We start from the raw sequence: 57671 nt of genomic DNA on the forward strand, positions 1-57671 counted from the left end.
CGTCACCGCCAAGTCTGCGACTGTGGCGGGAGTACCCTTGCGGAGGTTTAGATGGTATTCCTATTTCCGCCGTGCTTTACGAAAGGTTAGAGTAATTTCTAGCCCCTAGCCCCTATTCCCTAATCTTCCAGGGCGTAAATATGCTCCCTCAATCACTCCAGAAAGATCTACCCCTCACCGCTCTTGCGCCCATGCAGGATGTGACAAACCTCTGGTTTATGAAAGTCATTGCCCACTACGGCAGTCCTGACTACTTCTTCACCGAGTATTTCCGCGTCAATGATACCTCACGGCTCAATCGTAGCATTCTGGCAGCAATCACCGAAAACGACACGGGTCGCCCTGTTTTTGCTCAAATGATTGGCGAAAGCATTCCCCACTTAGTCAGAACAGCACAGGAACTGTGTAACTATAATATTGCTGGAGTTGACTTGAATATGGGCTGTCCAGCACCTAGAATCTATCGCAAAAATGTTGGGGGTGGATTGCTGCTCTCACCAGAAAAAGTGAATCGGATTTTGGGAGAACTGCGCCAGGCGGTGAATGATCGACCTTTGACTGTCAAGATGCGTGTAGGCTTTGAAAATACGGATAATTTTTACGAAATACTAGATATCATCAATCGCCATAGTATTGATTTGTTAAGTTTACATGGTCGCACGGTCAAAGATATGTACCACGGGGCAGTGAAGTATGATTTGATCGCCGAAGCGGTCAGACGGGTTCATTGTCCAGTGCTGGCCAATGGCAATATCCACTCGGCGAAAAATGCCCTGGAAGTGCTTGCTCAAACGGGTGCGGCGGGTGTGATGGTGGGACGATGGGCTATCGGGAATCCTTGGCTTTTTAATCAAATTCGGCAAGCTTTGCGCTGCGAGCCGATTACGCCTGTTCCTTTAGTAGAAGTACGCAACTATATTGAGCGTTTATGGCAGACCCCTACAGCCCCAAGTATGTCAGAGCGATCGCGCATAGGCTACCTCAAAAGGTTCCTCAACTATATTGCCCTGAGTGTTGACGCTGAAGGTGATTTCCTCCGGCTGATGCGACAGACGCAGACCGAGGTAGAACTGTTTAACCTTTGCGATCGCTTTCTCCTTGCTGATATGACAAAAACTTTAGCCCTAGTACCCTACTCAGGTATCTAACTGGTGACGCGACTTTTGAAGATTCCATCGATTAATCTTTATACTAGATGCATAGAGATGGTTTCTATGTCATCCTTAAAAATGAGAATTAATTCGGTGACAGTGTTTGTTTTTAGTATTCACAGGCTTCTCTCCGAAATTTAAATCTCTACACACTGATAATTTTGGAGAAAATCGATGTCAATTTATGTAGGCAACCTCTCTTACGAAGTTACTCAAGACACCTTGAGCGCTGTTTTTGCCGAATACGGCACTGTAAGACGTGTTCAACTACCTACTGACCGCGAAACCGGACAACTACGCGGTTTCGGATTTGTAGAAATGGGAACTGAAGCTGAAGAAGCAGCCGCCATTGAAGCTCTTGATGGTGCTGAATGGATGGGCCGTGACCTTAAAGTTAACAAAGCCAAGCCTAGAGAAGACAGAGGCCCTTCTGGTGGTAACCGGGGGGGATACGGTGGAGGCGGTGGACGTAACCGCTACTAAGCTTTGAACCTGAAATTTAAACAAAAAGTTGATCTTTTTTTGCACTTTAGTCAACTGGGCAGCTTACCATTATGAGCAATTAAGTAAGTCAAATTAGCAGGAGAGATAATGACCCAAATAGTAGTAGGCGACAATGAACACATTGAGTCAGCCTTACGCAGATTTAAGCGAGAGGTTTCTAAGGCGGGGATTTTTCAAGATATGAGGAAGCATCGTCACTTTGAAACGCCTATTGAAAAACGCAAGCGCAAAGAAATTGCCAAGCACAAGCAGAGTAAGAGACGGTTCCGCACTTAAGGAATAACATAGATATAAATGAATGCCCTTATAGAATTTATGAGGGCTTTCTTTATGGTTTTTGCAGCTTTTGATCGCCAATGCTATTTACCCTTCTTCCGTAGCCAAAGCATCCCCCATCACTTACCTAACAAAGCTTCAAATTCAGCTTGTAAAGAAGTGATATCTGCCACCCTAGCCACGAGTATATTGTCATGATTACCAGCATGATTTAAACGTGCTTTCCAGTAACCCACACTTTCGGCGTTGTTCATCCAAAACTGTACTACGGTATCTATTACTTGCTCGGTATTCCAACCCCATTTAACTGGTAATGGTTCCACGGTTTCTAATAAGGCATCTAGTGTACATTTATGAGTTCCTAGATATTCAACACCTAAATTCTCTGGTTGGTGTATGGTCTGCTGTTTCTGATTAAAAAATTGCCAAACTGGAGACACACCTACAATATCAAAGGTGTATTTCATATCAATCCTCCCCACAATTCATTAGTTGCCTGAAAAAGATATATTTTGGTAATAAATTCTGTTATCCAACGGACATAAAAACATCGATGAAAAGTAAATTTTTTTGCCTATGTCATCAAAAGCAGACTTTGAAATAAGTTAGCACTTATTGAGTTAGAGTGCTAAAGTGTATGCTATTATTTATTGTATTATGAAATAGTTTTGAGCAGATTTTAAGGTAAATATTATATTTTTAATAATTTTTTAATTTTTATGTTCTCAAATTGTAGCTCCTAATTAGCGGCTGCTTGGTTATGGGCGATCGCCTGAGGTTTTTTCTTTTTTCCATACATGAATGTACGGAGGGCAATCTCTCCCATCCCTCCTTTTTGGTCAAAATGGTGAATTTTTGTCGGTATTGGCAAACTGCTTGGCAGCACAAACAGAACATACCTGCCAGCGCTGGAGTTCGCCCGGGGGCGTAGGACATTGACATTGAGGGCAAAGAGGTAAATTATGCGATCGCACTTGCATTTTTTGCGCCCAAGATCCAAAGGCAGTATCGACATTTTGGATATGGGGATGCACATGACGCCGGGAGCTACTGAGACTACCCAGATAACTAGGATGATCCTGTGGTACAACTAATTTTTGTGCTGGCAATTCTGGAGGTAGTGCCCAACCAGCGGTAGAAAAGCGAATATCTAACAAAGGTTCGGGCAGTTTTTGATTTAACTTAACCATGAGTATCTGGCGACTAAAAGTCATGTTCTGCGCCCAAGCAGCGCTAGAAGTTGCCACCCATAAAACGTGACGTTGAATCGATAATGGTCGTGTATGAGCAGCTACCTTAGAGCCAACAACGTCTGCCCAACTCTGCAACAATTTCTGTAATGGTTGTTCTCGCCATTGAGCTTGCTGTTCTAGAACGCTTAAAATATCATTGACTGATTTTAATGCCATTTTACAAAAATAGAACTTTGTAATCTACCCTACGGATTAAACAATTTTCGCTAGTATTGGCTCAAATGTATATAAAGTTAATCCAGCAGTCTAGGTTTGAGGCAAACAGGTAATGAGTCAAAACCCCCTGATAGATTCTGGTACTTCATCATCTCCAGCATCTGGGTTGAAACCAGCATTAGCGGCAGCACTGGCGAGTTTAGAAGTGCCACTAGATCAAGAGTTAGCCCGATATCGTCGTACACGCATAGCACTGAGGATAGCGAATCAATACCGTGCAGGAAATTACATTAGTCAATCACAAGATTTGACAGACTCTACTGCTACAGAAGAGCAAAATTCCCCATCCGTAGGAGAAATTAATCCTCATACCCCGGATGGGTTTGTATTCAATGAAACTCCTCAAGAAAACCCAGTTCCCACTACGGCGAAAACAGAGGAAGTTGATCATCTCAACTTAGCCGTCAATACCGAATCCATTAATACACAAATTCCTCAATCCTCAGGCAATTCTGGGGGTAGTATTGTCCCTGCCATCGCCAAAACTAATTCCAGTGAAAATATTGCCCAAACCAACGATACGCCTTCACAGCCAGATGATTACTTGGAATCAAGCGAAGCACTACTGCGAAGCTTAACAGATGAACAACAGCAGCCGGCACAGAAGCCCAGTCATTCAAATGACAGCTTGCTATCACCTTTGGGTATTGGCTCGATGTTGCTGTTATTAGTGGCAAGTCTTACCCTGGGGTACATAGTATTTAATCCTAACTCTCAAGATTGGCCTCAGTTTAATTTTGGGAGATTATTTAACAGCGATTCATCTACTAATACAGACAGTACAGAAGCAGTGGGAAATAGCACTCAACCAGTGCAACCAGAACTCACTCCCATACCCAAGTATCCCAATTTAGCTGCTCAAGAATTTCCCGAAGTGAGAGAGCCGACGGATGTAGTTGGTTTACAACCCAAAGTCCAACCTACAATAACCCCACAACCAACCCCACAACCAGTAGTTCCGCCTGTGGTTGAGTCGTTGCCAGAATTACAGCCTGCACCTCCGGTAAATTTACCTGCAATTCCCACGGTACAACCCTCGCCTGAAACTACTCCAACTCCACCCACTAGCAATGCCGAACTCAAACCAGCAGCAGATGGGTTTTATCATATAGTGATGGATAATCAAGGCGATCGCGCTCTCACTGCTGCGAGGAAAGTGGTTCCTGATGCTTATTTATCACCGGGACAAACAGTGATTTATTTGGGTTCAGTTAAGACTCCAGAGGCGGCAAAACAAAGGGTGAAAGAGCTACAATCCCAAGGCATTAAAGCCAAAATTCAGCAGCCATGAGTGGCAAAAATCTACGATAGGATGAGGAAAACATCTACAAAATGCCCTGCCTGTTGACTGGCAATAAATAAATGGAGAGCCGATATGGGACTGATTCAACGTATCCTGCGGATAATTCGCGCTAATCTTAATAGTCTGATAGGCAGTGCAGAAGATCCAGAAAAGATTCTCGAACAAGCTGTCCTGGAAATGCAGGAAAACTTAGTGCGACTACGACAGGGGGTAGCACAGGCCATCGCCACCCAAAAACGCACCGAACGGCAGGCTGCGGCTGCCCAATCAACAGCAGAAGAATGGTATCGTCGCGCCCAACTGGCCCTGCAACAAGGTAATGAACCGTTAGCACGAGAAGCTTTGACCAAACGCAAAGCCTATCAGGAAACTGCTACAGCTCTTTATAATCAGATAGAGCAACAAAATGAAGTAGTCGCCAGGCTAAAAAAGGATATGCGATCGCTAGAGTTAAAAATCAGCGAAGCCAAAACCAAAAAAGATATGTACATTGCCCGGGCCCGTTCGGCTGAAGCTTCTTATCGACTCCAGGAAATGCTCGATAATTCTTCTGCCACTAGCAGTCTCGGTGCTTTTGAGCGCATGGAAGATAAAGTTTTACAAATCGAAGCACAATCAGAAGCTATCGCCCTACTAGGTACTGATGACCTGCAAAAACAATTTGACTCTCTCGAAGGGGCGACTGACATTGATACCGAACTAGCAGCCATGAAAGGGCGGATTCTACAGGACGGTAGCAACACTCAGCAACAGCAGTTACCCAAGAGTCCAGAGCCTTAAAAATTGGGCAATTACCAAATTTAGGAGATATCTTAAAAATTAATAGGTGTCGGCAGGTACCGAACCAAAGCGGAAAGATTACATTGAAAGAGGAAGTTATTAAATAGTAAAAAAGCGAACTTTCCCCCAAAGTGCGTCAAATCTAAAAGGAAAAACAAAGTTATGGGATTATTTGATCGTATTAAACGAGTAGTCGGTGCTAACCTCAACGACTTAGTTAATAAAGCTGAAGACCCCGAAAAAATGCTAGAACAAGCCATCCTGGAAATGCAGGAAGACTTGGTACAGTTGCGTCAGGGAGTAGCCCAGGCGATCGCCGCCCAAAAACGAACTGAGAAGCAGTATAATGATGCCCAAAATGAAATTAATAAGTGGCAACGCAATGCTCAATTGGCACTGCAAAAAGGCGATGAAAACCTAGCACGACAAGCCCTAGAACGCAAAAAAACATTTACTGATACCAGCGGCGCACTGAAAACTAGCCTCGATCAGCAATCCACTCAGGTAGAAACCCTCAAGCGCAACTTGATTCAGCTAGAAAGCAAGATTTCTGAGGCCAAAACCAAAAAAGAAATGCTCAAAGCGCGGATTACCACTGCCAAAGCCCAAGAGCAACTTGAAGGTATGGTGCGCGGAATGAATAGCAGCAGCGCTATGGCGGCTTTCGAGCGCATGGAAGAAAAAGTCATGATGCAAGAAGCTCGCGCCCAGTCAGCGGCAGAATTAGCAGGCGCAGATTTAGAAACCCAATTTGCTCAGTTGGAAAGTGGTAGCGACGTTGATGATGAATTAGCCGCATTAAAAGCCCAGATGCTACCGCCGGCGGCTGCGCCTAACCAACCCCAATTACCACCAGAACAACAAAGCAGCCCTGCACAATCGAATGAAGTGGTTGACTCTGAACTGGAATCCCTACGCAAGCAATTAGATCAATTGTAATTTTGGTAAAACATTTTTCCCAGCTAGTCCCACACCTGATGGTTGTGGGATTTTGTGTCACTAAGCAACAAAGAATGGGGTAATGCAGAGAAATTTCTGTTCTTGTCCCCATTCCCAACTCCCAACTCCCCACTCCCTTCTTCTAGTATTGGGTATTTCACGATAGAGTATTGTGTGTGCCAACTTTGATCGATGCCACCTAATGGAGACTGTCATGAGTAAGGGTGTAATCACCATAACAGATGGTGAGTTTGAAACCGAAGTATTGAAAGCCGAGCAGCCTGTACTAGTTTATTTTTGGGCTTCTTGGTGTGGCCCTTGTCAATTGATGTCGCCACTAATGAATCTTGTTGCTACTAAGTATAGCGATCGCCTGAAGGTCGTGAAAATGGAAGTAGATCCTAACCCTGTTTCAGTGAAACATTTCCAAGTAGAAGGTGTACCAGCCCTGAGGCTAGTTGAAGGAGAGAAGTTATTAATCTCCACCGAGGGAGCAATTGGCAAAGAAAAATTACTCAGCCTCTTAGATACGCACTTAAATAGTAATTAGTCCACAGCTAAAACTAACGACTAATGACTAATGACTAATGACCAATGACTAACATGCAGTTTGCGAAGCGTTTACAACCCCTGCAATTTAATGTATTTGCTGATATGGACAAAGCCAAAGCTGTGGCTTTATCAGCAGGAAGACAGTTAATCGATCTGTCACTAGGGTCTTCTGATTTACCAGCCCAGGGCCACGTCACCGCAGCCATCGCCCGGTCGCTAGATGACCCCAGCACCCACGGCTACTTATTGTTTCATGGTACTCAAGCGTTTCGCCAAGCAGCAGCTAACTGGTACGAACAAAAATTTGGCATCGCCGTCGATCCAGAAACTGAGGTGCTACCCCTGATTGGTTCCCAGGAAGGGACGGCTCATCTACCTTTAGCATTGCTCAACCCTGGGGATTTTGCTTTGTTGCTTGATCCTGGTTACCCCTCCCACGCTGGAGGTGTCTACTTGGCTAGTGGTCAAATTTACCCCATGCCATTATTGGTAGAAAATGATTTCTTACCAGTACTTGCTGACATTCCCCCAGATGTTTTAGCTCAATCGCGGATGATGGTATTGAGTTATCCCCACAATCCTACTGCCGCGATCGCTCCTTTATCTTTTTTCCAAGAAGCTGTGGCTTTTTGTCAGCAACATAATCTGGCTCTAGTTCACGATTTTCCCTATGCAGATTTGGTATTTGCAGCAAATAGCGAGTGGGGAAACAACCAGCCCAATTCCCCATCTTTAGTTCCTTCTATTCTGCAAGCTGATCCAGATAAAAGCGTTGCCATTGAATTTTTTACTCTTTCTAAGTCTTATAATATGGGCGGTTTCCGTATTGGCTACGCCATCGGTAATGCTCAATTAATTCAAGCTCTACGCCAAGTCAAAGCAGCAGTTGATTTTAACCAGTATCGGGGAATTTTAAACGGGGCGATCGCCGCCCTCACCGGCCCACAAACAGGAGTTATCGAAGCCGTTACCACTTTTCGTAAACGTCGTGATGCTTTTATTAACGCTTTGCACCGTATTGGTTGGCAAGTTCCCACCCCCAAAGCCACGATGTATATTTGGGCTAAGTTACCCTCACCGTGGCAGGAAAATTCTGTGGAGTTTTGTACTCAGCTAGTCAAGCAAACGGGTGTAGCGGCTTCTCCTGGCGCTGGCTTTGGCAAATCTGGAGAAGGATATGTTCGCTTTGCTTTAGTACATGAGCCACCTGTATTAGAAACTGCTGTAGCCAGAATCGCTGAATTTCTGGACTCATAGCTGAGAAATTTCCCATAATCGACTTGTGGCAAAAATGCGAATCAGCAAAAAACTACAGATAAACATCGATCAACTATCTGTGTTCATCTGTGGTTTAATTACCCAAACTTTAAATTATTTAAAAAAAATACTGATACCTTTTTCATATGTTTATTGATTTTTCATCTTATCCCTGTAAAATTACTGTGCTTCCCCACATGACTATGAGCTAATAAGTTAATCTCTCTAAATAAACAACTATATTTTGTCCATATATAAAAAATAGCCATAATAAATTGAAATTTTTGCTAATTTTTAGTTATTAAGGTAATAATAGACTAGTACCGCCAGACGGAAGTCAAAACTGGTCTAGAAAAGTTTGCCCAGAGGAAAATCCTTCTTGCAACTTTTGTCTTCGGCAAGCTGGCGCGGTAAGTGTAGCCATGCCCGTCAGGGATTTACGCTTTAGTGATACCTTCTCTCATGATTTTTCGTAAGTCCTGACCCTGAATGGTTTACCGAAGCGACAAAGAAAGCTGTAGGGTCTTGAGAATTGCCACCTCACTTGCTACAGGAAACTCTGATAAATGCGGCAAACCTGAGCGCAGATTGTCCGCTCCCCATAACTAGCTGTCATTGCTCTTTAGTATTACTATAGCCACAATTAATAAATAATTTGCTGAATATTTCTGTAAAATTTTCACTTATCAACGTTTCTTTGTGAGATGAAATGTTAACACACTTACTCACTATAAATCAACAATTACATTTGCTCCGATTAAAAAGACTTTTACTAATTGAAGATAATGATATTAACAGAATGTTGATGAGTGACTATTTGAGTTACTGTGGATATCATGTCCACAGTTTGTCAAATGGAACCAATATTTTTGCAAGTATAGAAAAATTCAAACCTCAATTAATATTATTAGATTTAAAATTACCCGATATTGATGGTTATTGTATTCTAGAAAAAATGCAGCACCAACCAGAGCTATCCAAGATACCTATTATTGTAGTTTCAGCATTTGCTTTTAAAGCTGATCAAGAACGAGCTATGGCTTTAGGTGCTAGTTATTATTTTGTCAAGCCTGTAAACCTCACTGCTTTAATTAGCAAAATAGAAGAAGAGTTAGCCTATCATCATCAAATATAAATATTGATAGTTTATTCATCAATTTCATTATTAATATAATCTTCAACCCTTTCATTCATGATTTGCACAGAATTACCAATGCTATCAAGCTTGCGTTGTAATTGCGCTATTAATAAAACTGCTGTTTGTAGTTCGTTAAGAGTTTCAGCCATAGCTTCACGGTAATTAGATTCAAAATCTTGGATATTCATTAGTTTTCTATTATGTTCGTCATCAGATAGAGAGTAATCCGCTGCGATTTTTAATAGCTTGCGTAAATAGGCAATAGGAAATCAAGCTATTTATGTTGTTAATATTAATGATAATCATAGAAATAAATTATTAAAACCGTTAATTCGCTTAATGTCTCAATTAAATTAATATTCAGGAAGATTGCTTATGCATCTCAAACTAGGAAAATTTTTATTCAATTAAATAATCGAGATATAGAGCTAGTTTGAGTAACCTAAAAAAATATGGTTTAAAGTTAGTGTATGGAAATTTTCTGGAAAATCAAAAAATATAAATATTATTCACGACAAATTTCTGGAAAATTTGTAAAAATCCCCAAAAATTAGCTATTTTTTTATGAACTAAATTCAATATATGTAAGTAAGTTAACAAAAACTATTCCCGCGAATAATAGTAGTCAAGTAATGTATCATCTGAGGCTTCAGGTGATTGAGACTTCATCTGGATTTGATCAATTACCTGGGCCATCAACACAAAAGGTTTATTTTTCTTAAAATAAGAATAGGTAAATTTGTCAAATTACCTAAATTAAATTGTGACAATATCTACATCTACTCCAATACTACCACTGCTTAAAGACGCAGAACGTCTGTCCAGCCGTCTAGCGGAAATTCCGTCGGAACCGGGAGTTTATTTCATGCGGGATGGGAGCGATCGCATTATATATATAGGCAAGTCACGGAAACTGCGATCGCGTGTGCGTTCATATTTTCGGGACGGCTACAATAAAAGCGAACGTATAGCCACAATGGCCAAGCAGGTGACAGATATTGAATTTATCGTCACCGATACGGAAGCTGAAGCTTTAGCCTTGGAAGCCAACTTAATCAAGCAGCATCAGCCTTACTTTAATGTGCTGCTCAAAGATGATAAAAAATATCCCTACGTTTGTATCACTTGGTCAGAAGACTATCCCCGCATTTTCATTACCCGCAAACGTCAACTCGGTAAAGAAAAAGATAAATTTTACGGGCCGTACACTGATGCAGGTTTATTGCGAGAAATATTACGTATATCTAAACGCATCTTTAGCTTGCGACAACGACCCCAACCTTTGTTTAAAGACCGTCCTTGTTTGAATTATGACATGGGGCGCTGTCCTGGTGTCTGTCAACAGTTGATTTCACCAGCAGAATACCGCAAAACAGTGCAAAAGGTGGCGATGGTATTTCAAGGTCGTAGTCAAGAACTGATTGATATTCTCACAGAACAGATGCAAACCGCAGCCGAGGCGTTGAATTTTGAATCGGCGGCGCGGATTCGTGATCAAATTGCTGGATTAAATTCCCTGACTGCTAATCAAAAAGTTTCCTTACCAGACGATACAGTGTCACGGGATGCTTTAGCACTAGCAGCCGATGAACAACGGGCTTGTATTCAATTATTCCAAATTCGGGCTGGTCAACTGGTAGGACGCTTGGCCTTTATTGCAGATACTCAAGCCGAACCAGGTGCTATTTTACAACGAGTTTTAGAGGAACATTATCAAACTGCTGATGCAGTGGAAATTCCCACAGAAATTTTGGTACAGCATGAGTTACCAGATAGCGAAATTTTGGCAGATGTTTTAACTCAGCGCAAGGGTAAAAAAGTCACAATTTTGCATCCACAACGCCAAACCAAGGCAGAATTAATTGAGATGGTAGAACGCAATGCTGAGTATGAATTGCAAAGAACGCAAAAATTAAGCGATCGCAATCATCAAGCAATGCAAGATTTGGCGACTATTCTCGATTTACCCGACTTACCCCACCGCATTGAAGGTTACGATATTTCTCACATTCAAGGGTCAAATGCTGTGGCTTCCCAAGTTGTGTTTATCGATGGGTTACCAGGAAAGCAACATTATCGCCACTACAAAATTAAAAATCCCCATGTGACAGCAGGACATTCCGATGACTTCGCTAGTTTGGCTGAAGTTATCCAAAGACGGTTTCGCAAGTATGGCGAAGATCCACAATTACCGAGAGTTGGTAATCCTGACTGGCCTGATTTAATTATGATTGATGGCGGTAAAGGTCAGTTATCATCGGTTGTCGCCGTTTTACAAGAAATGAATTTATTAGAAGACTTGCGAGTTGTCAGTTTAGCGAAGCGACAAGAAGAGATTTTTTTACCGGGAGAATCTCAACCTTTGGAAACCGATGCAGAACAACCAGGAGTTCAGTTATTGCGGCGGTTACGAGATGAAGCCCATCGCTTTGCTGTGAGTTTCCATCGTCAGCAACGTAGTGATAAATTGAAGCGATCGCGTTTAGATGAAATTCCCGGTTTAGGACATCATCGCCAAAAGCAACTGTTAGGACATTTTCGCTCAGTTGATTACATTCGGCAAGCCACACCTACACAGTTAGCCGAGGTTTCCGGAATTGGGCCGACATTAGCTCAAGAAATTTATGATTATTTTCACCCATCCTGAATAGCACCGAAAATTGAGGATGTTGCGTTGCGCTTGGCGACAACACACCCTACAAAAAGCTAATGAGAGGGGATACCTTAACGCAAATCAACGGCGGGGTGAGGTCAAAAGCCAGATTTTGCTGTTATTTAATTCATATTTTTAATAAACTTACTCATTTGGCATACGTCCTGAGTTTTATCCAATTTATTGCCATATTTCTTAAACTTTAATTTCATCAATATCATCAACAAACATTAACTAAATCTTAAGATAGATATTTTGTTACTAAGGATACAGTATTTTCGGTGGTTTAATTTTTGAATACAATAACAGATGTTTTTCACTTGCTATAAATCACCAAAAAATTAGGTGATCTCAAGGTATTATTCATAGGGATCACTAAATTTCTAAAAGATACATAATGAAAAAATGATTTTATATATCCAAAGTGGGATGGAAACATTACACAAATATGAAGATAATGAGGGATAACATATAAAAATCATCAAATCTAAATTTTTGTTTAAAATCATCGGACAATATCAAGACTCTTTGTTAACTTAAGCCAAATTAAAATCTTTGTTGATTTAATTCGCCATTTTGTCAAATTAGAAAACATCACAACCAGGGGTTTGGAAATGCATATATTACAAAAAATTCACTGTCCAAATTGTGGCAGTGAAGCAGAACGTCATTATATTTCTGATAGTCAAATAACCCGGACACAATGTCCAAGTTGCGATTATTTAATGATCACTTGCACTCGTACAGGCAGAGTCATTGAGGCTTACGCCCCAGGAATTCAAGCATATGTCAAAAAGCAAGTGAGCGTAAGTGCTGAATCTTAATGACTAGCGCGGAGTTGTCCACAAGCAGCATCAGCTTCTAAACCGCGGGAGTAGCGGACACTAACAGCTATTTGTTTTTGTTTGAGGACATTTACAAAAGCTTGAATGCGATCGCTACTAGGGCGTTGATAATCTACTTCATCGATGGGATTGTAGGGAATTAGATTCACATGACTTTGAAACCCGCGCAGACATTTTGCCAATTGCACAGCGTGTTGTGGTAAGTCGTTGAACCCAGCCAGCAGGACATATTCAAAAGAGATGCGGCGTCTAGTTATTTCCACATATTCCCGACATTCATCTAGCAAATCTTCTAGAGGATAGGGGCGAGCGCTGGGAATAAGCTGTTCACGTAGTGCTTGATTAGGTGCGTGGAGACTCACCGCCAGAGTGACTTGTAAATTGTGTTTGGCAAACTGACGGATGCGATCGCGTATCCCGACTGTAGAAACAGTCAGCGATCGCTGTCCAATTCCTACATCTTGATTTAAGGATTTCAAAGCTGCTAACACATTCTCTGTATTCAATAACGGTTCACCCATGCCCATAAATACCACATGGCTTACACGTTGCTGAAAATCCTCTTGGACAGTCAATACTTGATCAACAATTTCATGTCTGCCTAAATTGCGGATATATCCACCTTTACCAGTAGCACAAAAATCACACGCCATTGGACAACCCACCTGAGTTGACACACAAACTGTCAGACGTTTTGCGGTAGGAATACCGACAGTTTCAATGATTTGCCCATCAGCGAGTTTCAAAAGATATTTTACCGTACCATCAGGGGCAACAGCGCGGTGATGGATGGTGGAACGACCAATAGGTATTTCTGCAACTTGCGCCCGCCATTGTTTAGAAAATACAGAAATATCAGCAAGCGATCGCACGCCCTTGTGATAAATCCACTCATGCAGTTGCTTACCTCTATAAGCTGGTTGTCCCTGCTGCTGTACCCAAGCAGTTAACTCAGTCACCGAAGCACCGAGTAAAGGAGGAATTAATTGGAGTTTCTCAGCACTGGGTGAGTCAACTGGAGGAGTAAAAGGCGTAGCAGACATAAAAAATTTAGTGTTGATCTTAGATCTCTATGCTACAACTTTTACTATCAATGATTCTGGGGTTGAGAAATCCGCGCCTCGATATCTTCCAACGTTTGTAACAATAAACGCTTGGCCTGTAATTGCCAACCCCACTTCTGAATTCTAAAAGCCGCCACAGTCCCCACCACACCTACCAATAAAACCACAGGTTGATTCAGAGAAATCCCAAATAATAAACCCAATCCCGCAATTCCCCAAAATGGTAAAGCCGCTGCTTGTCTTTGTTCTTCTACAATAGTAGTAAATATACTATGCTTCATAGTAGCTAATAGCTCGTCCTTAACTTGCCTTTGTTCTACTGCTGATACCGATAAACCAATTTTACGGCGCAACTTCTCAATTTTTCGGGCATCAGTACTGTATTGGGTGAGTTCATCTTCTGCCATTTTTAAGAGTCTTTCTAGTTGCGCCATTTTGGTTGTGATTTCGGGATTTTAGTACAGCTTTGATTTCAAAGAAAGTTAAATTTTCCTAACTATAGTGTTGCATTTAATAGCACAATCCCCAAACCCAAACCTAAAATTGGACATGGGGACAATACCCAGCAATGCAAACTTTCAACCAGAGCATATACTTGAGAGGTAATACAGATGGTTACAGTATCTCAAAACACCGTGGCTCAATCTACCAAAGAGCGATCGCTAATTCTCTGGTTTGATGAAGTTGGGATTACTGATATCCCTTTAGTGGGTGGAAAGAATGCCTCATTAGGGGAAATGATTCAACAATTGACACCCCAAGGCGTGAACGTCCCCACAGGATTTGCCACAACTGCTTATGCTTATCGCTATTTTATCCAATCAGCCGGCTTAGAAGCCAAGTTACGTACACTGTTTGCTGATTTGGATGTCGAGGATGTGAAAAATCTTAAATTGCGGGGAAAAAAAGCGCGATCGCTACTGATGCACACACCATTTCCAGGAGAATTGCGTCAGGCGATCGCCACAGCTTATCAAAAACTCTGTGAAACATACAACACAGATACAGATGTAGCCGTCCGTTCCAGCGCCACCGCCGAAGACCTCCCCGATGCTAGTTTTGCTGGACAGCAAGAAAGTTATTTGAACGTTGTCGGTGTCCAAGAGGTTTTAGCAGCTTGTCATAAATGCTTTGCATCTATATTTACCGACCGTGCCATATCCTATCGCCACACCAAAGGATTTGACCACTTTAGCATTGCCCTCGCCGTCGGTGTGCAAAAAATGGTGCGTTCAGATTTAGCTACTTCTGGAGTCATGTTTTCCATTGACACAGAAACCGGTTTTAAAGATGCTGCACTCATTACCGCCGCCTATGGTTTAGGCGAAAACGTTGTTCAAGGAACCGTCAACCCAGATGAATACTATGTTTTTAAACCAACCTTAAAAGCAGGTTTCCGCCCCATTATCGATAAAAAACTGGGCAGTAAAGAACTGAAAATGATCTATGATGACGGTTCTAAATTTACCAAAAACATCACCGTATCAAGCGCCGAACAAGGTAAATTTGCCCTGAGTGATGCAGAAATCTTACAACTAGCACATTGGGCTTGTTTAATAGAAGACCATTATTCCCAAACCCACGGTAATTACTCCCCAATGGATATCGAGTGGGCTAAAGATGGTATTACCAATCAACTATTTATTGTCCAAGCCCGTCCCGAAACCGTGCAATCGCAGAAACAGGGAAACATATTGCGGAGTTATCACTTGGTATTCGGGAATCAGGAATGGGGAATAGGTAATGGGGAAAAATCTTCCTCATCCTCTTTATCGCCTCATCCCTTAGTCACTGGTCGCGCTATCGGGGAAGCAATTAGTCAAGGTAAGGTCAACCTGATTTTAGATGTGAATAAAATCGACCAATTCCAACCTGGGGACGTGTTGGTAACCGAAAGAACTGACCCCGACTGGGAACCAATTATGAAACGCGCTAGTGCGATTGTCACCAATGCTGGTGGACGTACCTGTCATGCAGCGATTATTGCCAGAGAATTGGGAGTACCGGCAATTGTCGGCTGCGGTAATGCTACGGAAATTTTAAAAAGTGGGCAAGAGGTGACGATTTCTTGCGCCGAGGGAGATGAAGGTAAGGTTTATCAGGGCTTATTACCATTTGAAGTTAAAGAAGTTGCCCTAGAGAACTTACCCCGTACCCATACTCAGATTCTCATGAATGTAGGTAATCCCCAAGAAGCCTTGAGTTTATCTGCAATTCCCAACGATGGCGTAGGTTTAGCGCGGACAGAGTTTATTATTGCTAACCAAATCCAAGTTCATCCAATGGCGTTGATTCACTATGAAAAGTTAACAGATGAATTTGTTAAAACCAAAATTAATCAAGTCACTGCGCTTTATGATCACAAACCCCAGTATTTTGTCGATAAATTAGCCCAAGGTATAGGAAAAATCGCGGCGGCTTTTTATCCTAAACCAGTTATTGTGCGAATGTCAGATTTCAAAAGTAATGAATATGCCAATCTGTTAGGTGGTCAACAATTTGAACCCAAAGAAGAAAACCCCATGCTGGGTTGGCGCGGGGCCGCACGTTATTATGATCCAGGTTACAGAGAAGCTTTTGCGTTAGAATGTCAGTCCATCAAACGAGTCCGCGACGACATGGGTTTGACTAATGTTATTCCGATGATTCCCTTTTGTCGCACTCCCGAAGAAGGACGTTTGGTGTTAGCAGAAATGGCAAAAAATGATTTAAAACAAGGCGTGAACGGCTTGCAAGTTTATGTGATGTGTGAGTTGCCCAGTAATGTGATGATGGCTGAAGAATTTGCTGGTGTATTTGATGGCTTCTCCATTGGTTCTAATGATTTAACGCAATTAACCCTGGGACTGGATAGAGATTCGGCATTAGTGGCACATTTGTTTGATGAACGCACCCCAGCCGTGAAGCGCATGGTGCAAATGGCTATTGAAGCTGCGAAAAAGCATAATCGCAAAATTGGTATTTGTGGGCAAGCACCCAGTGATTACCCAGAATTTACCCAATTTTTAGTAGAACAGGGAATTGATTCTATTAGTCTGAATCCAGATTCGGTTTTAAAGACAATGTTGGAAGTGGCAAAAGTCGAACAAAATAATGTAAGTAATTAAGGGTTAGTAGTCAAGGTTTGAGGCTTATATGAAGGACTGAAGTCCTGACTACGAACAATTCAGCTTTCTTTAGGTGAACAACAGCGCTTGGCTTTTGCACGATTGCTGTTGAATACACCGTCAATTTGAATGCTTTTAGCTAATTTTCTGGTGGGCGATCGCTTCCCTCGTTACCTTGAAGGAGCGATCGCTATCTACAGATTTATTAAACACAAATTTAGTTAACTATTAATCATAATCTAAAATCGGTCAGCTAAAGTAGTCTACTGCGATACTATTTTTATATGTAAACCACGTCACATCAGCTTATGGAGCCAGACTCTTTACCAACCGAGGTGATTCTGACGCATCCTAGTCAGTCCCTTGGTAGAGTCCAACTCGATTGGACTCCCCAGCCGGGAAACTACGTCGATTTTGAAGGTAAAACTTATGCAGTTTTAGAACGCCGCCATAGATATCAATTGAAATCAGGGCGTTACCACTTGCATAATATTGCCCTTTACGTGCAATCTGCTCAAAGACCAGCAGAAAAAACTTTAGTCAAGGGACGTTGGGTTATTGGTGATGCTACCTGTAGCTACAATGCTCATTCGGAAATTATGCGTTGTGCCGTCAACCCAAATGGCCCTTGTGATTCTTGTCGTTTTTATGAAAAAATCAAGAGTAAAAGTTAGGATTTAGCCACCTAATATTTCTTATACTCCATTACCTAAAACTTCTCCCACAGTTAAGCGATTACCATTGACAAAATCCCATCCCGACTGAGGACGTTTGCCAGCTAGTTGCACCTCTGTTAAAAGTAACAAACCCTCACCAGTCTGGGCGATCGCTCCCATCCCCTTGGCTATGCTGACCACTTCTCCTGGGCTACCTGATATGGTCGATAAATCAGGCAATTTTTGGGATATTTCTGTTAATTCAGGCGTTAGCTCATAATCGTAAGCATCACCAAGGGGCAGGGATGCTGTAATTTTCAGCGTTTGGTTACGAAAAGTAGCCACGCAGTTTGGGTAAAAACCTCTGATTTGATTATGTAATTGAATAGCACTCTTTGACCAATCCAAACCATAATCTTGCTTTTTAATTAAAGGTGCATAAGTCGCTGCGGAATTATCTTGACTCACTGGTGTAATTTCCTGGCGTTCCAGCTGCAATAAAGTTTCTACTAATAAATCTCCACCAATCACAGACAGTCTTTGAGCTAAATCTGGGGCATTATCTAGCAATCCAATGGGTGTAGTTGCTTTTAAAAGCATCGCGCCGGTATCCATTCCCGCATCCATTAACATTGTGGTGATCCCCGTTTCCTTTTCCCCGTTATACAAACACCACTGAATCGGTGCTGCACCTCGATATTGGGGCAAAATCGAGCCATGTACATTAATGCAACCCAACTTTGGCATATCCAAGATTTCTGAAGACAAAATCTGTCCGTAGGCCACAACAACAAACGCATCTGCACCTGATTGCTGAAGTAGAGCGAGAGTTTCCGCATCCTTTTTAATTCGTTGGGGTTGCCATACAGGTAAATTATGTGTAAGTGCTACATTTTTCACTGCTGAAGGAATAAGTTTATTACCTCGTTCCCGGCGTTTATCAGGTTGAGTGACAATTGCCAAAACCTCAAACTCTGGTCGATTCAGTAATTTTTCTAGAGTAGGAACGGCAAATTGAGGAGTACCAAAAAATACTATTTTCATTAGATTTCAATCAATAGTTACTAGAGGCTAAGTAAAACAGCAGGTTTGTGGATATCGTTAAAACATTTTTAAGTAACATTACTAAGGAATTACCTACAAAGAAACCCTTCAACCCCCTCATCCCCAACCATTTACCGAAAAACGAGCATAATTTCCATCAAATAGTGCCAAACGAAATTTTTTGGTGTTAAGGTGGTGTGATATTGGCGAAACCCAGGGAGAGTTGATAGACTTAATAATAAGTTGACCAGCTAATAAGCTGATATAAAATTCACTAAGTGCTAGCTAAACTATGTGGTGATGTTTCACGACCAGCCACTTTAGTTCAGCATCATCAGTCAGCTTTTTTGTTCATTATTTACCCAGTACTCGGTCATTAAGTGTAGTTGCGTTAATCAACCTAGATTGCGATCCCGCAATTTTCCCAGTTGAAATAGCAATTTCTACCTGAGGATGGATGCTAACGGCTTTTTTTAGTATTATAAGTTGTGCGTCAGCTTGCTCAACTTTTAAAATAACGCCTCACTTGCACCGTTATCAGGTTTTGTACTGTTGTAGCAGGAATAACCACCTGGAGCTTAATGCTATTCGCAATAGTTCAGCTATTCTGCTCTACCTCTGTACTGCCAATATCTTTAGCCCAAATGATAGGTTGAATAATCTATCACTATTACCAATTGTCTGCTTTAGTCAGGTAATAGTATTAGCGGCAACAGTCTATTATTTATGCACTAATTTTTTAATTAGTCTGCATATCTTTGTATTGGCAAATTTTCCTCAAAAGCCAATAAGTTACAAATAATCAGGTGTGAATTAATGACACTTAATTTTTGTAAAACTGTGCAAACTTTCAAGAAATTATCTGGTTTTATTCGTTAAATCTTTGAGTTTGTTGTTATACCTGTAGTTATCGCCTACTCCCTTGCTGCATAGGCATTGCTCCTCACACAGCACCCGCCCTCCCCTAGAGAGTCCACTCATGCTCAAACTCTTCTTGCTGTCAGGATGGTTCCGCGTTCAACCATTTGTTAATTATCTTGTTATTGTGATGCTGATTGCTCCTTTAGTAGCAGCATCAGGTCACTCTACCTCCGCCAAACAATCAAAAATAGTCGCAAAAATTGCTTCCGAAGCTGGAGAATTAGACTCTGTGTCAGAGGAAACAGCTACTATTAGTGATAGTGAACCCGATTTAGTAGAAAAATTAATAACATCTCAAATAAACTCCCTAACTGGAGAATATGACTCTGTGCCATTAGTAATGGCTACTATTGAAGAGCCGCAAATTTTACCAGCGGACAAATTTGACTCTTTGGTCGCAGATGATTATCTCTCAAGCAGTGATAAAGTGGCTAATGATTTATTAGCAGCAGTGGAACTCGCACCAATTCCAGATGTACATGGGAGTGATTTAAATTTAGGGCAAAAATTTAAAACTGCTAATGATCAGTCGTGGACACAAGAAGAGAATTTGCTACCACAGGAAGAGTCTACAGCTAAATCATTATTGGCAGCAACTCCCAGAAAATTACAACCCCGGTTAACTCAAGAAGTACCAGTTGTTGAACAACCGGATGAAGCGCTAATAGCACAAGTAGATCCTATAGGCAGTCCTCATCCTATTCCCTGGCAATGGATTACGGCAACTCAGGAGGCTATTAGTACTAATGGGGGTTCTGGAGTGCGTCATTATCGTAGCTTACCTGTGACTTCTCCTGATGGTAGGTATGTAGTTTATAGTCGGGTGCAACTAGAAGTAAGACCCGAAATGTATAACAGCATAGTCACTAGTGTGATGTTTGTCGAAGATACACAAACTAGGAAGTTGCGGGTCATGGCGACCACTGCTCCCCTAAGTGATCCTTTGTTAAGTAGATACACTTCTTCAACAGAACCAGTTAATAACATTCAGGATGGCAACATAGGGGTTTTAGTTCCTGTTAGCTGGTCGCAAAAAAGCGATCGCTTCTTAGCACGCAAGTTTGGAGGCAAGTTTAATACGGGTGATTCCACAGATCATGCAGTGATTTGGGATCGACAAAGAGATCACATTAATACTGTTGCGCCTCATCGTGAAGAGCATGAGCATGAAAAGATAGCTGTGTTGCTAGGTTGGAGTAAGAACCGACCAGATCATGCACTGTTCCGGGCTGGCGAAATGGGAGAGGAAAACTGGCCTTTGGTGCAAGTTGCTAGTGATGGTAAGTCTTTAGATACAACAGATGCAGATCAGCCTATTACTTTCGGTCAAAAAGTTAAAGATATTTGGGCAGATCCACAAGTTGCTTATCGCTAGTGTACTGAAAATATTATCAGCTCCCGTTGTCAAATCCAAAAACAACGGGATTTTTTGTCATCAGAGGCACCAGCTAATAGTCATATTAACGTGAGTCTCCAACGGAGGCGCACGTCATATTATGTTAAAAAGTGTTGTTAGTGATACCAATTTGAAAATAGATAGACCATTTGAAATCCATGCACGCAGGTCACCAGTAAGATGCGGGCAAGATGCCCGCTCCACAAGAGTTTAATTAAACCAATGTTTTAATTATTTAACTGTTAAATCTTCAGTTTCCAATAATATTGCCGCCAAATATTTACCAGTTACTAAATTTACTATGGTTGTTCGCTACTTTCTAATTCCGGTGTAGTTTCTTTGATCCGACGGATGGGCAAATTAGCAATCAATGCCGTAGTTCTTTGATTGCTTTCTAGCGAAAACTCTAAACCTTCTGTATCTATTTCTACATAGCGACAGACAACTTCGAGAATTTCTTTCCGCATCTTTTCTAGCCTTTGAGGGTCTAAATCAGCGCGATCGTGGGCAATCACCAGTTGCAGACGACGTTTTACTTGATTGCGACTGTTGTCTGGACTACGCAAGAAAATTCGTTCTATAAGTTCAAGGATCATTGCCAATAGGTGTGCGGAGACTGGAACATAAGTTAAACAATCTTTGTCCACAACAACCTTCGCAGACGGGCGAAGATGCTGTCATGGGGTGAGTCAAGGTCTAAAAATTCGACCTTTTCTCCTTCCAATCTACGGGCAATATTATCAAAGGCTATGGCAGCTAAAGAGGGAGTGTCCCCTAATACTAAAGGTTCGCCGCGATTGGTAGAAACAATAACACGCTCGTCATCAGGGATTACCCCAATTAGAGGTATTGCTAGAAGTTCTTGAACATCTTGCACAGACATCATATCATTTGCCCGAACCATTGCAGGTCTGATACGGTTAATGATTAAATGAGCACGCTTAATCCCCTGTGCTTCTAGTAAACCTACTACTCTGTCAGCGTCACGAACTGCGGAAATTTCTGGTGTGGTGACAATCAGGGCTTCTTTGGCTGGCGCGATCGCATTTTTAAAGCCATTTTCAATACCAGCGGGACTATCAATAATCACATACTGATATTTTTGTGCCAAGGCATTCACCAGCAACTTCATTTGTTCAGGAGTGACGGCATCTTTAGAGCGGTTTTGGGCTGCTGGCAAGAGTACAAGGTTGGGTTGTCGCTTATCTTTTACCAAGGCCTGTTCTAATCGGCACTCCCTTGCTAGGACTTCCACCGCAGTATAAACGATGCGGTTTTCTAGCCCTAGTAGCAAATCCAAATTTCTTAGACCAAAATCCGCATCAACTAAGGCAACTTGACGCCCAATTTTGGCTAAAGTCATGCCTAAATTTGCCGAAACTGTGGTTTTTCCCACCCCTCCTTTCCCGGAGGTAATCACAATAATGCGAGTCATGATAAGAGTTGCGCTCGATTAGGGTTCAGGAAATTATAATAAATACTTATGGCGCCTGATTGATCCTGGGTAAAAGATTTCGGGAAAAATCAGTAGCCCTAGCGATGCGAATTCCTTGGGGCGTAATATGCGCCACCTCTGGAAAAAACTGCAACGGTGATTTCTCTGGTGCCCTAGCTACAGCATCTGCGATCCGCAACTGGGTTGGTTCCATTTGCAAGGCCATAATCAGACACTCGCGATTGCCCCCGGCACCCGCATGGGCAATTCCACGTAAGCGACCCCATACTAGAATATCTCCTTCTGCCACTACGATACCACCTGGATTTAAATCTCCTAAAAGAATTACTGTCCCGGGATGGCGAATTTCTACTCCAGAACGTACTGTCATTTCCAGATACAGGGCTTCTGCTTGGGTGGAAGCGGCTTCTGGGATCTGTGAACTCAAGGAGGTTATGGGTTGTAGTTGTTCTACAGAATAGCCAGATGTGACAGCGGCAATGGCAGTTTGTCGGCGGCTAGTAGCCACAGATTTTAATTGCAGTTGCACCTCACTAAAGGCTTCGGCAAATTCTTGTAATTGTCTGCTATCCAACAAACGGTCTTGGGCCAGCAAATGTACTGGTGTATTATCTGTACGTAAGCGATCGCCTGCTCTTAAGCGAAACTTTAATTGTTGCCACATGTCAGACCAAGCGAGTTCTGAGGCTGGTAATTGAGACTCTGTTGGTAAAATTACTAACAGTCTACCTGCCTCATTTTTAAACTGGACTTGAATATGGTTTTTTATTTTATTGTCTGCTTTGATTAACTCAGTAGAATTAATATCTAAAAGATGAGAACTTGATTCTAAACCCTCAATCAGATGTGTGGACTCTGGAACCGTAGGCACAGAATTTGACTCTACATTGGGGATCACTGCATTCGACTCGGCATTATCAGGGGGAGAATTTGATTGTAAATAAAGAAGAACAGAGTTTAGCTCTGCATCCGGGATAATATCATTAGATTCTGTCTCAGAAATAGCAAAATTTTGCTCCATATGATCATAAACGGTAGATTTTTGCTCTACATCCGCAGTGTGAGAGGTTGACCCTGCATCGGGGAGTGCAGAATTTGACTCTAGATCGGGAATATTAGAATCAGAAGTCATGCAGCACTAGCCAAAATACAACAGATACTCTGAGTAATTACTAATATTCGATGAGTTGCCAAAGGCAACCACATATTTCTACTATGTATTTTTAGTTAGTCTTTTGTAAACAGTCACCAATGCATCAGCATCGCCAACATTACCAGGAAACAGCACCACTGGCAAATTAGGAAACTGGGGATGTTCGGGAGTTGTGATTACCATTGAACAACCAGCTAATATTTGACCGAGTAATCGTGCTGAATTTAAAGCCAGACCTGTACTTAAGACATCGTTTGACGTAATTCCACCTTTGCTAATCAAAAAGCCGATATCATTGGGTAAACTTCGCACAATATCCATTAATAAATGGGAAACTTTCACCCCAAAATCTAATCGTGTCTTGACATCCTTAAAAGTTAGTTCCTGACGGCTAGTATAAACTACTGGTGTTTTCCCGGCTTGATGTGTCGCCTGTGTCTTTTCTGTGATTTCGGTTAACAATTTAGCGGGTTGATTGACTGGATCATCTAGTAACCGCGCCACATCTATTTCGATCCCCGTCGTCCCTTCTACTTGTAATAGGGCTGCTAATTGCTGAGTAGTTTTCTTGACATGGGAACCCACAATAAACGCACCAGGTTTACCTTGACGCACATATTCTGCCATGTTTTCGGCAACAATGGGCTGGGGAGGTAAGGCAGCCAAAGCCGTTAAAATACTGGCAGCACTGCGAAATAAAAAGCGTTTTCCTTGACTGGCGGCTGTGAGTACATCCACTGCAAACAAGTTGAGATCAGTTTGGGTTTCACCATCTACCACTGCACACTGATTTCCACTAAGTTGTAATAAACGTTCTAAACTACCCCCACGGATATCATCAAGGACAAATCTGACTACTGATTCTGTACTAATACGCCCTTGGGTTTTTTCATTAACATACTTTGGTAAATAACTGTGATGGTAGCCGAACACCGAATCACGGGCAAACTCTGTTTCATGTACTGGGGTAGGTACACCATCGATGATCAAGTAATGCACACTGTCACGGGTAATACGTCCGCCCTCAAAAAATGCCGGGACTAAAAAATGAGCATCAAATGGCCCAAGTTCTTGGGCGATCGCATCGGTTTCGATGGGGTAATGTCCCCGTAATGTAGAATCAGAACGACTAACGATTAAAAAATCGGTAATATTTTCAGCGGCTAATGCCTGTTTTAAATTTTGGCAAACTTCCCTAGTCACCGATGTTGCTGACTCTGGAGGTAAAGACCTAGTATTTGTCAGCACAAAGAAAATGGGTGAATCATCTTGCAAGCCGATGCGTAAAGTTTCTACATCCCAGTGCATTAACAACAAGCAGCTATGAACTGTTTGTGATCCTGTAGGATCATCATCTAGGACAATAATTTTCGGTTTATTGCTCATAAATCAACGGTAACGACTGTTGTATCGAAAAATCTATCTCAAATTTTCTGCAATTTTTTCATTTCTGCTTGCACATCCAAAGCAATCTGTAAAGATTGATTGAGAAGTTGAGCATATTCACTTGTCTGACTACTAAGTTGCAATGCTTGTAAATGAGCTAAATTATTGATAAATAAATCTTGGTTATTTGCCAGTAGTTTTTTATTATCTCGCAAAATCCGTTCGCTTTTGAGTGCTACTACTAAATCTTCTCTAATCAGTTTGAGAGCAGCAATCACATGATCTCGGTCATTGAGACTACTTTGAGAATTCCCCAATGTTGCCAATTGGTCATTAATATCTATAGCGTGGACAACAGTATGATATTTATCGACCTCATCTAAAAGTACTGTCAGTCCCTGGGGACAGGTCAAATATTGCCAGAGCGATCGCCCCACAAATATTACAGATGGGACTAAAATTAGTAACAGGACTCCTAGTGTAATTGAAGAACCAATAGTTGGCAGAATAATCAAGGTATAAATAAAGCCAACCACTATGGGAGTTAAAGCCAACGTCACTAACAGTTCATTAAGTAAAAGTCCTAATCGCTTCTCTCTGTTTTTGATCATAGAAGGTCGGAAAATATCATCAGGGTCGAATCCTGTTAATCGTCTCAATTCACCTTTGCTAATTTCCAAACCCATTAAGTCCGGCTGCACAGCTAAATACTCCTATGAAAGCGCGATTTGCGTATTTATTTTAATCATGTTTGCCGAGAAAGCAATGGCATTGGTAATATTTCCATCTTAGATATGCTACCTTTATAATTTTGCGATATGTTGGCGCTAGATGAGATGCGATCGCTCTTAATCTTCTTCTAATTTTTAAGCTTATAGCCCAGGATAGTAAAACAAAAATCAAAGAAAAGTCCTATATAGAATTGAGATAATTTAAACCTAGAAAAATAGCTGCAATACTTCCTGTTACAGTAATTTCGCCTTGATAAATTTTATCTAAAACTGATTCTATAGGAATTAAGACAATTTCAATGTCTTCTGTAATATCTAATATTTGCTCTCCATCCTTTTTCACATTTTCAGCTAAAAATAAATGTATTTGGTTCGTATCTTTGACCGGATTATCATATAAAGTAGCTAATTTAATAATTTTTTGAGATATATAACCAGTTTCTTCTTTCAGTTCTCTAAGTGCGGCTGTTTCTGGATTTTCTTTAGTTGCGTCGAAACTCCCCGCAGGAAGTTCTAACAGAATTTCACTGACCCCATGCCTATACTGACGTACAAAAACAATTTCTCGATTAATTGTAATTGGTAAAACTAAAGCAATTTCTGGTCTAATAATCACAAAAAAATCATCGATAATTTCCCCATTAGGCAATTCTATTTCATCTTGCCTGACTTGACACCAAAAATTATTTAAAACCATTTTAGAGTTTAGTATATTCCATTTTTTGATACTACTCATAAATAAAATCAGATAAAAATTTAGGCGAAAAAGTGATAAATGTAAAAAAGTATAACAGATACCTCAAATAATCTAAAATTTGCACTTACACTGTTTTTGCTCTAACCAAACATTGAGCATACTTATGCAATTAAAAGTAAATTTATTTACTGTCAACAAACGATTTCCCTTAACAATTAGTCGTGGGACAACAGCACAGACGACAAATGTGTGGGTAAAAATTTTACAAGATGGGATTGAAGGCTGGGGTGAAGCATCACCATTTGGTGTTGGCAATACTTCCCAATCAACTGATACAACCACAATTCACTTGCAGCAACTGGCACCAGTTTTAGAACCATTTCACCCGTTACAGCGCCAGCAAATTGAGGAAATTTTCACAAAACAGCAAATTCCTTCAGCTGTCAGGGCTGCTCTAGATATGGCAATGTATGACTGGCTAGGTAAGCATGTAGGATTACCTGTTTGGCAAATTTGGGGACTTGATCGCCATAGAATAGTGTCAACTTCGGTGACAATTGGCATTAATTCACCAGCAGGAGCGAAAGCTAGGGCGCGAGACTGGTTACAATTTATGGATGTTCGCTTATTTAAAGTGAAATTAGGAAATCCCGATGGCATAGATGCAGATCAAAAAATGCTGTTAGCGGTTCGAGAAGAAGCACCAAATTTAGACTTATTTGTGGATGCCAACGGAGGTTGGAGTGAGAAAGATGCTGTATACATGTGTAATTGGCTAGCCGATTTAGGTATAAAGTATGTAGAACAGCCGTTACCACGGGGGCAAGAACAGAGTTTAACTCAACTTAAAGAGCGATCTCCTCTGCCAATATTTGTGGATGAAAGTTGTTTTAATAGCTTTAATATTCCCCAGTTGGCTAATTACGTGGATGGGATTAATATCAAACTCATGAAATCAGGGGGACTAACCGAAGCCATGCGGATGGTACATACGGCGCGAGCCTATGGATTGCAAGTCATGTTTGGTTGTTATTCTGACAGTGCGCTAGCAAATACAGCCGCAGCACAACTCGCGCCATTAGCTGATTATTTAGATTTAGACAGTCACCTGAACTTAATTGATGACCCCTTCACGGGTGCATTAGTACAAGAAGGACGAGTTTTACCAAACGATTTACCGGGCTTGGGGGTACAACACAGTGCGTTTGCCACTTAATCAAAGAGTAGTAATTCTGCTACATGAAGGAATTAGTGGGACTCAGGGCAAAACGGGTCTATCACTTTTACGATACAGTGAGGCTCCGATAGTAGCAGTAATTGATCGTGAGTCTGCTGGCAAATCTCTATCAGAAATAACTGGAATTAAGCGTGATGTGCCAATTGTGGCATCGTTAGTAGCAGCACTGGAGTATAAACCTGAAGTTTTGGTAATTGGCATTGCGCCCAAAGGTGGTGCTGTACCTGATGATTACTGGCTGGAAATTAAAAATGCTTTAGATGCTGGGATGTCTTTGGTAAATGGTTTACACACACCCTTGGCAAATAAGTCAGAGTTAAATGCATTGCTGAAACCAGGACAATTAATTTGGGATGTGCGAAAAGAACCAGGCAATTTAGAAATTGCTAGTGGGATGGCCCGTACCCTTCCCTGTCGGCGGGTGCTGACTGTGGGAACCGATATGGCCATCGGTAAAATGTCAACTAGTCTAGAACTACATTGGGCATCAAAACTGCGGGGCTGGCGTTCTAAATTTTTGGCTACAGGTCAAACTGGTGTGATGTTAGAAGGAGATGGCGTAGCCTTAGATGCCGTGCGAGTAGATTTTGCCGCCGGTGCTGTGGAACAGATAGTCATGCGTTATGGTAAAAACTACGACATTCTCCACGTAGAAGGACAAGGTTCACTGCTGCATCCTGGTTCAACAGCCACCTTACCCTTAATCCGTGGTTCCCAACCCACCCAACTCATTTTGGTACATCGGGCTGGACAAATTCATGTCCGTAATCATCCCCATGTAGTAATTCCGTCTTTACCAAAAGTCATCAGAATGTATGAAGCTGTCGCCAGTGCAGGTGGAGCCTTTGGTGATGTGCCAGTGGTGGGTATAGCTTTAAACACAGCCCATTTAGATGAATTTGCGGCCCAAGAGGCGATCGCTCAAACTACAGCCGAAACAGGATTACCTTGCATCGATCCTGTGCGCTTCGGGGCTAGCGTCTTGTTAGATGCCATCATGAAAAATTAGCGGCGCGCGTTGTGGCTAATTCAGAGGCCGTCAAAACCTTTGCCACAACGCCTAAAAGCTAAGGTGTAACTACAAAATTCACCAACTTACCAGGAACCACAATCACCTTTTTAATTTCCTGATCCTGAATGTAGCGCTGGACTACTTCAGATTCACGGGCGTACTTTTCCAACTCAGCTTTATTTGCTTGTGCGGGAACAGGAATATCAGCACGCTTTTTGCCGTTAATTTGAATTACCAAGGTAATTTCATCAGCTACCAAAGCCGCCGGGTCAAAAGATGGCCAAGTTTGAGTATGAATTGAATTCTTGTTACCCAATAACTGCCACAATTCATCACCTATATGTGGTGCAAAAGGAGCCAGCATGATGACTAAAGTTTGAATACCTTCAGCATAAATTGGTGAATTTTTACAGTCAGCATCACTGAGGGCGTTGCTTAATTTCATCAATTCAGACACAGCTGTATTAAATTGATATTCGTCTTCTAAGTCTTCTGTCACAGCTTGAATAGCCGTGTGAATTGCCCGCCGTAATTCTTTTTCGGACTTACTTAAATCAGCAAGTTGGGCTTGTTTACGTGATACCCCAGTCGCCGCATAATCTGTCACCAAGCGCCATACCCGATTCAAAAAGCGGAATTGCCCTTCCACATCGGCTTCATCCCATTCCAGGTCTTTTTCTGGGGGTGCTTTAAATAAGATGAACATCCGCGCTGTGTCTACGCCGTATTTACTAATTACATCTTCAGGGGCCACACCATTGCCTTTAGATTTCGACATGGTGGCGTAAAGCCGTTGTAGAGGTTCGCTTGTTTGGGGGTCACGGGGATCGGCTGGGTTAACTAAATTAGAGGGCACCCATTTATCTTTACCGCCCTTCTTGGGGTTCATATAAGTTAAACCCTGTACCATGCCTTGAGTTAACAGGCGTTGAAAGGGTTCATCAAAGTTCAATAAGCCTCTGTCGCGCAGTACCTTAGTAAAGAACCGGGAATACAACAGGTGTAAAATAGCGTGTTCAATACCACCCACATACTGGTCTACTGGCATCCAGTCATTAGTTTTGGCTGGGTCAAAAACTTGTTGTTCGTTTTGGGCATCAGGATGGCGCAAGAAATACCAGGAGGAATCAATAAAGGTATCCATTGTATCGGTTTCACGCTGGGCGGGAGTGCCACAAGTGGGACAAGGTACATTTACCCAGCTTTCTAACTGAGACAAGGGTGAACCACCACGGCCGCTTAGTTCTATTTCTTCTGGTAACTCAACTGGCAAATCTTGTTCTGGAACTGGCACTATGCCACAGTTAGGACAGTGAATTACTGGTATAGGTGCGCCCCAATAACGTTGTCGAGAAATTAACCAATCCCGCAAGCGATACTGGATTCGCCGTTTGCCAAAACTTTGTTCCTCGGCATATTTAACTATGGCTTCTTTGGCATCTGTGGAAGTCATGCCTGTAAAAGGCCCAGAATTAATTAAAATTCCTGGTTCAGTGTATGCCTCGTTGTAGTCAACTTGAATAACTGTGGTGATTTCATCAATTTCTGATGCTGGCGTTAAATCAAAATCTGCCACATCATCTGGAGAAGCAATGACAAACTCAATGGGTAAATCATAAATTTGGGCAAATTTAAAATCCCGCACATCATGAGCAGGTACACCCATAACTGCCCCAGTACCATATTCATACAGTACATAGTCGGCAATCCAAATTGGCACTTCTTCCCCTGTAAATGGGTTGATGACTTTGCCACCGGTAGGGATACCCCGCTTCGGTTTGTCTTCAGCGGTACGTTCTAACTCACTTTGTTGGGAAACTTCTTGAATAAAGGCTTCTACTGGTGTTGTTTGGGCTTTGGTGGTAACAAGCTTAGTTAACGGATGTTCTGGTGCTAATACTACATAACTAACGCCATAAACTGTATCGGGGCGTGTAGTATACACAGCAATTTTTTCATCCATCCCTACAATGGGAAATTCTAAATACGCGCCTGTGGATTTACCAATCCAATTGGCCTGCATTAATTTGACTCTTTCCGGCCAACCTGTTAATTTTTCTAGGTCATTGAGCAATTCTTCGGCATAGTCGGTAATCTTTAAAAACCACTGCCGCAATAGTTTACGCTCAACTTTAGCCCCACTACGCCAAGAACGTCCTTCGTTATCAACTTGCTCGTTGGCTAGTACGGTTTGGTCAATAGGGTCCCAGTTGACTGCTGCTTCTTTTTGGTAAGCCAACCCCGCTTGCCAAAATTGCAAAAAAATCCATTGTGTCCACTTGTAATAATCTGGTGAACAGGTGGCAACTTCGCTGTCCCAGTCAATGGATAAACCCAGACGTTGTAACTGCTGCCGCATTTGGGCAATATTTTGATAAGTCCACTTTGCAGGAGGAACTCCTCTGTCAATGGCGGCATTTTCTGCTGGCAAACCAAAGGCATCCCAACCCATTGGGTGCAGTACCCTATACCCTTGCATTCGCTTGAGGCGAGCAATCACATCGGTAATTGTGTAATTACGGACGTGACCCATATGCAGGCTGCCTGACGGGTAAGGGAACATGGAAAGAGCGTAGAATTTAGGCTTGTTACTATTTACAGGGGTTTTATCTAAGCCAAGTTCTGACCATGTTTTTTGCCATTTTTCCTCAATTTCTGCTGGGTTATATCGGGAATCCACCGAGAATGCTCCTACTGGACTGTAATCGTGTCTGCCTCCATATTGTAGATGCTAGGCACTCTAATTAGGTTGGTGAAAAATGGTAATGATTAAATCAAATACAAAATTTCCTGGTTTAGTACGGGTTTTCGTGTATGGTACGCTCAAACCAGGTGAGGCTAATTATCAAAAATATTGTGCAGGCCTGGTGACTGATGTCAAAAGAGCCGTTACACTAGGCAAATTATTCGCTCTACCAATGGGTTATCCTGCCATGACACCTGGAGGATACTCTGTTCACGGATATCTACTGTGTTTTGCCGACTTAGGGATTTTAGATGCCTTGGACGATTTGGAAGACTACCAACCTGCTAGACAAATGTCAGAAAACTTATACTATCGCCAGCAGGTTGAGATATGTGATTTGCAAGAGCTATCACTTGGTGAAGCTTGGGCTTATTTTATGTCGCCAAAGCGCGTTTCCCAGCTACAAGGCGTCGCGCTACTAGATGGCTGGTGGAGCAATGGCGATTAATTGATGTTCGGTTCAAATTCCCCTGGTAACAGCTGCTCTAGATTGATTGATTGTTCCGGAGAGACTATTTTCGCCTTGGGAATTTCTATTACCGGGTTATTTAAGGCCACCATTAAAGGTGAATTTGTGACTACAGGCGTTGTCATGCTTGGGGGAGCAGTTACTGGTTGCTGTGCCATTTGCGCTCTGAATCCCCCTCCTGGCAATAGGCCAGAGACGGCGCCGATCACCAAGGCTGCCACAGATGCGCCTCCCATAGCCCAAATTGGTCGGGAACGACGACGCATACGTTTAAATACTTGCTGGGCTGTTACTTCTGGCGGCTCTGGGGCTGCGGGTACTGGGAAAGTCCGCAAGCCTTGCCGTAGCTTTAACAGTCGATTATACAAACGTTGGACTGAGGCATCATTTGCCAGCCATTCTTCTACTTGTCTACTTTCGGCGGCTGTGACCTCTCCATCGAGGTAAGCACTGAGTAACTCGAAGCGATCGCGCTTCACCATATCTATAGCACCCGTTAATTCTTTGGTATGCTGGCCTGTCCCATCTAAAGAATCTGGAGGATTGTTTAAAGAGGAACGGTCATAAAATGGAGAATCAGTATTCATCTTAGCATTATTACCAATTCATACGCGGGTAAACACAGCGAGAAATTCTGACCTGAATAAGTCTATCAAATTTTCTCCTGACTGTAATAGAACTCTAAATCTGACATCAAAATTTTTAATCAATGCCAAGATTCTGCCATTGGGCAGAGTGAAGATGCTGTCAATTAGGAATCTAGATAATTTTGCAACTGAGTTTGCAATCTCGATCTAGCCCTGGCGATTCTTGATTTGACTGTTCCCAAGGAAACCCCGGTAATTTCGGCGATTTCTTCGTATGCCATACCTTCGATTTCTCTGAGGACGATGGTAGTCCGAAACACTTCTGGTAAATCCGCGATCGCTTCTCGCAATTGCTCGTAAAATTCTCTAGTTGTCAGTTCTTCCTCAGGGCCGGGAGTATCGCCAGCAATTTCCCAATCCATCTCGCCATCTTCTACCGCACGGGGAGCATCCAGTGAGAGGGGACTGGCTACCCGCTTGCGTTTACGCAACTCGTCATAAAACAAGTTGGTAGCAATCCGGCTTAACCAACCGCGAAATTTGGGTGGTTCTTGTAATCGGTTGATATTCCGATACACGCGAATCCAAACTTCTTGAGCCAAATCGGCTCTGTCGGGCCAATCTGGAGCTAGGTGGTATAAAACTCGATCAACTTGAGATTGATAGCGGCGCAATAGCTCGGCAAACGCAGCACGCTCTGGGCGCAGTCCTACTTGACAGCGCAGAATTAGATCGTGGTTTGAGAGTTTGTCAACTTGCACCGATGCTTCTGGGTAACTTGCATCAACCGTTGACCAGGATACAGTAATCGATTGGCTCATAGATCGTACTGAACTTTAATTTCTCCCTTCCTATTAGACATGCTAATAGGCTCAATGTTCCTGGAGTAGTGACGGATTCATGACTGGTACATTGAGGTATACAAAGTGCTAAACATGAATAGCTGTCATAAAGGTCTTTTTTAGCGTAATTCATTATTTAGTAGTCTTTTTAGTCATTATTTTTCTTGTCTGTAACTTAGCAATATTACGGATATTTGTACAACTAACACTAACTGAACACTTACTATTGACAAAAGCAATAATATGTGTATTGTCAAGTGTCAAACTTTTTTGAGAGACAACAGACATTTTACGCTTGTATGTACTGCCACACCAATTTTCACACTGACAAACTCCTTTATTGGCAGTGGTCTTGGCCAAATATCAGTCTTCTGAGAGACAGACAACCGATGTTTTCGACTTTAGTTTTGAATGGTGAATTGGTGAAATGTGTGGCAAATCGCTGTATTTTTGTAGATGCGTAGGGGTCTTGCCGAGAGTGGCTAAAATTCCACTTCTTGTTAATATAGGCAGATGTAGCCATGAAAAAGGTTATTTTTCCGGTTTTTTAACTAAAATTGTCGTTGAATTTTCTGTGTCTTGGGGATTATGAATACCAGCATCAGTTGTATTAAGTACACGGACTTGAACAAAGAAATTTAGGGAAAATGTAATTGTGACTGCTAGCAATAATTTTTCAAACATGACTTTTCTCTCACCCACGCCATTAATGATGGATTGTTGCGCTAGGAGTGTTCCTGTAAATAAAATTTTGTTGTCCCAGGAATTTTGTTGCCGAAACGTCCTGACAATCTTAGTTTGCCCAGGATCATCAACAGAGTTATAAGGGAACAGATAAGTAATTATAAATTCTTGATAATTTGCATGTACTCATTATTCAATTATTCCGCTGGGAATTTCAGGGATAAATAATAGGCGATGGCAATGGTAAGAAATGAATCTGTAGCGCGGATGGTCATGTTTCTCTGCTTTGGTACAGCCCTTTTCTCGCTAGCTGTCCATTGGCGCATTACTGCAACCCAAGGACAATTTGAGCAGCCTGCTGCTGCCGCAGGAAACCGCCATCAGGGAATTTATGGGAATCTAGAAGCAACTTCTCTTGGCGCGTCTACACCCAGTGAATCAACTTTTAATAAAACTACCTCGAACGACTCTACCCCTAACCTGTCGGCCACAGCCAGCCAAAATCCAGGCTCTTCTGAGTTATTGCCCAAAATACGCTCAGTTATTCCCGGACTAAGACAGAATTCCCAAACTTCTCCGACAGAAGTGGTGGTAAATTTAAGCGATCGCCGCACTTATGTTTATAAGGGAGATCAAGTTATAGCCAGCTATCCCATTGCTATAGGCAAAACAGGCTGGGAAACTCCTACTGGTTCTTTCCGTGTGACAAACATGCAACACGATCCAATTTGGCGTCATCCAATTACTGGCAAAATATTTCCATCCGGTGCTGATAGTCCGTTAGGAGAGCGCTGGATTGGGTTTTGGTCAGATGGTCGCAATGAAATTGGCTTTCACGGCACACCAGATACACACCTCTTGGGCGCTGCGATCTCTCACGGCTGTTTGAGAATGCGTAATGAAGATGTCCGCCTATTGTATGAACAGGTGGGTGTTGGCACACTTGTTTCGGTGCGTGAGTGATTGAATCAGACTAAAATATTTGTAGAGACGTAGCAATGCTCCGTCTCTACATTAGATTATTCAGGCAGGAAACTTTATTACCTAGTAGTCATCAAATTAAAATTTTTGCTCAAAGCTAGGTGCATAGACTTGGAGTAGGGTACTTACTTGACGCAACACTTCATTGCCAGTGCTTTTACCTACTACAGGTGTTCTATTATCATTGGGTTGGTCGAGGTTACGACCTATAGACTCGCTAATTTGCTGCGAAATTAATTCTTGCAATTCTGCTTTGGCACGTAAGCGCTGGTAACTAGCACCTTCTTCTGTAGTGGCATACAAGGGAGGCAATCGGTTGAGGGCATAAGCCGCTATATCCCCGACATCCAGCGAGCTTTCACTAGTAGCTTCAATTTCTGCTACTCTGGCGATCGCCTCAGTTAATACCAATTCTTCCATGACGTTAATAAATTGTTTCCGAGGTACCGCCACAACCTCACCGGTCAATAGTGCCCCCATCAATCGATCTAGCGCCATGTACTCCTCAATTGAGAGTTCTGATGCGTTATCGCAAATTCGACCAACTTCTGCTTCCATTACTGGTGTCAGATAACCATCCTGGAGGGCTTGTTCTACAATTTTTTCAATACTCATAACGCTCATTATCTTTACACTAGCCAAGCAAGGTAGGGACGGTACAGTTCAATTCACTTTGCTGAATAATCAGACCAAAAAATACAAATTATGTACAGACACAATCAATGCCGTCTCTACTAATTCAATCCATTAAATCTCCAGGGTACTGGATCAACACTTTGTCCGTTGACATATAAACCCCAGTGCAAATGAGGCCCTGTGGAGGCACCTGTGGAACCGATTGTGCCAACTAATTGACCAGCTTTGACGACATCACCTTCTTTGACGTTGATGTCTCTAAGGTGCATGAGAATACTGGTCACTCCTTGGCCGTGGTCAATACCCACTGTGTTGCCATGAACCCGGAAACCATCGGATACCCTACCAACTAAGGCAACTGTGCCAGCAGCCGGGGCAACTACGGGTGAACCCGCAGCACCAGCGTAGTCAACGCCACGATGGAAGTAGCTCTCTGCAAATTTACCATTATAGTAGCGACGTACACCATAGATGGTAGTAATCCTGCCGCCATTGGGTTTCAGGAATGAACCATTCCAATACTTTTGCGGTGTTTGTAACTCTTTAAAAGCTGCTACCCGCTGGAGTTCATGTTCAGTTGCTTTCACCCCGGCTCGTCCTGGAGGTAAATTAATGCGTTGTAAAGGAAACGTACGATTACGCAAATTTACTGCCAAGTTTTGCGCTTGACCTCCACCGGAAATTTTCAGGGTTTTAGTTCCCGGTTTATCCAGTGGAGTCGTTGGTATTAACGCCCGATATCTATTAGGGGCAACGGGGAATGCCGGATAAGTTTGGTCACCAACAGCCACAGAGGGAGTACCAATATTGTCTGGATTATCAACATTAATGATCACAGACAGTGTATCCCCCAATTGAGGATTACTAGGAGTTACCTGCGCTTGCAAAGCATTTGCAGGCAAATTCAAGACGACAACCAAGACAGATGCAAATATACCAATGAACAAGTAGGTTATTGAGCGAAAGTGCTTTGGGACTTTGAAACCCAAAGAAGGCAACTGTTGAGGAAGATTTCTGGTGTGATTCTCGATAGTCATAGAGCTATAAATCAAGGCCTTGCTTCTGGTGACAAACAGACTAGTTTATGTACACTGATGTTTCCCCACCGCAGCAGATTTTTTTGAATACAGGGAATGATACTAAGTATTGTCAAGCAATATTCTGGTGACCAAACTATACTAAAATTAATCTAGAAAATGGCCAAGAGGAATCATAGTATTTGAACAATTAGAGCAGATGCAAAGCATATTTTGGGAAATTGTGCCATTAAAGAAATAATGGTAAGATTATTTGCCTATTAGCTTAACCGATACATCTTGGTACTCCAAGTTTCAAACCGCAAACTTTAAAACTTGTATCAAAAAATTAAAAAAAAATTACTGAGCCGCAATAAAAATTCTGAGGTCGAGAAACGCACCTCAGAAAACAGGAATAGGTGTGAAGTACTCCGGCTTGCTTCGCTGAAACCGGAGCTTCAGTAAAACAACCATCATCGTTTCGCGTCTCATTCGTCGTTGCCACGTTGGGTATATCACAAAGATATTCGGGACTAAACCCGATCATGGTCTTACACAGCGTCTCTGGTATTGCTACCTTGATCTTCTCAAGGAAGAACCCGCGCAGCCATCCCACTTCCTGGGACAGTTTGATTACTTTCTCGTACACCTCTGTATGGCTTATTTTTACCGCAGGACGTAACCTTGCGAACCGTTAAAAGCTTCAGCCCTGGTGACTCTTAGTCGCCAGTACAAGATGTAAGCTTTTTAGATTTGTGCTTTTACGGGAGCAGCATTGACGAGTTTGCCATCTTCCATTTGCACAATCCGGTCAGCAATGTCTAAAATGCGATAATCATGGGTCACCATGAGGATAGTGCAACCTTGTTCTTGAGCTAGTTTGTGCATTAAGTTGACCACATCACGACCTGACTGACTGTCAAGGGCGGCGGTAGGTTCATCTGCTAATACAATGGGAGGATGACTAACTAAAGCGCGGGCGATCGCTACTCGTTGTTTTTGTCCGCCGGAAAGATTGTCAGGATAATAGTGTAGGTGATTTCCTAAGCCTACTTGCTCTAGCATCAAGGCTGAACGAGTTTGCATTTCTCGTAAGCCAATATGCTGATGTAGTTCTAAGCCCATTCTGACATTTTGCAGTGCTGTCAAACTACCATGCAAATTATGTGCTTGAAAAATATAACCGTTACGTTTGCGTGCCTGTACTAGTTGCTCTGTACTAGCTCCGTAAAATTCTCTTGTCAAAACGCGCAAACTACCAGATTGGGGAGAACGCAAAGCACCCACTAAAGTCAGTAGGGTAGTTTTCCCAGAACCAGAAGGCCCAGTCAAAATAATAATTTCGCCAGATCGAATCTCCAGGTTAATGTTAAATAAAACTTGCCTACGCAGTGAACCTTGCCCAAAGTAGTGGTCGAGATTTTGAATGGAAATAACTGGAACCATTGCAATTTTAAATTTTAGATGTGAGATTTTAAATTTCGCAGATGCCCCATCCTCATGGTCTAAAACATATCAGCAGGGTCAGCCGATCGCAGTTTGCGAGTAGCGATCGCTCCAGAAATAGAACACATGATGATAGTTAAAACTAATACCTGTAATCCACGTAATACTGTCATATACATGGGTAGATTTGTGGCAGTGCGCGTCATTTGGTAAAGTCCCAAAGATACTGCTACGCCGGGAATAAAACCCAATGCCGCTAAAATCAATGCTTGTTCAAAGACCACACTTAACATGTAATAATTGCGATATCCTAAGGCTTTGAAGGTGGCATATTCCCTCACATGAGCATTGACATCGGTGGAGAGAACTTGATAGACAAGAATGACTCCCACTGCGAACCCCATCGATACACCAAGGCTGAAAATGAACCCAATGGGTGAGTTGGTGCGCCAAAAATTGTTTTCAAATTCAATAAATTCTGCGTGGGTCATGACTTTGACATCATCTCGCAGGTAGGCTTGCAGGGCGATCGCTACCTTTTTGGGGTCATGGCCTGGTTTTACTTTGATTAAACCTAGACTAATACTACTGGAGGGGCGTCGGGGAAATAGTCTTAAAAAGTTCTGATCACTGGTCATTAAACTGCCATCAGAACCAAAAGAAGCGCCAACTGTGAATAAACCACTAATGGTAATGGTGCGTCCTTCGATTTCGGTGGTCAGTTTTTTGCCTTGATCTATTTGGGCGATGGCCTTGTGATATTCGCCTCTAGCACTACGGTCAAATAAGACATTATCTGGCAGTTTGATGGACTGTAATTGTTGGTTAACATCCGGTAGATCAAAAACTGGCTTATCTGGATTGAAGCCGATTACTTGCACGGATGTTTGGCGGCGCGTTTGGGGATTTTTCCAGATGATGTTATTGACATACATTGCCTCTGCTGAGTTCACCCCCGGAATATCCATTGCCTGATACAGTCGCCGACGGGAAAACGTGGGCATATTTTGGAGGCTACGAGCTTGGGGACTTGTCAACACAATATCTGCTTGCAAACTGCGATGCAGTCTAGTGTTACTGTCGTATAATGCAGTTTGAAAACCTATCTGCATAAACATCAAAACATCCGCAAAAGCAATTCCGGAGATTGCCACCAGCAAACGACTTTTTTCGTGACTTAGCTGTAGCCATCCTAGAGGTGTTCGCCGTCGCAGTTGTTTGATTAGACCCATCATACGTAGTGCTAAGTTTTGAGTATTCGGTAAGTGTGAAAGTAAATTGCAGATTTGCAGCCAGAATTTGATGCCCTCGCCACCGTCAGCACCAGAGAAAACATAAATGTCCCTAAATTGAGATTTTGTCTACAGTTGAATGACTGTCTTAACTTGCATATTCGTTAAGTTGGCAGCTTTCTGGCTAGAAATTTCATCTAGTCGGATATTCACCTCGACGATTCTGTTATCAATATTGCTGGCAGGGTCAGTATTAATGACATTCTGCCGACGCACCTGTAAGGCTTTGCGCTCTACTGTACCCTGCAATTCAATGGGGAGAAAATCACCAAATATTTGCACTTTCTGCCCTGGAGATACTTTGTTGATATCGCTTTCATAAACCTCGGCAATGACATACATTTCGTCGGTTTGACCAATATCAGCAATCCCATCATTAGAGATTAATTCTCCTGGGCGGGTATGGATTTCAAAGACCTGACCATCTTGAGGCGATCGCACATAAGCTTGTTGCAAATTGACTTGTGTCCGTTTCATGGCGGCGATCGCTCGATTGATTTCGGCTTTGGCAGCTTCTACATCCACTTGCGGTACCTCAGAAATGCGCTCAAGTGTGGCTCTAGCTTCGTTAATTTGTTGCTGGCCGCTTGTCTGGATACGATTTAACTGGGCTTGTGCCTCTTGAAGATTTTTCCTGGTTGTTTCTAGAGTTAAGCGCTTGCTGTCTCTTTGAGAGGCAGATATAGCTCCTGCTTGATACAACACCTGATAGCGTTCATCTTCTGCTTGGGCGTTACGCACTTCGGCTTGCAATCGGTCAACAGTTGCCTCCTGGGCAGCTATATCACCTTGACGTTCTGCCTCTAAACGCGCAATTGTGGCTTGTTGTCCAGCAATTTCTCCCCGTTGCGCGCCTGCTTGAATCCGGTTGAGATTTGCCATCTCCACTTTTACTTGTTCTTGAGCCTCTTGGAAGGCGGCTTCCCCACTGCTGCGGCTGTCGAGAATTGCTATTACCTGTCCTGCTTTGACCCTATCTCCCTCCCTCACCAAAAGTTGCTCGACACGGCTACCTTCAGAAGAGGCGGTAGCAGAAAGTTTAATTACTTTCCCTTTTGGTTCAATCCGTCCTAGGGCTGTTACCGTTTTTAGCTCAGGAATGAGTGCTGCTGGTGCTTGTGCCTGTTGATTAGCTGTATGTTGAAATTTTAAAACGGTATAAACACTACTGCCAACAACAGTCAAAGATACAATGACAGCGATAAAAAAGGGCGGACGCAGGATTGATTGAGGAGATATTGATCTGTCTAGCTTTGAGTTTTGCACGATAGCATACCTTTGAAGCAATTCCAAATACGCTGATTTAAATGAAACAAAAAATCGAATTTTGGTAAATGTCCCGCCTAACTCTCTTTTATCACTCAAAAGAGAAAAAAATCTCATGATTGTCCTGAATTTTAGACATAATCATGGGTTGTGAGTAGATGCATGGAGGACTGATTGTAAGTATCGCAACGTGATTTTTCATTTACATTTAAAGGTTGATGTTGCGAAAATACGTAACTAATGGGAAGTGATTACTACAGCTACTTTTAAGATGCTCAACAGAATGATCGGTAGACTACAAAACTAAACTGTATAGTTCTATAATAGAATTATACTAAACCGAGTAGTTTAGTCAAGCGATCGGTGGAAAGTGGTGATATTGGGAGATGGCGTGAAATTATTTTCCCCATGACCAGTGAATAAAAAATAAGGATAATTTGAAAATGGCACGCTCAAAAGCTGGGGAAATCGACCGCTCAAGTTCAGCAGATAAAATGGAACAGATTTTGCAAGGAGCGATGCAGGAGTTTTTATCTAATGGCTATGCTGCTACTAGTATGGATCGGGTTGCGGAAGCGGCGGGGGTTTCTAAGGCAACGGTATATAGCCATTTTCAAGATAAAGAAAGACTTTTTAAGGCACTGATAGAAAAACTGGCTAGAAAGCGATTTCACTCAATTTTGGGGACACAACCCCTGAAGGGAGAACCCTATATTGTCCTACGACGGTTAGCAGCAACGGCGTTGGATCAGATGGTCAATGACCGAGAATATCAGTCATTTGAACGGTTGTTAATGGGAGAGTCGGCGCGATTTCCGGAGTTAGCGCAAGTGTTTATTTACAGCATTGCCAAACCAGCGATTGAGACTATCAGTAAATATTTAGCTTCTTGTCCGGAATTGAAGATACCTGACCCAGAAGCAACAGCGAGAATTCTCATTGGGTCGTTAGTGCATTTTGTGATTACGCAAGAAATTATGCATGGTAAAGAGATTATGCCAATGGAGAGCGATCGCTTGATCGATGCTTTGACATATTTGATTGTCAATTGTGCTGTAGAGTAAACTTATTTTTGCATTGTTTGAATTTCTGGTAAGTTTGAGGCACTTATACCAGAAACTATTGTACGTTTAAGCATGGGGTGGTCAGTATGAGTAAATCCTGTATCTGAGTCGGGATGGAAACAAACAACAGTTAATTTATCCTCAATTGTGCGAAACTTATGAAGGCTGTTAGCGGGAATAAAAATAGTAACACCTGGCTGTAATGGGATAGTGCCATCAAGTGTTTCACACTCACCACTGCCTTCGATGACAATGATTAGCCTATAACTAGGATGGGTATGAGCTGTTTGATCTATACCTGGAGGAAAATAGAGAGCATTAAGACAAGGATCTCCCAGCATAATTGGGGGAATTAGCACATTGTCTGTACCCCCATTGATGTAGCCTAATCGCCCGATTGGTTCAATAGCGCCTCCAATTAGAAAAAGTCCTCTAAAAGCTGGACAAGTCACTAAAAAACCTGATGAATCTTGACCACCAATCTGACCTTCTCCAGGCAAACTGAAATACATTCCAGGGTGAAGTTTGTACTCCTGTAAACCCGCACTACGAGACAAAATGGGTTGACCACTGTAGACAAAGCCAAAATGATTTCCCGTATTGGGAAGTTGAATATAATCTCCGTTCCAAGCCATAAAACAATCTGGTGCCTGTTCACTAAACTTGGAAAGAGTACCGTGAATTAACTGTTGATATATTTGAACTGTCATAATCAATTTATTTTATGCGTTTTTTATTGAAAATTTAGACATTGCTAGCAGACAAGTGCTTAAAGCCCTTACGGGCAGAAGAATATAAATTGAGCAAGTAAGAACACTTGCAATAGTTATAGCTGATTAATTCATAAAATAACAGTCTTATTGATGATTTAATGCTCCATTTTTTTTGAGAGGTAATATTAGTGTCTTTAAAATTTCTTTACGAACTTTATGTTCAATAATACAATCAGTATTTAAACATTCTACCAACAGTAAATTAGCTTCGTAATAGGTTTTCAACAAGTTCTTCTCATCTTCATGAAATTGCCAAGAATGACTACTAATTTTACGAGTTTTTTTAGCAAGGCTTCTAGATTCATCAGCTAAATGCTTCAGCTTTTCTTCATCAAGCTCATCATTGTCAAATTGAGCATCTTTTTGATATAGCTTTTCTAAAACATTTCTTAGTTCTGGATGTAGCTGATTAGATTCAAGCGCATATTTGAGAGCAATATACATACCTTCGTTAGCGGAGAAAACGTCACTAATTTTTCTGCCTTCCTGTCCTATATTTTTATCATAATTCTCAGCAATACGAATACCTTCTTCAAAATTAGTATTTGGAAACACACGAGCAAAAAAGCTTCCACAAACTAAATAGTTAGCTGAATTATCTATTAATAAACTAAGTCGTCGATCTTGATCTATTTCAAAGTCAATATCAAAATAAAAAGCTCGTATAGCAGCTAATTTGACAGAGATATTATGAGTTGACGATTTTTCCTGTACATAGCAAAGAAATTGTTGCAATTTTTCATTTCCTTCTAGAATACTATCAATTTTGTTTTTCATCATTTTAATAAGTGATGAAGCATCTGGTTGAGCCATTTCTGTTGATAAAAGAAATATTTCTCGCCAGTAACGATCGCTTAAATTATTGACTAATTCCTGAAAAGCTTCTTTTTGCGGACGCTTTCGAATATTGATTTCACGAGCAGTAAAGTATTCATGAAAAGTGAGATGAGAAAAAGAATAAATTCCTTTAGCACGCTCTACTAACAGCCCATGTTGTGCTTCAATGGCATGTAAGATTATTTCACTGTCTAGTTGGAGAGCTTCTTGTTCTCTATCGGCATTACTGGGTAAATTTTTTATATATTCTTGTATATAATTTTTTGCTTCCTCTTGAGTCAAGAAAAAATCTTTCTTTTGGAATGTCTCGAAAGCAACATAACTTAATAAATCTTTTTTTCTTTGAAGAGATAGTTCTTGGTATATTTTCTCTCTTTGAATTCCTCGTTTACCATCCCATTTATTAAGAAGAATTTCTAGTCCTTCTGTATATAACTCTGAACGATTATTAGGAGCAGTACCTTTTTCTTCAAATACTAAACATATTAATGTTAACAAGAGAGGTGTTACTGCTAATTGAGATAAACGATAATTTTTTTCTAATGCTTTAATCACCTCTTTTGCTTTAATATTTCTGTTCTTTTTAGCTGCAAACCATTGAGAAATGAACAACTCTATTTGTTCTTGATCAAAATCAGCCAGTTCAACTTCAGTAAATTTATCTAATACATCATAGGAGTATTCTTTAGCTGCTATTCTACAGGTAAGAATAAAATAATTATCATAATATATTCTAGATAAATTTCTGATTTCATTTAAAGTTCGTTCATAATGTTCATTCTTGATTTCATCTAGTCCATCTAATAAAAGCAACACTGATTTACGTAGAAATACTTCTTGAATTTGCTCTGTAGTTACTCCACATTCAGAAAATACCTGTCCTATATATTCTAATAAGGAAGGAGAATTAGAAGCTTCAGAAAAATATTTAAGATTTAAAAAAATAGGAATCAGATTTGGCATAAACATTCCCTGGTTACACTGAAGAGCTAGATGCTTAAGAAAAGTTGTTTTTCCTGCTCCAGGTTTTCCCAAAACAATTAGCTTTTTATATTTTTTGACGGCATTTTCACCCGGAACTCGTTCGTCAGTTACTCTGCCTAATCCAAACCTTTCCAAATCTTCTAAATTAGATTCTGCCAGAAATTCTTTAATTGTCTTACGTCTGTGAGCAGTAAGTTTTTCTAAAATATTGACATCTGTGTAAATTTGACTTATTCCTATCGGCTGCGACATATCTAGAACGCGCATTGTGCCGCACCATTCTTGAATGATATCTCTTACTTTACTACGTACTTCTTGCACCACCTTTGTGACTTCACCCTCGGCTTTATGACTCGAATTAATGAGGGATTGGTTAACTGTTAGCTCAGAAACAGTAAGTTTGTACCAGTCTTGCTCAAAACCTAAGGCTGCTCCAATCTGGAGAAAGTTATCTAATAAAATTGGTTTGCCGTTAAGTAAAGCACTGATGACTGAACGATGAAGCCCTAGTTTATCGGCCAACATCTTTTGTGTTAATCCCTGTTTAGTTAACGCTTCTTTGACAAACTGGATTCCTTGCGAGGAAGCTTGTAAAGTCGGTTTTGCCATATATGTCTCTCCTAAAAAGCTTTTCAGCCATCATCATACTACAATAAACCATCTTTTGATAATCTTTAAAGCGGCATTAGTTGACATATAAAGCGACATGACTATATTATTTGTGAATACGGAGAACAACACGTAAGCAAATACAGGCACAAGCGCACTCGTACTAGAGGAGGCTCAAGCTTTATGCACACTAGGGTGATTATGGAATTTCTTAAAAACATGCCTAGGCCAGGTTGTCCCCTAACTTGTACCTTAAGAACTGTAGAGGGAAATAATCTAGATTTACTCGTTCCAAATGTCGGTAACTTTAGCTTTTCCAAAAATCAGCTAATTGACTTTGCTCGCGAGCATTACTTGCCAATTTCTCTAATTGATTTGATGAATTCAGTAGAAAAGAAAGAGATTAGTTGTCCATCGCTTTTTTTACAAGCGGCTCTTACAGCTTTATCTTTGGGGCATGGATATGGTGTGATTAATCTAGAATATCCTGATAAAAGAGCATTTATTGCAACAGTTGGTCTTTCCTACAGAATTTGTACCGATTCAAAGAAAAGTATTTAGTTTGTTTCACTTGCTTTGTATTAACAGAATCATGATTGAAACTAAATTAAATAATTAACAACTTAGTTTATTAACAAGCTGGGAGGGTTAGAACTTAATCACAAAAGCTGGTTTCAGTGAGATTTCACTGGCCAGCTTTTTTGTTTGAATATGACTGTTGTGAATGTCTTTGTTTCATCTGGTGATAAAGGTACAAAGCCTCGAAAATTATTCTCAATAAATAAAGAGGGAAATTATGAAAAAAACTTAATGTTATTTAGGGCTGCATTTTATCCACGCTCAAGCTAAAAACACGAGCTTACAAATATATAGATATAAGTGCAATTTTACCATAAAAGAGCCTGTTTATCAAGTCTAATTAAGCTTTTCTTCATCAAGACAAGGTATTAATTTATGTCTCAGATTGCGTTTAAATGTCTGAAATACTTTCTGTTAGCTTTGTTTGGTTTTGCAAACACATATGTCATCTCTAATGTTTTTGGTGCTTCTACGATTGTTCAGATACTTATTTCCCAAAGTGTCTGGGAATGGCTGTTTCGCATTGCCGTATTTATCTTCTGTTTTTGTGGAGTCGCCATGATCTATGAATCCTCTCGTTAATTCTCTATAGAGATTGTGTAAACCATGCAATATTTAATTAACTTGCCATTTCCCAAACTTAGTTACTGCGGAAAAACACCTTGTATGAATATATCGAATATTACACGCAAAGCTGTTTTAATTCCAGTCATAATCAGCTTGAGTTCGTTGATTTTCGTATTAACAGCTTCAACAAAAACACCAATCCGCATAACACTGACTACTCCTTATTTGACATTGATGGTAGAAATCAATTCTGATAAATCTCCATATCACTTGAATTTTCTCAAAGATACAGCAGAAGTAATGATTGCTGTTGACGAAGAGTAACAAACAATAAATGATCTTTACTGCCCACAGTAAAGTCGTAAGTATAAAGTTGAACTCAGCAGAGCAACCACTTAGCTCTTGCTGAGTGTATTATATGTAGTAGTTTATAGGACTTATGCAAGAACTCTCTCAAACCTTCTTAACTTCTCTGCGAGACAACCAAGTAGTGTGGAAAATGAGGGTTTGGGAAAACTCTCAAAATGACCAATGACTAATTATGCTATCTCAGTGACTAATTCTAATTGTTGTTGCAGTTTATTGAGTAAACTGAGAGTTTTTTCGTAGGCAACTTTTTCTCCTTGTTCTCCAAAGTACTCAGATGCTTGTTTGAGGTCTGTGTAAATGCGAAATAACTTATTACCAGACATTGCTCCTTGATGGGAACTTAAGCGATATCGAGCCATTCCCCGATTCACGTAAGCTTGAGCATAACTGGGATTAAGTCTAATAGCTTGAGAAAAATCACGAATTGCTGCCATATCATCCCCATTTTGACCGCTAGTACAACCCCTGTTAAAGTAAGCTCGATAATCCTGTGGTTTGAGGCGAATTGCCAGATCAAAGTCGAGCATAGCAGCTGGGGAGTCTTGCAAAATTAAGTGAGCTAAACCACGGTCATTGTAGATATCCGCGAGGAATAAATTACTGGTTGGAGGAATTTGGGTTAAGGCTAAATTATAATTGGCAATTGCCTTTAAGTATTTTCCTTGCCCCGTATAAGCTAAACCTCGGTTGTAGTAAGCTCGAAAATCATCAGGCTTGAGAGCGATCGCCTGGTTATAATCAGCAATAGCGGCTGGATCATCGCCTTTTCTGTAGTGTGCTAATCCCCGCAGCAGATAAGTGTCGAAGTTCTGGGGTGCAAAATTGAGGGCTTGAGTACAATCGGCGATCGCTTGGTGGTAATCTTGTAATTGCAGGTAAGCAAAACAGCGATCGCTATAAGCTACAGCTAAATTTTCCTGAAGTTGCAACGCTTGGTTAAACTGCTCAATTGCTTCTTGGTAAGCACCACGCTGCATCTGAATTACACCCAATTTTAAGAAATCACTAGCTGTAACTGGGGTAATGGCAAGAGGTAATGAATAGGCACTGAGATGGGAAAAACTCAGGAAAAAAGCCATCAATACACTGAAAAATAATCGCCAGAAATAAGTCATAAGCATTCTAGTTGACAATTTCGGCATAAACAAAATTAACGGGACAAACAGCCCCGCTAATTGTGGTGGCGCTCTTCGTTTGAGTCGAATACACCAACTTTGAATGTACGATTATGTCTACAGTAGCAAACGCTAAACTGTATAAATCCCCATCAGGGCGGAAAACAGTGAACAGTTTTATCTGATCACTGTTAACTACCAACCTTTATCTGCTTGTTCCAATACATAAGCAGCTACATCTTCAATTTGTTCTGATTTCAAACGACCTTTGAAAGCCGGCATGGCATTTTTACCATTTGTAACTTGGCTAATAATTGCCTCTGCTGAGTACAAGCCATACTTTTCTAAGTCATCTTTTTTGAGACTTTTGTTAGCTTGAACTAGATTTTTACCACCTGCATGGCAAGAAGCACAATTAGCACCAAATACTTTAGCGCCATTAACAGTATCTGCTGCCAAAGCCGGACTACTGAAGGCAAAGGTGAAGATGGCTATGCCTAACAATAGTACTGAAATAATTCTTTTCATTGCGTGTTCTCTCTGCAAAACGTCTGATTCGGTACAATATCCTTTATAATTTTCGTTTGAACAAATTATCTTAGTCAAAAGACAAGCCGTCAAACTTCTCTGTGATCATTAATAAAGAATTTTGTATTTTTACACTTCATTCTTTCACAGCTAATTGTTGCAAAGCATCTTCTGTGACACGACAAATTCGCCACTCATCTAAAATGGATGCTCCCATACTGCGATAGAATGCTTGCGCCGACTCGTTCCAATCCAGGACACTCCATTCTAACCGCCCGCAATTTCGCTCGACTGCTATCTGCGCTACTTTAGATAAAATAGCTTTGCCAATACCTTGCCGTCGATATTCTGGTAAGACAAATAAGTCTTCCAAATAAATTCCTGGCTTAGTCAAAAAAGTGGAATAATTATAAAAAAACAGGGCAAAACCAACCGCTTGCCCTGCATATTCTGCTAGTATTGCCTCAATATACTTTGGGGAGCCAAATAAATGCTCCTGGAGATCCAAAGTATTGCCAGTAACAGCGTGAGATAATTTTTCGTACTCGGCAAGACCCTTAATTAAATCAAACAGTACATTGCTATCAGCAGGTTCAGCAAAACGCAAAATTAAATTGCTATGTGGGGCCATTCGTTAATAATCTATAATCCACAGTCCATAGTCTATAATTAATTGGTAACTTTTTTGACAGTCCCAATTTAAGATTTTGGATTTTGGATTGTTTTTGCCAATCTTCACAATGACTAATTAAATCAACCATCCCTTTAAACGTTTGGCTATATGAGGACGGCGTAATTTCCGCATAGCTTTGCTTTGAATTTGGCGCACTCGTTCCCGTGACAAATTGAACATATTGCCAACTTCTTCTAAAGTACAGGGTTCGCTGGTTGTTAAACCATAGCGCAGAGAAATCACGTCTTTCTCCCGGGGAGTTAACACATCACCCAATACATCCCAAATCTCCTGACGCATCATGTTTTCGTTCATTTTTGCTTCGGGAGATAAGTTATCCTCATCTTCTAGCAAATCCATCAATTCCGTGTCTTCTTCCTTACCAACACGGTGATTGAGAGACAGTGCTTGTCGCCTTAGTTGTTGCAGTTGGCGCAGTTGTTGCACGCTAATCTCCAAAGATTCCGCCATTTCGGCTTCGGAAGGATTGCGACAAAGTTTTTGTTTGAGTTCCCGTTGGGCTTTTTTTAGTTTATTTAGTTTTTCTACAATATGGATAGGCAAACGGATTGTCCGTGCATCATTAGCGATCGCCCGGGTAATTGCTTGTCTAATCCACCAATAGGCGTAAGTCGAAAACTTATATCCTTTATCTGGATCAAATTTTTCTGTAGCGCGATTTAAACCCATTGCGCCTTCTTGGATTAAATCCAGAAAAGGTACGCCGCGATTCAAATAACGTTTGGCTATGGAAACTACCAACCTCAAGTTCGAGCGAATCATTTTGCGTTTCGCCACGCGACCTTGATATAAGCGACTTTCCAGTTGTTTTTCTGTCATGTCGAACTGGGAAGCTACTTGCGCCTTACTGACTGACTGTCCCAGTTCTAATTCCAAAGCAGCTTGAACTTCCCTAACTTCCTCTAGGAACCGGACTCTCCGCGCTAACTCGACTTCTTCGTCTGGTTTGAGCAACGGATAACGCGCCATTTCTTTAAAAAACGCGCCTACGGCATCATCATGTTCAGTTTTATTGTATCCTGAAGGCCTCGCCGCCGCCATTTCATCCCCATCACGTTCCTCTGATTCCAGATTTTCGATAATTGGGGATTCTTCCTCTACTACTGGTTCTAATATATCTTCTAATGTATGTTCTTCATGTTCGGTAGTAGTTTCCAGTATTTCCATTGTTCCCAATTCAGCAATGTTCATAGTTTACTTTAGGGATTGTTGCTTTGTTTGGTACATAACTTATTGACAGCCGTTTGGTTAAAGCTTGGTAGTTTCCCTAAGAAACAAATGCACCTCTTTGTGATAAAAATACATGTTTTTGCTAATTGCTTATTCAGTTATAAAAATCAGCCCTTAGCTATCATTTCTGGTTTCCAGTTAGATATAAACTCTAACAAATACTGGCTTTTGCACCCAGAAACGATCTTCTCAGGTTCCAACAGAATATATGCCTTATTTTTTTCCTAATACCTGAGCCTGTCGATTTTCTTTAACCTTTATCCACTCTAACAAATATAAAAAACTCAGGTAAATCCCCCAACAGCTTAAAATTTTCTATACTTTTATGAAAAAATTCAGCTTTATGGGTTAAAAATCATTACGACAATCATAGTTTCGATTTTTGGAGTTATATGTTTTTCATAAAATTTCCTAAATGACATAAGTTGACTAGTTTAAATTTCTGAAATATTTTGTATGTATAAAAGCATCTCATAGACATTAACAGTTGAATATCTATCAAGAGGCTGAAAAATACTACGTCAGATTTAGTAGATAGTCACACTATTTCAGAAGCAGCCAATAACATAGTTGGATTTTTTATAACTCTCTTCAACTATTTATGGCATGTATTGTTAAGACAAAATTGTCTAGTAGATTACATAATAAGAAAATTCTCAAGTATTATGTGGATTGAAAGTATTATGAAATACAATTTACCTCCAAAAAATAAAAACTGGATTAGCTAGATAATTACCGAGAAACGAAGTGAAATCGAGAGAAATATTTGAGCATAGAATTACTAACTTATGTATACAAATGGCATTAATTTACTCAATTTAGCGGTTGCGGAACCTGGTGAATCTTACCAGTCAGAAACGGTACCTCTGTGGGTGGAAGTGCTGGTGGATTGTCCAGGAGCGCTGGGATTGTTTACTTACCGATCGCCTACGCATTTAAAAATCAACCCTGGGGATATTTTAAGTGTGCCATTTGGCTCACAAAAAGTAGGAGCGATCGCCATTCGTTTATTGACAGAACTAAACGTAGATTTACCACCAGAAAAAATTCGAGAAGTAGAAGATGTAGTGAGTGTAGGATTTTTTCCCACCACATATTGGGAATTATTAAATCGAGTAGCCGCATATTACTATACGCCGCTAATTCAGGTGATCCGGGTAGCATTACCACCAGGATTGCTGGGGCGATCGCAACGTCGGATTCGCTTATGCCAAAATGCCGAAATAAACCGACAAATTTCCCAATCAGCAACCTTTATTAGTCCCACAGCACAGCAAGTTATCCAACTTTTGCAAGCGCAACCAGATGGAGACTACAGTTTTACCTACCTGCAACAAAAAATCAAAGCAGCCTATCGGGGAGTACGCGAGTTATTGCGATTGGGGTTCGTAGAAAGTTATTTGGAACCTCCAAGGCTAAATAAACCAAAACTCCAAAAAGCAGTCACCTTAATTGGCACCATTGATCATGATTTAACTACTAGCCAACGAGAAATTTTAGAAGTATTACGACGACGTGGCGGAGAATTATGGCAAAGTGAACTCTTACAAATTTGTCATGCTAGTTCCTCTACCTTAAAGACGATGGCCAACAAAGGCTACATAGTTATTGAGGAGAGAGAAATATTAAGAACAGAACAAGGATTAGCATTAGCGCAGGATGATCCCAAAACCTTAAATAGTGATCAAGCCAATGCCTTAGCCATGATCAAATACTTGAATCAATTTGCTCAAGTGTTATTGCATGGGATCACAGGTTCCGGCAAAACCGAAGTATATTTACAAGCGATCGCACCCCTAATTAACCAAGGTAAATCTGCCCTAGTATTAGTTCCAGAAATTGGACTCACACCCCAGTTAACAGATCGTTTCCGCGCTCGTTTCGGCAACAAAATTAGTGTGTATCACAGCGCCCTTTCTGACGGTGAACGTTACGACACTTGGCGACAAATGCTCACAGGCGAACCCCAAATCATCATCGGGACGCGCAGCGCCATTTTCGCCCCCTTACCCAACTTAGGAATCATCATCTTAGACGAAGAACACGACAGCAGTTTCAAACAAGATTCCCCCATCCCCACATACCACGCCCGCACCGTCGCCCAATGGCGAGCCGAATTAGAAAACTGTCCCTTAATTTTAGGTTCCGCCACCCCTTCATTAGAAAGTTGGGTGAGCCTGAAAAACACTTCATCCCCCACTCCCAACTCCTCCTATTACCTCTCCCTTCCCCAACGCATCAACTCCCGCCCCTTACCACCGGTGGAATTAGTCGATATGCGGCTAGAGTTACAGCAGGGAAATCGTTCTATATTTAGTAGAGCGCTACAAACAGCTTTACATCAGCTGCAAGAAAAGCAACAACAAGGAATTTTATTTATTCATCGCCGGGGACACAGTACCTTTGTTTCTTGTCGCAGTTGTGGGTATGTAATGGAATGTCCCCATTGTGACGTGTCGCTATCCTATCACCAGACCGAAGACGGTGCGCCCCAATTATTACGCTGTCATTACTGTAATTATGTGCGATCGCATCCCCAACAATGCCCAGAATGCGGTTCACCTTACCTCAAATTTTTTGGTAGCGGAACTCAGCGCGTCGCCCAAGAATTAGCAAGACAGTTTCCGCAGTTAACTTATATCCGGTTTGATAGCGATACCACCCGTAACAAAGGCGCACACCGTACCCTGCTGACGCGGTTTGCCAACGGGGAAGCACATCTATTAGTAGGTACGCAAATGCTCACCAAAGGTCTAGATTTACCCCAGGTGACACTTGTCGGTGTAGTGGCTGCTGATGGTTTGTTGCATCTATCAGATTATCGTGCCAGTGAACGGGCATTTCAAACCTTAACTCAAGTAGCTGGGCGTGCTGGTAGAGGCGATGATCCCGGTAGAGTGATTGTGCAAACATACACCCCAGAACACCCGGTAATTGAAGCGGTGCAACAACATGATTATCAATCTTTTTCCCAAGCCGAATTAGAACAACGGGAAGCACTGAATTATCCACCTTATGGCAGGTTAATTTTATTACGTTTAAGTAGCCTTGATCCCATCCAAGTACAGAACACAGCGCAAATCATCGCCACAGCATTAAGTGATAGAGAAGGCTTTGAGGTGCTAGGCCCAGCCCCAGCCAGTATTGTGAGGGTAGCCAACCGTTATCGCTGGCAAATACTCCTAAAATTCGCCCCTGATGCCTTACCACAGCTACCTGATTGGGAATCAGTGCGATCGCTTTGTTGTGATTCTGTTAGCTTAACTATAGATGTAGATCCATTGAACATCATGTAATCAAGCTGACAACTTGCATTTACTTAACTACGAATTAGTACTACCAAGCTTTAACTAGGAGCTATTTTTGTGCTAGCCAAATTATTTAACAAGTATCTAGAGTCTCGTCCTTGCTTAACTGCTTATAACGATACAGAACAGAAACAGCCGCGCCAGCATATTCACTTTATTTTGTTTCCGCAAAATCGCTGGTTCAATATTACCCTAAACCAAATTTTAGATCGTCCAGAATGGTATAAAGGTTTACTACACAACCACCCCTGGGCTAATATCAGCATCATCTTAAAAGGTGGATACTGGGAGAAAACAGAACAGGGAACCAAATGGTACGGGCCAGGCTCAATTATTTTCCGATCTGCCCAAAAATATCATTGTATCTGGATCGAAAATGGTCAAGCAGCATGGACATTATTTATTCACGGGCGAATTACTAAATCCTTTGATTTCACCAAAGATGGAAATCCTGTAACCATAGAGGAAATGGGAATGAAAAAAGCAGTTTATACGCGTTAGATAGCCGTATACTTTGTTTATCTCTGGTTTACTGGGTGAATCGGCGCGGTCGTAGTATAAATTTCTGTGAGGATGAGGGAATACTAGATATAAATGTAATTATTCACTTGCAATAATATACTGAATGAAAAAGTGTTTATTCATCTTCGCGTTCAGTGCGATCGCGCTTTTGGGATTACCCAGTTGTTCAACAAATCCCAATTCCACTGCGGTTACCAATATTACAACGCCAGACAGTAACTCTCAAACAGCAATCAAGGTAGGCGGTTCCAGCAGTACGGTAAATTTTTGGCAAACCCTCAAGCAAGCTTACGAATCTACCAACAAAAATCAGCAACTTATCCTCCTAGAACCAGGTCAGTCAGAAAATACTATTGCCGGAATCAAGCAGGGTTTAGTTGATGTAGGGGCAATTTCTAAAACCTTAAAACCAGAAGAAAACGATGGCACTTTAGAATTTTTTCAGGTAGTTAAAGATGCCCTGCTGGTTGCGACTCATCCCAGTGTCACTCAAGTAAACAACCTCACCACTCAAGACCTCCAAGGCATTTATAGCGGTAGCATTACCAACTGGCAGCAATTAGGTGGGCCTGATGCCTCAATTGTAGTTTTAGATCGTCCAGAAGATGAATCTGCCAAGCGTCTTTTACGTCAACATTATCTGGGAAAAGATTTGCCCAATTCACCGAATGCCGTAGTGATGCGTAAAGAAGGCGAATTGATTCAAACGCTGCAAAGTACTCCTCATAGCATAGGTGCTTTTTCTTTGGCTTATGCCGTTTCTCATAATTTACAGGTAAATCGTCTCAGCTTAAATGGCATTGAGTCTACGCCAGAAAACCTGAAAGCAGGAAATTACCCAATGGTAAGGACGATAGGAATTGTTTGGAGTAAACAACCTTCCCAGACAACAAAATCTTTTGTCGATTACATCTTGAGCCAGCCAGCCAGTATTGTTTTAGAACAAGCTGGCTTTGCTTCTGTTACGCAACAAGCAGTTTCTCAAAAGAAATGATCATCCGTAATAAATACACAAAGCTTCCAGTTTCCGTCAAGCTGTTGTCACTACCTTTGTTCATTTTCTTAACTTTGTGGGCTGCTGGCACTATTGGGTTTGGTTACTTTACCAGAAACAGCTTAGAACAAACAGCGCACAAGAAAATAACAGATCTTGCCCTGTTGCTACAACAAGATTTGCAGCAGCAACAACAATTGCTGGCTTTAAAATCTCGTTGGATCAGTGAAGAAAAAAGCGTAATCGAAGCGGTTGCTGTAGGCGATCGCGCCTTATTACTCCGCACCCTATTACCCATCCAAGCTTCTTTAGAACTCGATTTGCTGAGAATTATTAATACTAATGGTCAATCGTTAATATCTTCCCAGCAGCAATCACTCAATCAAGTTCAAGATGCCAATATTAATGCCATCGCCCAAACCGGACTGGAAATATCAGGCATTATTGTAGGAGAAAATGCCGCTTTGTCCTCCCTGGCTAGTTTTGTTTCCATTAAATCTTCAACACAAGTTTTAGCCAACTTAGTGATTGGTGTTGCCATTGATGATACTCTACTTCAGCAATTTCGAGGCCATACATCTATGCATCTGATTGTCCTTCAGGATAATCAAGTAACTGCATCAACTTTAAAGTTTGAACGTAATCAACCCTGGCCATTTTCTCCAGCAGATAGCTCACCTACCAACATCAAAATTGCTGGAGAAACTTATCTGGGTAAAATCATTGAACTACCAAGTTTAGATCAAACAAAACTCAAAATCGCTGTACTTAAATCTGTCACAGAAACCGAACAAGCAGAGCGACAATTGTGGTTTATTGTGGGTAGTTTTGGTTTACTTGGAAGTGTTCTCATTGTGGGAGTGATGTTTCTAGGGTTCGGTGTCACTCAATCACTCAGTCGTCGCATCCAAAGTTTGACTCAAGCAACTCAACAATTAGCCCAAGGTAACTTAACTATCCGTCTCCCAGTAGATACCCAGGATGAGGTCGGATTATTGGCGCAAGGATTCAATCAAATGACAGAGCAACTGAAATTGCGCGATCTGCAGTTGTATGAACAAATGCAGCAACTTGAAACTACGCTCAGAGAATTGCACCGCACCCAAAATCAAATGGTACAAAGTGAAAAAATGTCAGCACTGGGACAAATGGTGGCGGGAGTTGCTCATGAAATCAATAATCCCATCAACTTTATTTACGGTAACTTGACGCATATTGAACAATATTTTCAAGAGTTGCTAGGACTCATCAACTATTATCAACATGACTTTGATAAATCTGCTCAATTGCTGCCAGATCAACTGGATGAAGTGGATTTAGATTTTATTAGTGAGGATCTGCAAAAAATTCTCCAGTCGATGACAGTAGGTGCTAATCGCATCCGTGATATTGTCCTGTCGTTACGTAACTTTTCTCGCTTAGATGAAGCAGAATTCAAACCCGCCGATATCCACGAAGGTATTGATAACACTTTGATGATTTTACAACACCGCTTCAAAGCCAAGTTGGATGCCCCAGCTATTGAAGTAGTGAAAAATTACGGTCAATTACCGTTAGTTGAGTGTTATCCTGGCTATCTGAATCAGGTATTTATGAATTTACTCACCAATGCCATCGATGCTTTGGAAGAATCAACGCAACAAAAAACACCAGAGGAACGTCATACACAGCCTGGGCAAATTTGTATTTCTACTCAAATCATAGATGAGCATCAAGCCCAGATTGTCATTGCTGATAATGGTTTAGGGATTTCTGAAACAGTGCGATCGCGCATTTTTGATCCCTTCTTCACCACGAAACCTGTTGGTAAAGGCACCGGTTTAGGTTTATCCATCAGTTACCAAATCGTTACCGAAAAACACAATGGGAAAATCTGGTGTGATTCCACCACAGGAAAAGGCATGAAATTCGTGATGAAAATCCCCATTAGCCAACCCCAACCAACGTCCACTGTAGATGGTCAACCATTAGTCAAGGCTGACATGGCAATTTAGTCAACACATTTTTTTGTGGTATCAATTATTTTACATTTTGTATACTGAATATTATTGCTTCAGTCTATCTTAAATAGAACAGATTAAATACTACTGTACGTTAATGATTTTGATAAATAGTAAGCTTTGATAATACCCCCATAGGAGTATGCCTTCAAGTAAAAACCTCTACCATTAGAGAGGTGGTTTTAGCTAAAGTATTTCTTTAAATCAAAATAATCCAGAAGACAAGAAAAGTTGAGGATTCACTTCATAGATTAACCCTGTTTTGTCACTCTTGGAAAACAATAACTGAAGTAAGCTTCTGAAGCTTTGATTTTAGTCGAGCTTTGAGCCTTGATTTTTTAACAGTAACTAAAATTTCTAGTCCAAACATGGAATTTTAAGCTCCGAAAGGCTTTAAGCCATTGGATTATCCTGAAGTGAAAAAACAGGTTTAAGTACAAGCTGACCTTAACTTCTTCTAAATTCTTTTTCAATTTTCTTTGATAGGAGCTAGTTATGAAATCTCAACAACTTGAATTGACAAATATATCTAATAGTGGTGAACAAGCCAAAGCACAAGACTATCACGCGCCAAAACTATACGAACTTGGCAATCTCGATAAAGTGCAAGGTGATCCTTGGGGATATTGGCCTGATTGGGGTGGGTATTATTCTTAATCCATTTATAGCCAATATCGAGTATTGAAAGCATCAATGCTTTTGATCAGACGGTACTCACCAAGGTAAGTCTTGAAAACGTAATCATGACGCAGGCACCTTGCAAAGATGTTTTCTCAAGCTGCCTGCTCAGATACAAAAATAACGAG

Annotated in this window: 54 protein-coding genes; 27 read left to right on the top strand and 27 right to left on the bottom strand. The window is 41.3% G+C overall.

The features are described from left to right. Window positions 1–140 precede the first annotated feature (140 nt). The 3 genes from ACM0OT_RS20760 to rpsU all read left to right on the top strand — a co-directional run bounded on the left by ACM0OT_RS20760 (window position 141) and on the right by rpsU (window position 1931). On the top strand, window positions 141–1148 hold the full coding sequence (locus ACM0OT_RS20760) for a tRNA-dihydrouridine synthase family protein (protein ID WP_414566296.1): 1008 nt from the start codon (window positions 141–143) through the stop codon (window positions 1146–1148). Between the two features lie 177 nt (window positions 1149–1325). Further along, complete coding sequence (locus ACM0OT_RS20765) at window positions 1326–1634, top strand: RNA recognition motif domain-containing protein (protein ID WP_414566297.1); 309 nt, start codon at window positions 1326–1328, stop codon at window positions 1632–1634. A 108-nt stretch (window positions 1635–1742) separates the two neighbouring features. Further along, complete coding sequence (gene rpsU, locus ACM0OT_RS20770) at window positions 1743–1931, top strand: 30S ribosomal protein S21 (protein WP_414544071.1); 189 nt, start codon at window positions 1743–1745, stop codon at window positions 1929–1931. Window positions 1932–2050: 119 nt separating this feature from the next. On the opposite strand, the gene ACM0OT_RS20775 is transcribed toward rpsU, so the two are convergent. Together ACM0OT_RS20775 and ACM0OT_RS20780 are read right to left on the bottom strand one after the other, a co-directional pair. Further along, a complete protein-coding gene (locus ACM0OT_RS20775; protein WP_414566298.1) occupies window positions 2051–2398 on the bottom strand; it encodes a hypothetical protein in 348 nt (115 codons plus the stop codon). Window positions 2399–2770: 372 nt separating this feature from the next. Continuing rightward, window positions 2771–3340 carry a DUF721 domain-containing protein gene (locus ACM0OT_RS20780; protein ID WP_414566299.1) on the bottom strand — a complete coding sequence of 190 codons (570 nt, stop codon included), beginning with the start codon at window positions 3338–3340 and terminating at the stop codon, window positions 2771–2773. A 112-nt stretch (window positions 3341–3452) separates the two neighbouring features. Between ACM0OT_RS20780 and ACM0OT_RS20785 the strand changes: the two genes are divergently transcribed. The 6 genes from ACM0OT_RS20785 (at window position 3453) to ACM0OT_RS20810 (ending at window position 9366) form a co-directional block, all read left to right on the top strand. Further along, the gene (locus ACM0OT_RS20785) at window positions 3453–4691 is read left to right on the top strand and encodes a hypothetical protein (RefSeq protein WP_414566300.1); all 1239 of its coding nucleotides are present in this window, start codon (window positions 3453–3455) and stop codon (window positions 4689–4691) included. Window positions 4692–4775: 84 nt separating this feature from the next. After that, the gene (locus ACM0OT_RS20790; RefSeq protein WP_414566301.1) at window positions 4776–5483 is read left to right on the top strand and encodes a PspA/IM30 family protein; all 708 of its coding nucleotides are present in this window, start codon (window positions 4776–4778) and stop codon (window positions 5481–5483) included. Window positions 5484–5645: 162 nt separating this feature from the next. After that, window positions 5646–6422, top strand: coding sequence for a PspA/IM30 family protein (locus ACM0OT_RS20795; protein ID WP_414566302.1), 777 nt, complete (start codon window positions 5646–5648; stop codon window positions 6420–6422). 214 nt (window positions 6423–6636) lie between these two features. Then, window positions 6637–6972, top strand: coding sequence for a thioredoxin family protein (locus ACM0OT_RS20800; RefSeq protein ID WP_414544077.1), 336 nt, complete (start codon window positions 6637–6639; stop codon window positions 6970–6972). 53 nt (window positions 6973–7025) lie between these two features. Continuing rightward, window positions 7026–8231 (top strand): LL-diaminopimelate aminotransferase, encoded by a 1206-nt coding sequence (locus tag ACM0OT_RS20805; protein WP_414566355.1) that lies wholly within the window; start codon window positions 7026–7028, stop codon window positions 8229–8231. Between the two features lie 709 nt (window positions 8232–8940). Then, window positions 8941–9366, top strand: coding sequence for a response regulator (locus ACM0OT_RS20810; protein ID WP_414566303.1), 426 nt, complete (start codon window positions 8941–8943; stop codon window positions 9364–9366). An 11-nt stretch (window positions 9367–9377) separates the two neighbouring features. Here ACM0OT_RS20810 and ACM0OT_RS20815 read toward each other — a convergent pair whose 3' ends face one another. Further along, window positions 9378–9557, bottom strand: coding sequence for a hypothetical protein (locus ACM0OT_RS20815; protein WP_414566304.1), 180 nt, complete (start codon window positions 9555–9557; stop codon window positions 9378–9380). A 581-nt stretch (window positions 9558–10138) separates the two neighbouring features. Between ACM0OT_RS20815 and uvrC the strand changes: the two genes are divergently transcribed. Together uvrC and ACM0OT_RS20825 are read left to right on the top strand one after the other, a co-directional pair. Continuing rightward, the gene (gene uvrC / locus ACM0OT_RS20820) at window positions 10139–12016 is read left to right on the top strand and encodes an excinuclease ABC subunit UvrC (RefSeq protein ID WP_414566356.1); all 1878 of its coding nucleotides are present in this window, start codon (window positions 10139–10141) and stop codon (window positions 12014–12016) included. A gap of 620 nt (window positions 12017–12636) precedes the next feature. Continuing rightward, window positions 12637–12846, top strand: coding sequence for a replication restart DNA helicase PriA (locus ACM0OT_RS20825; protein ID WP_414566305.1), 210 nt, complete (start codon window positions 12637–12639; stop codon window positions 12844–12846). On the opposite strand, the gene rlmN is transcribed toward ACM0OT_RS20825, so the two are convergent. Together rlmN and ACM0OT_RS20835 are read right to left on the bottom strand one after the other, a co-directional pair. Then, window positions 12843–13910, bottom strand: coding sequence for a 23S rRNA (adenine(2503)-C(2))-methyltransferase RlmN (gene rlmN / locus ACM0OT_RS20830; protein WP_414566306.1), 1068 nt, complete (start codon window positions 13908–13910; stop codon window positions 12843–12845). The two genes, ACM0OT_RS20825 and rlmN, sit on opposite strands and share 4 nt — an antisense overlap. 47 nt (window positions 13911–13957) lie before the next feature. Further along, a complete protein-coding gene (locus tag ACM0OT_RS20835) occupies window positions 13958–14365 on the bottom strand; it encodes a hypothetical protein (RefSeq protein WP_414566307.1) in 408 nt (135 codons plus the stop codon). A 177-nt stretch (window positions 14366–14542) separates the two neighbouring features. Between ACM0OT_RS20835 and ppsA the strand changes: the two genes are divergently transcribed. After that, window positions 14543–17038 carry a phosphoenolpyruvate synthase gene (gene ppsA, locus ACM0OT_RS20840; RefSeq protein ID WP_414566308.1) on the top strand — a complete coding sequence of 832 codons (2496 nt, stop codon included), beginning with the start codon at window positions 14543–14545 and terminating at the stop codon, window positions 17036–17038. Between the two features lie 308 nt (window positions 17039–17346). Beyond that, complete coding sequence (locus tag ACM0OT_RS20845; RefSeq protein ID WP_414566309.1) at window positions 17347–17712, top strand: DUF6464 family protein; 366 nt, start codon at window positions 17347–17349, stop codon at window positions 17710–17712. Window positions 17713–17733: 21 nt separating this feature from the next. Here ACM0OT_RS20845 and fmt read toward each other — a convergent pair whose 3' ends face one another. Further along, on the bottom strand, window positions 17734–18738 hold the full coding sequence (gene fmt, locus ACM0OT_RS20850; protein ID WP_414566310.1) for a methionyl-tRNA formyltransferase: 1005 nt from the start codon (window positions 18736–18738) through the stop codon (window positions 17734–17736). Window positions 18739–19717: 979 nt separating this feature from the next. Between fmt and ACM0OT_RS20855 the strand changes: the two genes are divergently transcribed. After that, entirely contained in the window at window positions 19718–21034 is a 1317-nt protein-coding gene (locus tag ACM0OT_RS20855) for a hypothetical protein (RefSeq protein ID WP_414566311.1), read from the top strand. A 320-nt stretch (window positions 21035–21354) separates the two neighbouring features. On the opposite strand, the gene minE is transcribed toward ACM0OT_RS20855, so the two are convergent. The 6 genes from minE to ACM0OT_RS20885 form a co-directional block, all read right to left on the bottom strand. Next, window positions 21355–21651 (bottom strand): cell division topological specificity factor MinE, encoded by a 297-nt coding sequence (gene minE / locus ACM0OT_RS20860; RefSeq protein WP_414544110.1) that lies wholly within the window; start codon window positions 21649–21651, stop codon window positions 21355–21357. Window positions 21652–21683: 32 nt separating this feature from the next. Continuing rightward, window positions 21684–22490 carry a septum site-determining protein MinD gene (minD, locus tag ACM0OT_RS20865; RefSeq protein ID WP_414544089.1) on the bottom strand — a complete coding sequence of 269 codons (807 nt, stop codon included), beginning with the start codon at window positions 22488–22490 and terminating at the stop codon, window positions 21684–21686. 46 nt (window positions 22491–22536) lie between these two features. Continuing rightward, window positions 22537–23643, bottom strand: a complete 1107-nt coding sequence (gene minC / locus ACM0OT_RS20870; protein ID WP_414566312.1) for a septum site-determining protein MinC — start codon at window positions 23641–23643, stop codon at window positions 22537–22539. Between the two features lie 81 nt (window positions 23644–23724). Continuing rightward, entirely contained in the window at window positions 23725–25050 is a 1326-nt protein-coding gene (locus ACM0OT_RS20875) for a four-carbon acid sugar kinase family protein (RefSeq protein ID WP_414566313.1), read from the bottom strand. A 38-nt stretch (window positions 25051–25088) separates the two neighbouring features. Continuing rightward, a complete protein-coding gene (locus ACM0OT_RS20880) occupies window positions 25089–25751 on the bottom strand; it encodes a hypothetical protein (protein WP_414566314.1) in 663 nt (220 codons plus the stop codon). A gap of 211 nt (window positions 25752–25962) precedes the next feature. Beyond that, window positions 25963–26517, bottom strand: coding sequence for an NUDIX hydrolase (locus ACM0OT_RS20885; protein WP_414566315.1), 555 nt, complete (start codon window positions 26515–26517; stop codon window positions 25963–25965). Between the two features lie 124 nt (window positions 26518–26641). Between ACM0OT_RS20885 and ACM0OT_RS20890 the strand changes: the two genes are divergently transcribed. Beyond that, a complete protein-coding gene (locus tag ACM0OT_RS20890; protein ID WP_414566316.1) occupies window positions 26642–27694 on the top strand; it encodes a dipeptide epimerase in 1053 nt (350 codons plus the stop codon). Further along, window positions 27678–28724 (top strand): DUF1611 domain-containing protein, encoded by a 1047-nt coding sequence (locus tag ACM0OT_RS20895; RefSeq protein ID WP_414566317.1) that lies wholly within the window; start codon window positions 27678–27680, stop codon window positions 28722–28724. The genes ACM0OT_RS20890 and ACM0OT_RS20895 overlap by 17 nt, the downstream gene beginning before the upstream one ends. Window positions 28725–28782: 58 nt before the next feature. On the opposite strand, the gene leuS is transcribed toward ACM0OT_RS20895, so the two are convergent. Then, complete coding sequence (gene leuS, locus ACM0OT_RS20900; protein WP_414566318.1) at window positions 28783–31407, bottom strand: leucine--tRNA ligase; 2625 nt, start codon at window positions 31405–31407, stop codon at window positions 28783–28785. 85 nt (window positions 31408–31492) lie between these two features. Between leuS and ACM0OT_RS20905 the strand changes: the two genes are divergently transcribed. After that, on the top strand, window positions 31493–31921 hold the full coding sequence (locus ACM0OT_RS20905) for a gamma-glutamylcyclotransferase (protein WP_414566319.1): 429 nt from the start codon (window positions 31493–31495) through the stop codon (window positions 31919–31921). Here the strand turns inward: ACM0OT_RS20905 and ACM0OT_RS20910 are convergent. The 3 genes from ACM0OT_RS20910 to ACM0OT_RS20920 all read right to left on the bottom strand — a co-directional run bounded on the left by ACM0OT_RS20910 (window position 31918) and on the right by ACM0OT_RS20920 (window position 34055). Continuing rightward, on the bottom strand, window positions 31918–32529 hold the full coding sequence (locus ACM0OT_RS20910; protein ID WP_414566320.1) for an anti-sigma factor family protein: 612 nt from the start codon (window positions 32527–32529) through the stop codon (window positions 31918–31920). The genes ACM0OT_RS20905 and ACM0OT_RS20910 overlap by 4 nt on opposite strands. 164 nt (window positions 32530–32693) lie before the next feature. Beyond that, window positions 32694–33350, bottom strand: coding sequence for a sigma-70 family RNA polymerase sigma factor (locus ACM0OT_RS20915; protein ID WP_414544099.1), 657 nt, complete (start codon window positions 33348–33350; stop codon window positions 32694–32696). 552 nt (window positions 33351–33902) lie between these two features. Continuing rightward, on the bottom strand, window positions 33903–34055 hold the full coding sequence (locus ACM0OT_RS20920) for a hypothetical protein (protein WP_414566321.1): 153 nt from the start codon (window positions 34053–34055) through the stop codon (window positions 33903–33905). 234 nt (window positions 34056–34289) lie between these two features. Between ACM0OT_RS20920 and ACM0OT_RS20925 the strand changes: the two genes are divergently transcribed. Then, window positions 34290–35018 carry a L,D-transpeptidase gene (locus tag ACM0OT_RS20925; protein ID WP_414566322.1) on the top strand — a complete coding sequence of 243 codons (729 nt, stop codon included), beginning with the start codon at window positions 34290–34292 and terminating at the stop codon, window positions 35016–35018. Window positions 35019–35114: 96 nt separating this feature from the next. Here the strand turns inward: ACM0OT_RS20925 and ACM0OT_RS20930 are convergent, their stop codons facing one another. The 5 genes from ACM0OT_RS20930 to ACM0OT_RS20950 all read right to left on the bottom strand — a co-directional run bounded on the left by ACM0OT_RS20930 (window position 35115) and on the right by ACM0OT_RS20950 (window position 40692). Next, window positions 35115–35651, bottom strand: a complete 537-nt coding sequence (locus tag ACM0OT_RS20930) for a late competence development ComFB family protein (RefSeq protein WP_414544103.1) — start codon at window positions 35649–35651, stop codon at window positions 35115–35117. Between the two features lie 119 nt (window positions 35652–35770). Beyond that, complete coding sequence (locus tag ACM0OT_RS20935; RefSeq protein ID WP_414566323.1) at window positions 35771–36709, bottom strand: M23 family metallopeptidase; 939 nt, start codon at window positions 36707–36709, stop codon at window positions 35771–35773. A 726-nt stretch (window positions 36710–37435) separates the two neighbouring features. Continuing rightward, a complete protein-coding gene (locus tag ACM0OT_RS20940; RefSeq protein WP_414566324.1) occupies window positions 37436–38134 on the bottom strand; it encodes a DevA family ABC transporter ATP-binding protein in 699 nt (232 codons plus the stop codon). Between the two features lie 59 nt (window positions 38135–38193). Continuing rightward, complete coding sequence (gene devC, locus ACM0OT_RS20945) at window positions 38194–39366, bottom strand: ABC transporter permease DevC (protein ID WP_414566357.1); 1173 nt, start codon at window positions 39364–39366, stop codon at window positions 38194–38196. A gap of 129 nt (window positions 39367–39495) precedes the next feature. Continuing rightward, window positions 39496–40692 carry an ABC exporter membrane fusion protein gene (locus tag ACM0OT_RS20950; protein WP_414566325.1) on the bottom strand — a complete coding sequence of 399 codons (1197 nt, stop codon included), beginning with the start codon at window positions 40690–40692 and terminating at the stop codon, window positions 39496–39498. A gap of 443 nt (window positions 40693–41135) precedes the next feature. On the opposite strand from ACM0OT_RS20950, the gene ACM0OT_RS20955 reads away from it, so the two are divergent. Further along, window positions 41136–41756 carry a TetR/AcrR family transcriptional regulator gene (locus ACM0OT_RS20955; protein WP_414566326.1) on the top strand — a complete coding sequence of 207 codons (621 nt, stop codon included), beginning with the start codon at window positions 41136–41138 and terminating at the stop codon, window positions 41754–41756. A 2-nt stretch (window positions 41757–41758) separates the two neighbouring features. On the opposite strand, the gene ACM0OT_RS20960 is transcribed toward ACM0OT_RS20955, so the two are convergent. Further along, complete coding sequence (locus ACM0OT_RS20960) at window positions 41759–42466, bottom strand: cupin domain-containing protein (RefSeq protein WP_414566327.1); 708 nt, start codon at window positions 42464–42466, stop codon at window positions 41759–41761. A 147-nt stretch (window positions 42467–42613) separates the two neighbouring features. Further along, entirely contained in the window at window positions 42614–44959 is a 2346-nt protein-coding gene (locus ACM0OT_RS20965; protein WP_414566328.1) for an NACHT C-terminal helical domain 2-containing protein, read from the bottom strand. A 201-nt stretch (window positions 44960–45160) separates the two neighbouring features. Between ACM0OT_RS20965 and ACM0OT_RS20970 the strand changes: the two genes are divergently transcribed. The 3 genes from ACM0OT_RS20970 (at window position 45161) to ACM0OT_RS20980 (ending at window position 46429) form a co-directional block, all read left to right on the top strand. Then, window positions 45161–45520, top strand: a complete 360-nt coding sequence (locus ACM0OT_RS20970; RefSeq protein WP_414566329.1) for a hypothetical protein — start codon at window positions 45161–45163, stop codon at window positions 45518–45520. Window positions 45521–45913: 393 nt separating this feature from the next. After that, window positions 45914–46120: a hypothetical protein gene (locus ACM0OT_RS20975; protein ID WP_414566330.1), complete on the top strand. Its 207-nt coding sequence runs from the start codon at window positions 45914–45916 to the stop codon at window positions 46118–46120. Between the two features lie 84 nt (window positions 46121–46204). Continuing rightward, a complete protein-coding gene (locus ACM0OT_RS20980; RefSeq protein ID WP_414566331.1) occupies window positions 46205–46429 on the top strand; it encodes a hypothetical protein in 225 nt (74 codons plus the stop codon). A gap of 215 nt (window positions 46430–46644) precedes the next feature. Here ACM0OT_RS20980 and ACM0OT_RS20985 read toward each other — a convergent pair whose 3' ends face one another. The 4 genes from ACM0OT_RS20985 to ACM0OT_RS21000 all read right to left on the bottom strand — a co-directional run bounded on the left by ACM0OT_RS20985 (window position 46645) and on the right by ACM0OT_RS21000 (window position 50002). Next, on the bottom strand, window positions 46645–47589 hold the full coding sequence (locus ACM0OT_RS20985) for a tetratricopeptide repeat protein (protein WP_414566332.1): 945 nt from the start codon (window positions 47587–47589) through the stop codon (window positions 46645–46647). A 195-nt stretch (window positions 47590–47784) separates the two neighbouring features. Further along, window positions 47785–48117 (bottom strand): cytochrome c6 PetJ, encoded by a 333-nt coding sequence (petJ, locus tag ACM0OT_RS20990; RefSeq protein ID WP_414566333.1) that lies wholly within the window; start codon window positions 48115–48117, stop codon window positions 47785–47787. A gap of 136 nt (window positions 48118–48253) precedes the next feature. Beyond that, window positions 48254–48748 (bottom strand): N-acetyltransferase family protein, encoded by a 495-nt coding sequence (locus ACM0OT_RS20995; RefSeq protein WP_414566334.1) that lies wholly within the window; start codon window positions 48746–48748, stop codon window positions 48254–48256. A gap of 117 nt (window positions 48749–48865) precedes the next feature. Further along, a complete protein-coding gene (locus ACM0OT_RS21000; protein WP_414566335.1) occupies window positions 48866–50002 on the bottom strand; it encodes an RpoD/SigA family RNA polymerase sigma factor in 1137 nt (378 codons plus the stop codon). Between the two features lie 827 nt (window positions 50003–50829). Here ACM0OT_RS21000 and priA point away from each other — a divergent pair. The 5 genes from priA (at window position 50830) to ACM0OT_RS21025 (ending at window position 57522) form a co-directional block, all read left to right on the top strand. Beyond that, complete coding sequence (gene priA / locus ACM0OT_RS21005; protein ID WP_414566336.1) at window positions 50830–53337, top strand: primosomal protein N'; 2508 nt, start codon at window positions 50830–50832, stop codon at window positions 53335–53337. Between the two features lie 69 nt (window positions 53338–53406). Then, window positions 53407–53850 carry a hypothetical protein gene (locus ACM0OT_RS21010; RefSeq protein WP_414566337.1) on the top strand — a complete coding sequence of 148 codons (444 nt, stop codon included), beginning with the start codon at window positions 53407–53409 and terminating at the stop codon, window positions 53848–53850. A gap of 124 nt (window positions 53851–53974) precedes the next feature. Further along, window positions 53975–54865 carry a substrate-binding domain-containing protein gene (locus tag ACM0OT_RS21015; RefSeq protein ID WP_414566338.1) on the top strand — a complete coding sequence of 297 codons (891 nt, stop codon included), beginning with the start codon at window positions 53975–53977 and terminating at the stop codon, window positions 54863–54865. After that, the gene (locus ACM0OT_RS21020; RefSeq protein ID WP_414566339.1) at window positions 54862–56859 is read left to right on the top strand and encodes an ATP-binding protein; all 1998 of its coding nucleotides are present in this window, start codon (window positions 54862–54864) and stop codon (window positions 56857–56859) included. Before ACM0OT_RS21015 ends, ACM0OT_RS21020 begins: the two co-directional genes overlap by 4 nt. Window positions 56860–57360: 501 nt before the next feature. Beyond that, a complete protein-coding gene (locus ACM0OT_RS21025) occupies window positions 57361–57522 on the top strand; it encodes a hypothetical protein (protein ID WP_414566340.1) in 162 nt (53 codons plus the stop codon). The last annotated feature ends 149 nt before the right edge of the window (window positions 57523–57671 follow it).

This window comes from Anabaena sp. CCY 9613, assembly GCF_963920895.1.
Taxonomy (GTDB): domain Bacteria; phylum Cyanobacteriota; class Cyanobacteriia; order Cyanobacteriales; family Nostocaceae; genus Cyanocohniella.

What these genes read in the sequence shown, in the direction of transcription:
- ACM0OT_RS20760 (WP_414566296.1), top strand. Translation starts at nt 141, where the DNA reads ATGCTCCCTCAATCACTCCAGAAAGATCTACCCCTCACCGCTCTTGCG.
- ACM0OT_RS20765 (WP_414566297.1), top strand. Translation starts at nt 1,326, where the DNA reads ATGTCAATTTATGTAGGCAACCTCTCTTACGAAGTTACTCAAGACACC.
- rpsU (WP_414544071.1), top strand. Translation starts at nt 1,743, where the DNA reads ATGACCCAAATAGTAGTAGGCGACAATGAACACATTGAGTCAGCCTTA.
- ACM0OT_RS20775 (WP_414566298.1), bottom strand. Translation starts at nt 2,398, where the DNA reads ATGAAATACACCTTTGATATTGTAGGTGTGTCTCCAGTTTGGCAATTT.
- ACM0OT_RS20780 (WP_414566299.1), bottom strand. Translation starts at nt 3,340, where the DNA reads ATGGCATTAAAATCAGTCAATGATATTTTAAGCGTTCTAGAACAGCAA.
- ACM0OT_RS20785 (WP_414566300.1), top strand. Translation starts at nt 3,453, where the DNA reads ATGAGTCAAAACCCCCTGATAGATTCTGGTACTTCATCATCTCCAGCA.
- ACM0OT_RS20790 (WP_414566301.1), top strand. Translation starts at nt 4,776, where the DNA reads ATGGGACTGATTCAACGTATCCTGCGGATAATTCGCGCTAATCTTAAT.
- ACM0OT_RS20795 (WP_414566302.1), top strand. Translation starts at nt 5,646, where the DNA reads ATGGGATTATTTGATCGTATTAAACGAGTAGTCGGTGCTAACCTCAAC.
- ACM0OT_RS20800 (WP_414544077.1), top strand. Translation starts at nt 6,637, where the DNA reads ATGAGTAAGGGTGTAATCACCATAACAGATGGTGAGTTTGAAACCGAA.
- ACM0OT_RS20805 (WP_414566355.1), top strand. Translation starts at nt 7,026, where the DNA reads ATGCAGTTTGCGAAGCGTTTACAACCCCTGCAATTTAATGTATTTGCT.
- ACM0OT_RS20810 (WP_414566303.1), top strand. Translation starts at nt 8,941, where the DNA reads ATGTTAACACACTTACTCACTATAAATCAACAATTACATTTGCTCCGA.
- ACM0OT_RS20815 (WP_414566304.1), bottom strand. Translation starts at nt 9,557, where the DNA reads ATGAATATCCAAGATTTTGAATCTAATTACCGTGAAGCTATGGCTGAA.
- ACM0OT_RS20825 (WP_414566305.1), top strand. Translation starts at nt 12,637, where the DNA reads ATGCATATATTACAAAAAATTCACTGTCCAAATTGTGGCAGTGAAGCA.
- rlmN (WP_414566306.1), bottom strand. Translation starts at nt 13,910, where the DNA reads ATGTCTGCTACGCCTTTTACTCCTCCAGTTGACTCACCCAGTGCTGAG.
- ACM0OT_RS20835 (WP_414566307.1), bottom strand. Translation starts at nt 14,365, where the DNA reads ATGGCGCAACTAGAAAGACTCTTAAAAATGGCAGAAGATGAACTCACC.
- ppsA (WP_414566308.1), top strand. Translation starts at nt 14,543, where the DNA reads ATGGTTACAGTATCTCAAAACACCGTGGCTCAATCTACCAAAGAGCGA.
- ACM0OT_RS20845 (WP_414566309.1), top strand. Translation starts at nt 17,347, where the DNA reads ATGGAGCCAGACTCTTTACCAACCGAGGTGATTCTGACGCATCCTAGT.
- fmt (WP_414566310.1), bottom strand. Translation starts at nt 18,738, where the DNA reads ATGAAAATAGTATTTTTTGGTACTCCTCAATTTGCCGTTCCTACTCTA.
- ACM0OT_RS20855 (WP_414566311.1), top strand. Translation starts at nt 19,718, where the DNA reads ATGCTCAAACTCTTCTTGCTGTCAGGATGGTTCCGCGTTCAACCATTT.
- minE (WP_414544110.1), bottom strand. Translation starts at nt 21,651, where the DNA reads ATGATCCTTGAACTTATAGAACGAATTTTCTTGCGTAGTCCAGACAAC.
- minD (WP_414544089.1), bottom strand. Translation starts at nt 22,490, where the DNA reads ATGACTCGCATTATTGTGATTACCTCCGGGAAAGGAGGGGTGGGAAAA.
- minC (WP_414566312.1), bottom strand. Translation starts at nt 23,643, where the DNA reads ATGACTTCTGATTCTAATATTCCCGATCTAGAGTCAAATTCTGCACTC.
- ACM0OT_RS20875 (WP_414566313.1), bottom strand. Translation starts at nt 25,050, where the DNA reads ATGAGCAATAAACCGAAAATTATTGTCCTAGATGATGATCCTACAGGA.
- ACM0OT_RS20885 (WP_414566315.1), bottom strand. Translation starts at nt 26,517, where the DNA reads ATGAGTAGTATCAAAAAATGGAATATACTAAACTCTAAAATGGTTTTA.
- ACM0OT_RS20890 (WP_414566316.1), top strand. Translation starts at nt 26,642, where the DNA reads ATGCAATTAAAAGTAAATTTATTTACTGTCAACAAACGATTTCCCTTA.
- ACM0OT_RS20905 (WP_414566319.1), top strand. Translation starts at nt 31,493, where the DNA reads ATGATTAAATCAAATACAAAATTTCCTGGTTTAGTACGGGTTTTCGTG.
- ACM0OT_RS20910 (WP_414566320.1), bottom strand. Translation starts at nt 32,529, where the DNA reads ATGAATACTGATTCTCCATTTTATGACCGTTCCTCTTTAAACAATCCT.
- ACM0OT_RS20915 (WP_414544099.1), bottom strand. Translation starts at nt 33,350, where the DNA reads ATGAGCCAATCGATTACTGTATCCTGGTCAACGGTTGATGCAAGTTAC.
- ACM0OT_RS20920 (WP_414566321.1), bottom strand. Translation starts at nt 34,055, where the DNA reads ATGTTTGAAAAATTATTGCTAGCAGTCACAATTACATTTTCCCTAAAT.
- ACM0OT_RS20925 (WP_414566322.1), top strand. Translation starts at nt 34,290, where the DNA reads ATGGCAATGGTAAGAAATGAATCTGTAGCGCGGATGGTCATGTTTCTC.
- ACM0OT_RS20930 (WP_414544103.1), bottom strand. Translation starts at nt 35,651, where the DNA reads ATGAGTATTGAAAAAATTGTAGAACAAGCCCTCCAGGATGGTTATCTG.
- ACM0OT_RS20935 (WP_414566323.1), bottom strand. Translation starts at nt 36,709, where the DNA reads ATGACTATCGAGAATCACACCAGAAATCTTCCTCAACAGTTGCCTTCT.
- ACM0OT_RS20940 (WP_414566324.1), bottom strand. Translation starts at nt 38,134, where the DNA reads ATGGTTCCAGTTATTTCCATTCAAAATCTCGACCACTACTTTGGGCAA.
- devC (WP_414566357.1), bottom strand. Translation starts at nt 39,366, where the DNA reads ATGGGTCTAATCAAACAACTGCGACGGCGAACACCTCTAGGATGGCTA.
- ACM0OT_RS20955 (WP_414566326.1), top strand. Translation starts at nt 41,136, where the DNA reads ATGGCACGCTCAAAAGCTGGGGAAATCGACCGCTCAAGTTCAGCAGAT.
- ACM0OT_RS20960 (WP_414566327.1), bottom strand. Translation starts at nt 42,466, where the DNA reads ATGACAGTTCAAATATATCAACAGTTAATTCACGGTACTCTTTCCAAG.
- ACM0OT_RS20965 (WP_414566328.1), bottom strand. Translation starts at nt 44,959, where the DNA reads ATGGCAAAACCGACTTTACAAGCTTCCTCGCAAGGAATCCAGTTTGTC.
- ACM0OT_RS20970 (WP_414566329.1), top strand. Translation starts at nt 45,161, where the DNA reads ATGGAATTTCTTAAAAACATGCCTAGGCCAGGTTGTCCCCTAACTTGT.
- ACM0OT_RS20975 (WP_414566330.1), top strand. Translation starts at nt 45,914, where the DNA reads ATGTCTCAGATTGCGTTTAAATGTCTGAAATACTTTCTGTTAGCTTTG.
- ACM0OT_RS20980 (WP_414566331.1), top strand. Translation starts at nt 46,205, where the DNA reads ATGAATATATCGAATATTACACGCAAAGCTGTTTTAATTCCAGTCATA.
- ACM0OT_RS20985 (WP_414566332.1), bottom strand. Translation starts at nt 47,589, where the DNA reads ATGACTTATTTCTGGCGATTATTTTTCAGTGTATTGATGGCTTTTTTC.
- petJ (WP_414566333.1), bottom strand. Translation starts at nt 48,117, where the DNA reads ATGAAAAGAATTATTTCAGTACTATTGTTAGGCATAGCCATCTTCACC.
- ACM0OT_RS20995 (WP_414566334.1), bottom strand. Translation starts at nt 48,748, where the DNA reads ATGGCCCCACATAGCAATTTAATTTTGCGTTTTGCTGAACCTGCTGAT.
- ACM0OT_RS21000 (WP_414566335.1), bottom strand. Translation starts at nt 50,002, where the DNA reads ATGAACATTGCTGAATTGGGAACAATGGAAATACTGGAAACTACTACC.
- priA (WP_414566336.1), top strand. Translation starts at nt 50,830, where the DNA reads ATGTATACAAATGGCATTAATTTACTCAATTTAGCGGTTGCGGAACCT.
- ACM0OT_RS21015 (WP_414566338.1), top strand. Translation starts at nt 53,975, where the DNA reads ATGAAAAAGTGTTTATTCATCTTCGCGTTCAGTGCGATCGCGCTTTTG.
- ACM0OT_RS21020 (WP_414566339.1), top strand. Translation starts at nt 54,862, where the DNA reads ATGATCATCCGTAATAAATACACAAAGCTTCCAGTTTCCGTCAAGCTG.
- ACM0OT_RS21025 (WP_414566340.1), top strand. Translation starts at nt 57,361, where the DNA reads ATGAAATCTCAACAACTTGAATTGACAAATATATCTAATAGTGGTGAA.